The sequence below is a fragment of the Pseudenemella bisphenolivorans genome, from assembly GCF_051133435.1.
GTDB lineage: Bacteria > Actinomycetota > Actinomycetes > Propionibacteriales > Propionibacteriaceae > JAAYAO01.
Genome location: NZ_JBPGNY010000008.1, coordinates 1 through 55,085 on the forward strand (window position 1 = coordinate 1; position 55,085 = coordinate 55,085).

A 55,085-nucleotide genomic window follows, 5' to 3' on the forward strand; every position below is an offset into this window, starting at 1 on the left:
CCACAAACCCTCGAACCAGACCTTTGCGCAACACGGTCACACCCCCTGGATCTGGTCACACTGCGCACCGCGCAGTAGCGAGACAACGGTGTACAAAACGATCTGGTCCCAGCCGGACTCTTCTGAACAACCGGACTCTTCGTGGTAGTCCGATACGTTCTGATGGAACGTTTTAAACATGGTGGGTCCACTTCCACTCTTCAACTAGTGAATAGTTAGTCAATGTGTCGGTTAACTGTGTGTTAGAAGCAAATAAATCTCTCCGAACGCTGTGACCCGCGCGGGCAGCGTAAATACCCGCGCTTGGTTCGAGGCGCGAAGAAGCACAAACTTAGTATGTGCAATAAACGTGCAGGGGTAAGTTTCCACCCATCCCAACGCGGGCGTCGCTCACCCAAGGATGCGTGGAGAGTATGTATTGACGTGAAGTTTGAAAATGCTAGGAGAGTTGCAACGTCGTTAGGCACGTCAGTACTTCGTCACCCGCAGTCGAAACAGGAGCGACCCCAGATTTTCCATCCACTTCGAGGGTGAGGTTTGTCGTTAATCCTCGCGGCAGCCACAACCCGATGAACCCGTTGTCATACGTCCGTCGGGTTTCATCTATCAGCACCTCCCCGGTGTCGGCGTCAGTGACTGTCACATGAACTTCTGCGTTGCTTAGTTCACCTATGCAGGTGGTCAGGCTATGGAAGTGGCAATCGTGCGTTCGAGATACGTACGGGGCCACGGACAAGTAGAATTCGTCACGCGGCAAGGGCAGCGAAACTTCACGGTCCTGGTTATCGCTTAGCGCGAGTTCGGTGGGGCGTACAGACGCGATGAGGTTTGCCGGACGGTCAGCAACAGGCATGGTATCGAGGAGCTCGATCACCTGACGCGCGTCCAGCCCTTCGAGGCCATGATCAGCCATCATGGCGTTGTCGGTGGGGGAAAGATCATTTTCCGGGGATGGCGAACACCCCGAGACAGTGGCGCCGACGGCCAGAAAACCCGCCAAAAGGATGGTCAGGAGTGCGGGACGACGGAGCCGACCGCCGAATGACCCGAAGCGTGGGTAGATATTCATGTTTCCTCTGCATATGTCGCTAAATGTCATCGGTGAATGGGAAATCAGCGCAGTATGTGTGCTGAATTCGACCGGGGATCATCTCCGACAGATGCATAAAAATTGCAGAGAAGGCGTACGAGCTAGATTCGTAAAAGGATTTCGAAGCAATGGGCCGGACGGGATAGTACGCCGAATCCTGACGGAAATCGGTTTCGACAGTAAGGCAAGTGGCACACTGCCAAGGAGTGCCATTACACATAGCAATGCCAGCCCCATGTGGTCATGTGGACAGTCGGACCCGGAGCCGGGGGACGAGTCCTGGCTGACAGGCGCAGTTGCCGCGACAGCTATATCCGGCGTATTAGCGGCGGTCGCGGTGAACTCAGAATTCAAGGCGGGGGGAGACGCTGTCGCGCTTAGGCTGTTGCCCAGAAGCCCGCATAGTCCCGCGATGGCAAGAAGGCCACACATGAGAAGAACGCGAAAAGCGGATGCGTGAGCCCATCGCCCAACTGAACCCGCTGCGCTCATGTAAGGGATTCTATAGCTTCTTGGCCTGAAGCCAACTTTGCCGTTGAGGACCCTGTTTATTGTGAAGATTTGATGAAGATCCACGAGCCGGAAGCCAGCCTTTCACCGCCCAGATGCTGCAGAGGTGAGACTGAACAGGATTGTCGAGCTGCCCTGGGCAGCGTCCAAGCAGGTCGCCGACGCAGGGGATGCGCAGGGGCCACGTTTCATCGCCAATTCATCGCTTGAAAGATACCCCTAGGGGGTATATACCGGGGGTGGGGTGCGTTCCCGCATCCTCCGCAAGTTTCAAGGAGATCGTCATGATCGAATCCGGCCCTACCCAGCTGCCATTGGCCACTAGCGGCTGCTCGTGCTGCGCCCCGGCCAGCAACGCGATGGCCGACACCGGAGGCCACAGCGCCGGTGCCGCCCAGACGGGAACCGACGTTGTGACATACCAAGTAGAGGGAATGACCTGCGGACACTGCGTGGACCGTGTCGTCAACCGTGTAAGTGCCCTTGACGCGGTGGACGGTGTCCGAGTCGAACCAGCTGTGCACGGAATTTCGTCCGTCATCGTAACTGGGCGCGCCTCCACCGACGCCGTCCGGGCGGCAATCGAAGCGGACTACCGTGTCCTCTAATCAAATCCGCAGACGTCGGCATCACGCCGCCGAGTCGCGGTAGGAAGGTGCACTCTCATGAGTTCTCCGCACAACCACGATCCCGCTGCTGAGCACACAGATACGACCTCCCACACTGACCACGGCAACCACACCGGTGACGCCGACACCCACGGTCAGGCGATGTCCCACGATCACGCCCACTCGGCGCTGGATGAAGATCACCATGTCCACGACCACGGTGAGCACGCCGGGCACAGCACGGCCATGTTCAAAAACCGGTTCTGGCTCTCGCTAGTGCTATCCGTGCCAGTGCTGATCTTCAGCCACATGGTCGGACAGCTACTGGGGTACCAGGTTCCCGAGTTCGCCGGCTCAGCGTGGATCGCCCCGGTACTGGGCACCGTGATCTACCTCTACGGCGGCATGCCCTTCCTCAAGGGCGGGATCACCGAACTACGCTCCCGCCAACCCGGAATGATGCTGCTGATCGCGATGGCCATCACCGTGGCCTTCATCGCCTCCTGGATCACGACCCTGGGCATCGGGAACCTCATGCTGGACTTCTGGTGGGAACTGGCACTGCTAGTGACCATCATGCTGCTCGGCCACTGGATGGAAATGCGCGCACTGGGTGCGGCCTCGTCTGCCCTAGACGCCCTAGCCGCGCTACTGCCGGACGAGGCAGAGAAGATCGTGGACGAGGGCACTATCACCGTGCCGATCACCGAGCTCGCAGTCGACGATGTGGTGCTGGTCCGGGCCGGAGCCCGAGTGCCAGCCGACGGCACCATCATGGAGGGTGCTGCCGAGTTTGACGAGGCGATGATCACCGGAGAGTCCCAGCCCGTGCTGCGCCAAAGCGGGGACGTGGTGGTCGCCGGGACCGTGGCCACCGACAACACCGTGCGGGTGAAGGTAACAGCCGTCGGGACCGACACGACCCTGGCCGGGATCCAGCGAATGGTCGCCGACGCCCAAGAGTCCTCCTCTCGGGCCCAGGCCTTGGCAGACCGGGCCGCCGCGCTGCTGTTCTGGTTTGCCCTGGTCGCGGCGATCATCACCGCGATCGTGTGGACTGCGATCGGGCAGCCAAGTGATGCGATCACCCGAACGGTAACCGTGCTGGTAATCGCTTGCCCGCACGCACTAGGACTGGCTATTCCGCTGGTGATCGCAATCTCCACCGAGCGGGCAGCTAAATCCGGGGTGCTAATCAAGGACCGGATGGCCCTAGAGCAGATGCGCACCATTGACGTGGTGCTGTTCGATAAGACCGGCACCCTCACTGAGGGCGCCCACGCCGTGACCGATGTCATGACCATGCCGGACGTGACCGAGGCGCAACTCCTGGCCTACGCGGCCGCCGCCGAGACCGACAGCGAACACCCGGTGGCCAGAGCCATCGTCACTGCCGCCGCCGACCACCCCGAAGCCAGCACGATGCGCAAGCGTGGCACAGATTTCAGCGCAGCCATGGGACGCGGGGTGCGCGCCACCGTGGACGGCTCCGAGATCCTCGTCGGCGGACCAAACATGCTCCGTGAACTCGCCCTAGACACCCCAGAACCCATCAGCGCCAAGACCCAGACCTGGGCAGACCGAGGCGCAGGAGTGTTGCACGTGGTCCGTGACGGCTCCGTTATCGGTGCGGTCGCGGTAGAGGACAAGATCCGCCCCGAGTCCAGAGCCGCCGTGGCCGCATTGCACGCACGTGGAGTAAAGGTGGGATTGATCACCGGCGATGCCCGTCAGGTCGCTGAGACCGTGGCAGCCGACCTCGATATCGACGAAGTCTTCGCCGAGGTGCTGCCCCAGGACAAGGACTCTAAGGTCAGTGAGCTGCAATCCCGAGGACTGACCGTGGCCATGGTCGGTGATGGCGTCAACGACGCCCCAGCTCTGGCTCGCGCCGAGGTCGGCATCGCCATCGGGGCTGGCACCGACGTGGCCATGGAATCGGCCGGCGTGGTACTGGCCAGCAACGACCCGCGCGCGGTGCTGTCCATGATTCACCTCTCCAAGGCCAGCTACGCCAAGATGGTCCAGAACCTCGTTTGGGCCACCGGATACAACGTAATTGCCGTCCCGCTGGCCGCCGGCGTGCTCGCCCCCATCGGATTCGTGCTCTCTCCCGCAGTGGGCGCGATCCTGATGTCTGCCTCGACCATCGTGGTGGCACTCAACGCCCAACTCCTACGCCGAATCAACCTGGACCCAGAGCGCCTAGCGCCTATCGCTCTTCCACGGTCCCAGGCTCCTCTTCAACCGACGACCGCGCATTGACGCCCCCTGAAGGCCCCGGCTTGGCGTCCTATATAGAAATCTATACAGTTATGGCATGACAGCATTTGCTTCAGCTCCGCACGCCATCTCGGTCACCGAGGCATCGACCCGAGGCGTGTCCAGCTTGGTCAAGTCAGCCGAGCACGGGGAAGACATTGTGGTCGAGCGTCATGGCAAGGCTGTGGCTGCGATTGTCAGCATGGCCCACCTGGAGGAGATCAGCCGCCTCGAACACGACCTGCGGGAGAGCGTCCTGCTCCTTGCGCGAATGGTGACCGACAGTGGTGTGCGTACGGACTTGGATGCCGCGATCGACGCCTTTGGCTTGGATCGGGCAGAACTCGAAGCTGAACTGGCCGACGATCTGGCTTCCGGTCGCGAGTGAGCCGCGGATCAGGTCGGCATCGCGACGCTGAAGCAGTCGTCGTTCGACTCACCGACAGCGCGTTGTCCGACCTTGAGACGATCCAGCGGAAGGGCGATCCTCAGGTAGTGCGGTGGGCGTTGAAGAAGTGCCTGCTACTGGAACAGGACCCTGAGGCCGGCGCCCCGCTACGTGGGAGCTTGGCTGGGTTTCGAAAGCTTGTGGTTGGCGATCGAGACTGGCGCATTGTGTGGCGGGTGACTCATGACGATTCTGGGGCGATCGTGGTCGACGTCGCGGAGGTGTGGGCGTTTGGAGCGCGCAGTGATGCCGAGGTGTATTCCGAAGTGCAGGATCGGGTAAGGACACTAGAAGGTTCGCCACACACGATCCCGCTCGCACAGGCGCTATCAGCGCTAGGCAAAGCTGCCTATGGGCTGGAAGCCTCGACTGAACCTACTGCTGCCGATGCCGTACCGGACTGGCTCGTGCACACGCTGACCAGTGTTGTGAAGATGCCTCGCCAAGAAGTCAACCGACTAACACCGGATCAGGCGCAACAAATCTGGGATGCCTACATCGGTTCACCACGCGGTTAAGGCACAGTCGCTTTCTGCCTACGACATTCTCGAGGCCGCCAACTGAGCTGCCCGCACCATGCGCATGCCGCTGATCATCCTCTCGGAATTGATTCATCTGATGCCATACGCAGACTACGAAATGTCATAATCACTATTATCGGCCATAATTCAGGCCTACTGGAAGCTAGAATCACGACCTATACTAGCAGTATGCAGACACTCCCGATCTCGAAGGTCAAGGACAAACTCAGCGAGTATGTCGACGCCGTGTCACTCACCCACGACCAGGTGACGATCACCAAGAACGGCTCACCCGCAGCGGTGCTCATCGGCGCAGACGAGTGGGAATCACTCCAGGAGACACTCTTCTGGCTCTCCCGCCCCGGCGTCCTCGACGACGTCGCCCGAGCCCGCCAGGAGCTCGATGCCGGAACCACCTCGAGCGAGGACGAGATCCGAGCCGAGTTCGGCGTCCCGCGCCGGCAGTCGCGGTGAGCAACACACCCGAGAACGACGCCTATCGGGTCGAATTCGCCAGTACCGCCCAGCGTGACCTCCGCGGCGTACCACCCCGCATCGTGCCAGCCATCATCGAGTTCGCCTACGGCGACCTCGCACGCTCACCGCGACGAGTCGGCAAGCCCTTGCAGCGCGACCTCGAAGGGCTCTGGGGCGCCCGGCGAGGCCCCTACCGACTCATTTACGAGATCTTCGATGAACGTTTGGTCGTGCTGGTGATCCACGTCGCCCACCGTGCAGACGTCTACCGCCCACGCTGATCGCGACTGCTTAGCAGCGCCTCACTCCGGCAATGCGGATGCACGAAAAGGCGTCGCACCCCACCCGCACGAGGTCAGACCCCTCGAGACGCCGGCCCGGGTCGTGCAAGAGGTTTTTCACGAGTCCGACGCGAGACAGCGACGAACGAACACGCCGGATCGTGCGCCGCCAGCGACGAAAACTCACCGAGGCCCGACTGCGACACCCACCTCCTCGAAAGCGTCCGCGGCCAGGGATACCGCCTTCGGACCTAGGCAATGTGCTGCACCCATCAGTCCAGCGACAGGAACTGGCGCAACTCTGCGAAGGCTTCCCGCACCACGGTGTAGTGAGCCCACCTGCCGCGCTGCTCCCGTACCAGAAGTCCAGCCTCCACAAGCTTCTTGAGGTGGTGACTGATCGTGGGCTGGCTGATGTCGAGGACGTCAATCAGATCGCAGGCACACACCGCGTCACAGCCTTGGGCCGCCACATGCGACATCACCCGCAGGCGCATCGGATCGGCCAGCACTTTGAATTGCCGCGCAATCCGCTCTGCCTCTGCGGCCCCGAGCGGTGCGGCGTCCAGCGCGCAGCACTCGGTCGCCAGGCTCAGCTCCGTGTTGTCCACCGAAGGGCTCATCCCGTGATCATACATTGACGGCCATCGATGTGTAAGCGTAGCCTGCGCATATAGATACCCATCAATACAAGGAGTTACGTGCCGATGAGCACCCCCGCAACAACGGCGGCGCAGCAAGCAGCGCCGGTGGCGAAGGAGATGTCCTTCCTAGACCGGTGGTTGGCGATCTGGATCCTGGCTGCGATGGCTGTCGGACTGCTGCTGGGGCGCTTCATACCCGGGCTCGACCGAGCGTTGGACGCAGTGAAGATCGGCGGGATCTCCGTGCCGATCGCCATCGGATTACTAGTCATGATGTATCCGGTACTGGCGAAGGTTCGCTATGACGAGATGCACCGAGTGACCGGCGATCGGAAGTTGCTCACCCTGTCCCTGTTCCTCAATTGGGTCGTCGGACCAGCGTTCATGTTCACTCTCGCTTGGGTCTTCCTGCCCGATCTGCCGGAGTTCCGCACCGGACTGATCATCGTGGGCCTAGCTCGTTGCATCGCGATGGTCTTCATCTGGAACGACCTGGCCCGCGGTGACCGCGAAGCAGCTGCGGTGTTGGTGGCCATCAACTCAATCTTCCAGGTCGTAGCCTTCGGCGCCCTGGGCTGGTTCTACCTCCAAGTACTGCCGTCCTGGCTGAGACTAGAGACCACCTCAGCGCAGTTCTCCGTCTCAGCCATTGTGGCCTCGGTCCTAGTCTTCCTCGGCATCCCACTCCTTGCCGGCTTCCTCACCCGCGTGCTGGGGGAAAAGGCCAAGGGACGCCACTGGTATGAGGAGAAGTTCTTACCCAAGATTGGGCCGTGGGCCCTCTACGGGCTGCTCTTCACCATCGTGCTGCTGTTCGCCATGCAAGGTGAGGCGATCACCTCACAGCCCTGGAATGTGGCCCGGATGGCCGTGCCGCTGCTGCTGTACTTCGTCCTCATGTTCGTCATCAGCCTGTTCGCTTCCAAAGCGGTGGGTCTGAACTACGCGAAATCGACCAGCGTGGCCTTCACCGCTTCGGGCAACAACTTCGAACTGGCCATTGCCGTAGCAATCGGCACCTTCGGAATCACCTCGGGTCAAGCATTGGCCGGAGTCGTGGGCCCACTCATCGAGGTTCCCGTCCTCGTCGGCCTTGTCTACGTGGCCCTGTGGGCCGGCCCCAAGCTCTTCCGTAACGACCCGACCGTCCCGAAGCGTTCAACCTCTGGAGTTCGATCATGACCCTCAAGCCCAGTGTCCTTTTTATCTGCGTCAAGAACGGCGGCAAGTCCCAAATCGCTGCCGCGCTGCTGCGCCACCACGCCGGAGACGCGATCGAGGTCCACTCCGCCGGCACCACACCAGGTACCTCCGTCAACGGTCTCGCCGCCGAAGTGGTTGCCGAATCAGGCGCCGACATGGCCGGTGAACAGCCCAAATCGATCGACCCGGACCTCCTACGTCGCGTTGACCGGGTCATCGTGCTCGGCCAAGAGGCCCGCGTCGAACCTGCCGCAGGCATGACAGCCACGATCGAAACCTGGACAACCGACGAACCCTCCAATCGCGGCATCGAAGGAATCGAACGAATGCGTTTAGTCCGCGACGACATCGACAGCCGGGTCCGCGCCCTGCAAGCCGAGCTCCTCAACAACTGATCACACCCCTGACGGGACGCCCCCACATGCGCAGCCGCCACGCCGACGCCGGTGCGCGGACCATTGGACGCTCGCGCCTTCCTCACACCACACCACCTTCCTCACCCCTATCCGTCAGGAGACAAGAAATGACTGATACGTCCCCACGCACCTCAGAGTTGCCGGTGGTCATCATCGGCGCCGGCCCTGTCGGTTTAGCAACCGCAGCACATGCGAAAGAGCGCGCGCTCACTGCCGTAGTACTCGAAGCCGGCGACTCAGTAGGTGCCGCGATCCGCACATGGGGACACACGAGACTGTTCTCGCCGTGGCGCTACAACATCGACCACGCTGCCCGACGACTCCTAGAAACCACCGACTGGCAGGAACCCGACTTAGCCGACCTGCCGACCGGACACGAACTCATCGACCAATACCTCACCCCGCTCGCAAGCACGTTGGGTGACATCATCCGAACCGGCGCCCGCGTCATCGCGATCTCCCGTGAGGGCATCGACAAAACACGCAGCGCGAACCGTGACAACACCCCGTTCCTCGTCCGCATAGCCCATTCCGATGGCACGTTTGAGGATGTGCGCGCCCGTAGCGTCATCGATGCCTCCGGCACGTGGGACCAGCCCAACCCCCTAGGCCGCGCCGGCCTGCCTGCACCTGGCGAGGCCGAGGCCGCAGCCAGTGGCCACATCACCGGTCCCCTGCCGGCAGTGACCGGCAGCGACCGCGACCGGTTCGCCGGTCGACACGTTCTCGTCGTCGGAGCCGGGCACTCTGCGGCCAATACATTGCTCGATCTCGTGGAACTGGCCCAGGAGGAATCGGCGACACGCATCAGCTGGGCTGTACGGTCTGCGGATGTGTCCAGCGTCTATGGCGGTGAGGGCCGCGATGAGCTCGCTGCCCGCGGAGCCTTGGGCTCTCGATTGCGCGCTGCGGTGGAATCCGGCCTCATCGAGGTCCACACATCCTTCGTCATCAACGGGTTCGAAGCGGCAGGCGACCAGGTGTGTGTGTCCGCATCGGGACCGGACGGCCCCCAGTCCCTCACCGTTGACCTGGTTGTGCCTGCGACCGGCTTCCGGCCAGACCTTACGATCCTCAGTGAGCTTCGCCTCGAACTCGACCCTGCCGTAGAGGCACCACGCCAGCTGGGACCGTTGATCGACCCAGAGTTCCATTCCTGCGGCAGCGTCGAGCCCCATGGCGAGAGCCTCCTGGCACACCCAGAGCCCGGCTTCTACATCGTAGGGATGAAAAGCTACGGACGAGCCCCCACCTTCCTCATGGCCACCGGCTATGAACAGGTCCGCTCCATCACAGCAGCGTTGGCCGGGGACCGCGCCGCCGCAGACGCTGTGCACCTCAACCTCCCCGAAACAGGCGTGTGCAGCACCGACCTCGGCGGGTCATGCGACACCGCGGGACCACAGCTGGTGACGATCGGCGCACCAGCATCCTCCTCGTGCTGCTGACGCCTACTCAATAGACCGGTTCCCACTGACATGCCGACAAGTGGTGGCCATTACCAGCCACCGGTCTCCGGACCACCCATGACTATCGCCCAGGTGGTGGCCTCCTCCACATCGCCGAGACCACCACCTAAAGCGCTTTCTGCACCACTCACTGCCGGATGGCTGTCAGCGATCTCGCCGACACTGGATGAGTCACACTGCGATCGCCGCGACCCTATTCGTTGGCCGCTACGAACCGTCTTCATCGACACTGGCTCCTACCGCTGAGTACGGATCTCAGCCAGCAACTCCGCCGCCTCGGCCTCATCTACATCGTCGTCATGCTCAGCCGACGACTGAGCAATGAAGTCGCTGCGTCGCTCATGGAGCTCATCGCGATACTTCAGCACATCACGAAGCCGGAGCTTCCGACGCACAGTCCCTGGGACAGTAGCCCTCAATTGCCCATCATCAATCAGCTTCACCACCGTAGGCCGGCTTACCCCCAAGATTTCAGCCGCCTGCTGAGTGGTGATCTCCTGATCCACAGCCAAGATGTTCACCGACTGCCCGCGCCGCAGCGCCTCGGCTGCCCGCTTAAGGATGTTGTACAACCCCTCGGTCAGCTCGACCCGGTCGCCCTCGTACGCTCCCGACAGGTAGTACGACGCTTCTGGAGCTCGGCCGCCCTGCGATTCATGCTGCCGGATGAAGCTCAAGAACTCATCGAGTGTGGCCTCGTCCTCAGCCGTCGTCGACGTGAACACCTCCGGCGCACTAGCACTCATAGCGGCCCTCCCGTCTTGTCCTGTCTCGTAGGGTTCCGTCTTGCCAAGATACGCCACTTACGAAACTTACGAAAGTCGCAGTTCGTCCTCCTAGGCCCGTGCGGAGCTCGCTCGCGCATCGATCGGGCGAGATTCTTGACCCCACACCCCGCAAGGCAGCAAGGACTGCAAACCGGGCTAGAGGTAGTGGATCCTCTCGCCCGAGAGCACCCTCGCCTCGCCCGGACGCTCGGCCCAGACGACAACCTCGACCCCGACCATCGCGCTGATCTCACGATCGAGTCGCGCCAAGTCGCCGCTGGTCAGGTCCGTCACCTCGGGCAGGTCGACCTGGATCTCTGCGGGAACGCCGGGCACACCCTCGTGGCCGGCTCCTGCCCAGCCGACGACGCGAGCGTTGTGCAGGCCGTGACCGTCGAGCACCTGCTTGATCTCGTGAGCGCGCAACAGGATTCGGTCGATGGGAGTCAGGTCCATGCAGATAATTGTCGTCAATGACTCGGCCAAATTAGTCATAATAACTCGAACATACCCCCAGGGGTATAAAGGGTTTGCGGTGGCCACCTTCAAGGCCTGTTCGCGCGTGCACAGCCTCAGTCAGTGCTGGGCGGTACCGTGCATCCCGTGATCGACATTGGACTGAATTCGCCGGAAGATGAGGCGTTCCTTGACCGGCAGATGGCCACCATTGAGTTGCTCCATACCTACCGCGATCAGATGCGCGGAAAACTGCCTGCCGACAGTGAGTTACTTCGCTTGGAGCGAAGTACCCTTGGTGGAGCAGTCAACTTGATCGACACGGTGAGTGCGGCGATGGAAACCTCGCAGGATTCAGTCACGATGCTCAAAGAGATCCTGCAGGAGTCTCATCCTACGAAACCGATCGTACTGCAGAGCCTCCTCCGATCGGCTCTCATGGGCGCTGGCAGAGTTGTCTTTGCTCTTGGGCCTGAAGACCCCTTAGAACGGCTCGCCAACTGCAGAGCAATCGTGCATCAAGATGGCCACAGCTACGTCAGCGCGCTCAAAGACTTTGCAACCTTCCAAGCCATAGAGGTTCTGCGCCCCACTGACGATGAAGTTGAGGCAACCACACAGCGCCACCGATCAACCTATGGGGGAAATCGTCCACGTGGGGAGTTCAACACGATCCAAGCCATGGCAGAGACCATCGGTAAGCTAGTCGAACAGCAGGCTGATGACTCTCAACCCGTCGCAGCGCTTTCCGACAGCATCAAATGGTGCTGGCATGTATACAGCGGTGCTGCACACGGCTACGGCTGGCCGCGCTACGTCCCCTCGTTTAGCCGTAATGGCACAACTCGAATGCCCGGAAGCTTCCTCACAGACCTCGGAATTGTTGTCCCGGTGGTTCACACCGCATTTCACTTTCTCCTACTTCGATCTAAATCTGCAGCAGGGTGAGCCCGTCAGAAGAACCCCTGCAGTCTCGACTGGACGGACCCTTGACCCTGCGGCCGCCTCGGTTACGCATGCTTTAGTCGTTCTAGAAGCTGCACCAGAATGCCTGCTGACCTCGCGAAAGGGTTTGCGTTGTTCACTCCACTACACCGAGCACTCGGGCTCGAGCCCGGTGACCTGACTCCCGAGCTCATCGACCGCGTAGTCCAAGGTCGAGTGACTGAGCAGGCTGACCTCGATTGGAAGCGTGAGGACTACAACAAGCGAGATCCTAACTACCTTGATGAAGCAGCCAAAGACATTGCTGCAATGGCAAACAGCGGCGGTGGGTGGATCGTTCTCGGGATCGATGAAGATGGCGGCGACGGGGCCACCGAGATCCTTCCATTGGTTTGGAGCCCGAGTTCCCAGCAGCGACTGTTGGACGTCGCCTATACCCGTATCGGCCCACCGGTAGTCGGCTTGGAGTTCTTCCCAGTCGCACACGGCGACGGGCATGTGGTGCTGATTCACATTCCCGACTCACCGGATGCCCCACACTTCGCCCGCCAGGGTAAGAACGCGCTCATCGCACCTCTGCGCAATGGACCGCACACCGTGTTCATGAGTGATCGAGAGATCGAGCGTGGTTTCCGTGAGCGCTTCCAACGCGCGTCTGAACGCGAACGGCAACTCCACACAGCATTTGAGCAGGCAGCCCAGGGACTCAACCCTGACCAAGGCGTCTGCCTCGTAATCGCAGCGCTTCCCGTCCGCTCCTTCCGTGCCGCCCCACCTATGACAGAGAACACGGCCTACCAATTCGTGCATCCCACGGTGCCACCAGGTCTGCTCCAACCCACAGCTACGACTCCGTACGCATCCGGTGCAGCAGTAGTTCGCAAGGGCCTGCGTCAGTGGCGGATCCGTAGCTCTGAGGGATCGGCCTTCCCTTACAGAAAATCGCTCCACGATGACGGCGCAGTCCTCGCGGGGTACCGCTTAGGAGCGCTCACGGATGATGAGCGGGGCGCTCAGTACTACCCGGTCGGCCAGCCAAACCATTGCCGGTCGGTCGACGTGGAGTCAGCACTAGTCGACTTCATGGCCACGCTTCGGGACTATTCGACCGAACGACAGATAAACAGCGGCTATCGCGTACGCGCTGGTTTGCTGGGCAACCCAGACAAGCCTGTCTACATCCGTACCACCGATCCTCGCATAAGGGACTTGTTGAACCCCGAAGATGCCGTCGAGCCGATCCACCACTTCCAGCCCGTGACCATTGACCTCGACCCACTTGCCACGGTCGATTCGTTCCTTCCAGATCTGAATCAGTTCGCGCGCGACATCGTTAACCAAGGCGGCGTCTTGAGATTGCAGCGCATCGCCGAGCCACCAGAGCTGTCCTGATTTCGGTCACCAGTTATCGGTCAATTCCTCGATCCCGGTGTGGTGGCAGCGGCGCTGATGTGTCTTGTGTCGGCGATATCTGGGGTGCTTGCCCCTGCTCAGAGTGTTCCTGCGCGCGGGTGCGTAGCGCCTTGGCACGCGCCAACAGCGCATCGCTGGCACTGATGTCGCCTTGATCGACCACAACGGTTTCACCAGGATCGGTGACTGGGGTGTCGTTCGGATCAGTACGGGTACGAGCCGCCAGCTGATTCACCCGCTCAAGGAGCGTCGCTGGCGTCTGGTCCTCGTGAGTTGGGACTTCGGTGACTTCCGTGGCACCGAATGCCAGCATGCGGCCCTTGTGGCGGCTGGCTGCGACATACAGGCCGGCGTTGTCCATCCCGTCGACGTCGATGATCGTAGTCCCGTGCTGGTGTTGACCATCGGGTAGTTGCCAGTCGGCCGACACGGTGAGCCCTTCAGCCTTGTGGGCGGTCATCGCGTACCCGAGCTGCAGGCCCCCCACACTGATGTACTCCTGATCCAGCACTGCGGTCCGCCAGGTAGGACCGTCGGGGCCTTCGGCTTTCCACTGCACAGTCACGCCGTGATCGGGATGCGTGTCTGTGACGAGAGCACGTTGACCATTCACGACGGCTTGGCCGCCGGTGAGTCGTCCTTGGCGGTCGTTGCGGCGCAGCATCACCTGATCCCCAACACCGAATCGCTCCACACGGCCGGCGGCGAGATGCCATTCAGTGACGTTGCTAACTTCTCCTTGCTGTTCGCGCATCCCTTGGACGGTGGCGTTGAGTCGGTCAACGGATTCGTTGGTGCCGGCGATCATCACCACACCCTCCAGTGCCGTCCAAGCATCCGGGGCTCCGGTGGTCTCGGCCCGCCACGTGGCGGCCATGTCTGCCACCTTCTCGTCGATCGTGTCGACTTCGATGAGACGGCCTCGGGTGTGCCAGGACTGCAACGCACCGAGGAAGTCACCATCGCGCCACCGGGCGAGGGCGTTGCGCTCATCCACGTACTTCTGGCGGCGGTTCTCGGTGAGTTCTGGGCCCCCCAACTTGGTGTGCAGGACACCGAAACTGGACCCACACCCCACACCGCGCAGCTGCAGGTGGTCGCCGACCTCGACGACCTTCGTCCCGGTCTCCGCGGCCAACAAGTACAGGTGGGCGCGGGCGCGGTCGTCGGTCAGGTTCGCCTCGTCAACCACACAAACCTGCACCCCATCCAGCAAGTTGGTGCCGTTGTTGGCCTCAAAGAGGACCTTGGCGATGGTGACCGACTCAATACCGGACTCCAACTGCAGATTCTGCGCCGCAACCCCCGCCGTCGCCACACCCAACACCCGGTGCCCACCGGCCTCCCACGCGGTGTTCGCCGCCCGCAACAACGTCGTCTTCCCCGTCCCCGGCGGACCCAACAACGTCTCAATCGCCCGACCAGAGCCGGTCAGCTGGAATACCGCGCGGGCTTGTTCCTCAGACAGTTCGTAGCCCTGGGTGACCTCAGTCAACTCCACCGCAGCCTGCGCCACCTCGACCTCGACGGTGACGAAACCATGAGTCTCTTCGGCGCGGGTGAAGATGACCTTCTCCGCATCGATCACATCCTGGGTGGTCAGCATCGGGCGATCATTCGGCCGGCCCTCGATCGCGACAAAACGATCATCAGCCAACACCGCGTTCGTGAGCGTTTCGATCTCTTCGATGCTTTCCGCACCAGTGGGGAGGCTGTCGGCAACGACCGCCACTGCCTCTAACCATCCAGCGCGGCGCTTGTGCGCGGTCAACCCCGTCTCGGGATCCAACAAGCGCTGTCGGATCTCCTCAACCCGGTCATGATTCGGCCGCCCCTCCCCCTGTTGACCGGGGCCGTGGAGGGCGGCGTGGACCATGCCAGCCACATCCAGACCGAGGTCGTGGGCGCGATGCGCCCAGTGCTCCCGCAGCGTCGCATCACTCGCAGCCGAGGAGTCTTCTTTCCCGCCGCGGGCGTGGGCCTCAGCGATCCGTTTCGCCGTCGACGAGGCGGTGGTGTTGTCGTAACCCAGCTCCGTGAGCATCCCCCGGATGTTCGCACCCCGGCGACTGAACGCCACCAACGTTTCGTCCGGGATCGTGGCGACCTCCCACGCCCCCGTGCGGTCATTGCGCGCCCACTCCACCCCGTACTGACGGGACAACTCACCCCGCACCAACGCCTTCAACACGTGATCAACAGTCGGGGCATGGTTCATCAACTCCCGCCCACCCGCAGCAACCGTCGACCACTTCCCATCCTCGGCCTGGGTGAGGTTCGCGATCGTCACATGCACATGCCAATGCGGATCCCCAATCGCCTCCCCCGCCACCGGGCGGGCCGAGCGGTGCACCATCGCCCACCCCGCAAACCCCGAACCCACCACCCGACGGGCGGTCTTACCCTGGCCATGTTTGCCGCGCATCTGAAACGACGTTCGACCCTCCAACCACCCAAACGTCTGAGTCACACACTGGGCGTACGTGTCCTCAATCCGATCCGCCGTACCGTCCTCAGCGAACGCCAACAACAAGCTGTTCGACTTCGGCAACGTGAACGCAATGTCATACCCCGCATTACCCACCACCTGCCGACGCGGCACCACCTCAAAGCCCTCTAAGCCTTGGTCGTCCAGCACCCCGCGGACCTCCCACAAGCCTGCGACTGCCTTCTCAAACACCCCCGCCGGCCACACCACCTCCACATCCAACCCGACCGCGTCCGCGATCCGCCCCGCATCATCCGCCCGGCGTTTCGCGCCATCGCCCAGTCGCTCCACCGCCCGCTCCGCAGACGCGAACTCCCGCGCCAACCGCTCATTACCCAACAACGCGGTGGGGGTTACACCTTGTTCTTGGGCCCTCTGACGGACCGCAGCCACCAACGGCGCCAACGGCACCTTCGAATCCTCAAACACACCCAACTTCGGCTTCACCAGCTGCTCCCCCGTCACCGGATGAACACCAGCCATCAACGACCGCGCCTTCACAAAATCTTTCGGGGCAAGCTCGCTGCCGGGGGCAATGCCCAACGCCGGCAACGCTGAACCCATCCATCTCAGCGGACGCTCACGCGCATCAGTGCGGTAATCAAAACCATGATCCGAGCACCCATGATGCCCACCCAAACGGTAGTCAATCTGCGCCGCCGAACCGTTCAACCGAACCACATACGCCAACGCAACCACCCCCCGTATCCGTCGAGGATACCTTAGTGCAAACCGCTTTTGTCTCTTTTGTTGGTGACTGGTGCTTCTGAAGGGTTGCGGGGTGTGGATGGTGTTAGGTTCGGGTGGTCCATCGGTGTACTACGGTGAAAGCGGTTACTGACTTCCAACTGCTTGAGGAGTAGACGATGGCCACCGCAGCAGAAATCCGAAAACGCGTCCGCGACGCCGAGAAACGCCGCGTGCAAGCCCGCGCCGAGGCGGCGATCCAAGTCGCTGACGCCGCCGCCCGGCTCACGGCTGCGGAAGAAGCCCTTGTGGCCGCCATGGATGACCTCGAACAGGCAGTGAGTGCTGCGGTGTCCGATCAGGGGTACGGAGTCGAAGAACTCGCCCAGGTCACCGATGTGGACCTGCGACGCCTGCGGTGGCCGCGCAGCGTCCAGATACTCCGCGACACACTCAAGGGCACCGGCCGCAAGACCGACCGTGATGATGAAAACCAGGGTGAGCCTGACTCCGAGGAGGTGGCACGTCATGCGCCCGCTGAGCCCCACCACTGAACACATCCTCCGCCGGGCCGTCACCAACGAAACCGTGATCGCCCGCTACACCAAACACATTAAGACCGTGGCTGGCATGGCCTGCCCCAAGATCTGGACCGGGGCGATCTCCGGCAACGGACACGGCCGGTTCTGGCTCGCAGACACCGCCGACGGCCGGGCCGTCACGATCATCGCCCACCGCTTCGGTTGGGCACTCCACCACGGCGTCGACTCCCTCCTCACAGTGGAGGTCGTCTCGCACAGTTGCGACAACCCCCTATGCCAAACACCCGAGCACTGGCAGCCCCGCACCAACGCTGACAACCGCCGCGAATGGGCCCAACGCCGCCGCACCCCCGGCAACCCGCTGCGCGACCGCCGCGGCGCACGCGGCCGCGCCACCGAAATCCGCGACGCCGCACGCCTCAGCAACAACGTCCTCGTCATCGCCCAAACCGGCCTCGGCGACGACATCCACCAAGACCACCTCTTCTCCGACAACCACCTTGAGGAGTCCTGATGAACACCACCAACGGACTGTCCGCATCCATCATCGAAACAGCACTACACCGCACTATCACCGAACACACCCCCACCGAACAGGCGAAGGGTGTCGAAGTGATCACTCCCCCGATCGACATCGTGATCGACCTCAACCAGAAGGAGAGCAGCGGCGATGAGTGAGCCCCAGCGCGTCAGTGGCCCCGCCGACATCGTGGGCACCATCCCCCACCTGTTGAGCTACCACCCCACTGATGATCAACTCGTTGTCTTGGCACTCGGCGAATCCGGTTCCTTAAAAGTCACCATCGGCCTGAACTGGGAAGAAGCGCTCGGCCCCGATCTCGATCAGGGCCCGAAGATGGCCGACTACCTCCATACCCGCGTCAACGCCGCCACCTACCTCGTGGCTGCCTACGGTCCTGCCGGACAAATCCGGGCCGAACGCCTCGCCAGCGCGCTCTCCCACCATGGCAACACCCCCGCTGTCTTCGCGGTAGACACCGCAGCTGGCACTTTCCTGATGAGCGACGGCCACACCTGGGGCGACCCAGAACCCATCGTTGACCAAGGCGACCAGTTCGCACTGCGCGGGGAAAGTGTCGCGGCCCGTGACCGGCAAACAATGCTAGACCGCTACCGCCCCCTCGAGACCCCGACCTACCCCGTCGCGTCCGCGGATCTCGCCCGCCGGATCGATACCTCCTTGCCATCAGTTCGTGTGGCCAGGTGCCGAGAACTCCTCGACCAACTGTCCCAGCCCGGCCATCAGCCGACACCCGATGACCTGTCCGAACTGGCGCACACCACTCTCAGCGCTAGCGTGGTCCGTGACAGTGTCCTCATCGACGTTGCAAGCGACCCTGCCAAGAGAGAAGTAGTCGCCTCGCTATTCACCGGAGCACCCGGTGAGTATCGCGGGCACCTCGCACCTGTAGCAGCCACCGCTATCTACTACGGCGGTCATGGTCCCGCCGCCCAAACAACCCTCCAACACACCGCGGAAGGGTCTCCCCACGCTTCGCTCGGCAAGCTGATCGATGCCTCGATCGAAGCAGCCGTCCCGCCGGAAAGTTTCCGCGCAGCAGCGATGGCCGCCAACCCCATCGATCTCGGTGCGGCAGATCGCATGTTTCTTGCAGAGCGCGGGCAAAGCATTCGTGAGCGGTCGAGGGGGCGGCATCAGCAGCCTCAGCGGGACGTTACGACACCCTCTCCACCGGCTTCTCTAGGCCCTCCAGATCGTGGATTGGATCGGTGACTGTCACCGACGGTCAAACTCACTAGGTGGCGTAGCTCGACCAATCGGCGGCTGGCCGTGGACCGGGCCGACAACGAGGGTTGCGCGGCTGGAGCCCAACGCGCAGCTTTTCCGCCACGGCTGCCCGTCCCGCTCGGTGCTGGCCACCCATGGGCTGGGCTCAACCCGGCCAGGCTCGAGACTTCCACCACAGTCTTCCATCCGGAGCCAATTCGACTGTCAGAGGCAGGAGGCATGGTCGAGTCAGTGAGCAAGAGAACATCATGCCGCCGAAACATCCGCCGCGCACAAGAGGCGCAGCCCGCCTTAGATAGATACGCTCAGCCAAGATCCAGGAGGAAGCATTGCTGACATCAGTCGAAATTTGCACCGGTGCCGGTGGCCAGGCGCTTGGCTTGGAACAAGCGGGGTTCGATCATCTGGCCGCAGTCGAGATCGACCAGCACGCATGTGCCACCTTGCGCGCAAACCGTCCTGACTGGAATGTCATCGAACAAGACCTGCTGACATGGGACCCCACCGGATACGAGGACGTGGACTTGCTGGCCGGCGGCGTTCCATGCCCTCCCTTTTCCAAAGCCGGTCGACAGTTAGGCGCTGACGATGAGCGCGACCTGTTCCCCCGTGCAATCGAATTGGTAGGAGCACTACGACCCAAAGCAGTGATGCTCGAGAACGTTCGTGGCCTCCTCGACATCGTGTTTCAGACCTACCGCACCGAGGTAGAGAACCAGCTCAAAGACCTGGGCTACGCGCCTGGATGGAAGCTACTGAACGCCTCCGATTTCGGGGTTCCGCAGCTACGTCCGCGCGTCATCTTCGTTGCTATCCGAAAGGATCTGGGCCGCACATTTGAATGGCCGACACCCGACCCACAAGTAGTAGCACCAACGGTTGGGGAAGCGCTGCGAGACCTTATGGGAGCCAATGGCTGGGAAGGTGTAGACGAGTGGGCCGAGCGCGCAAACACCATTGCCCCAACCCTCGTCGGCGGCTCGAAGAAGCACGGCGGCCCTGATCTTGGGCCTACCCGAGCTCGCCGGGCCTGGGAAACACTTGGCGTCAACGGTAAAACTCTCGCCGAGGAGGCGCCGGAGCCGGGATTCACCGGAATGCCTCGCCTCACCGTCGAGATGGCCGCACGCATACAGGGCTTTCCTCCTGAGTGGAAAATCACCGGGCGCAAGACAAACGCATACCGTCAGGTCGGCAACGCCTTTCCCCCTCCCGTGGCCAAGGCCGTAGGAGAACAGATCAAAGCAACCATCCTGGGCGCGAAGAACGGTCTCCAGGTTGTCGCATGACGTCGCTGATCAGCAGTGCACGTAAGGCGTTCCACCAGCGCCTCATCGATGACAACACACTGTCCCTATCGGCCGACAACGTGGCCTCCAACGCCGACGGCAGCCAGAAGACAAGCAGGAACATCGCACTCAGCATCGCCACCGACATCGGTGCACATGTCGTGCCGAAGAAACTGGATGGGCAGCGGGCAGGCCATCTGTTTGAGCGCGCGGTCCAGCAATTCCTCGAGATTACCTTCCCTCAACTGGGAGCCATCCGGCCCGGCAACTGGCGCATCGAGGATGTCGGTGGTTCACGTGCGGAATACCAAGTCGCCCGGTATGAGCCCTACACACACCTTGATGATCTCGCAACGGCCATCCGGCAGAATCCGATGCTTGCTTCTGTACTTGGCAACTCCTACGAGATCAGTCCCGATGTACTCGTGCTGCGCGAGCCGGAGCCGGATGCGGTCATCAACCGCGATGCCGCGATCGTCGATGACGACACTGCCCAGCACACAGTTATCCGCAGTGCCAACCAGGAACGTGCCATCGTTCACGCCATCGTGTCGTGCAAGTGGACGCTGCGGTCTGACCGTGCTCAGAACGCTAGGTCTGAGGCGCTGAATATGATCCGGAACCGCAAGGGACGCACACCGCATATCGTCGTAGTCACCGCGGAGCCCACACCGTCGCGACTCGCGTCGCTAGCGCTGGGTACCGGTGACGTGGATACGGTGTACCACTTTGCGCTGCCTGAGCTGACGAAGGCCGTCCAGGCAAGCGGAAACGACGAAGCCGAGTCCATGCTCGGGATCCTGGTAAGCGGGAAACGGCTCCGCGATATCAGCGACCTTCCCCTTGACCTAGCGGTCTAGGCCATAACTCCGCCGTTCAGTTGACGGTCCCGTCCGGCTCGGCAGCGGGCCACCGTGAGGTCAACACCGATGACGATCCTGCCATGATCAGGATTCAAGTCACCGACGACAACCGTAGGAGGAAGATGAATGGCTGGTGTGCCCTACGTCTCCCATGTCAAACTCTTCGCGAACGCTCATTCGGCCATGCTCTCGGCCATTGAGCTCTTCAACAAGCCTCGCATCGAGTATCGCAACGAGACTACTGCCATCCTCGTCACGAACGCTTGGGAGTTGGCGTTGAAAGGCCTCCTGCGCCGTCACAGGGTCCGTATCTTCAAGAAGAAGGAGCGCGGCCGCCCTTACGAGTCCATCGGCCTTGATCAGTGCCTCGAGGTCGTGCGCAATCGTAAGCTGTGGCCCGCATCTCTAGACGGTGCCGCGACCGCCGTGAACATTCAGGCACTACAGGGATTCCGAAACCGGGCAATCCATCTTTACAACGCTGACGGGCTCGGCACGGTCATCTACTCCTACCTTCAGCAGGCTGTGCTCAACTTCCGGGACTTCTTAGTAGCAGTTAACGGTAGAGACCTAGCAGAGTCGATCACGTGGGACCTTCTGCCGCTAGCTGCGACCACACCCAGTGAGGCAGTTCAGTTCATGAGGGTCGATCCCGACGCCAGGACGCTTCCCGCAATCAACGAGTTCTTAGTGGAGCTGCGGCGAGGAATCGAGTCGGTAGAAGACATCGGCGGGGATACCGGCCGAATCTACACCTACTACGACGTTGCCCTGCACTCAAAGAAACGCGCAAGCGCTGCGGATTTGTCTGTTGCGGTTGACCAAGATGCCGATGGCAAGATCCTAAAGCGCACCTACGACCCCAACGACGGGCATCCACTCACCGCCACCGAGCTCCTCAAGAAGGTGAATGCGAAGCGCAAAGCGAAGCGCGACCTGACTACTCACGATAGAACCGCAGCCGTTTGGCACAGCAACATGCGGGAGAACCCGGAATATGCTTGGAAGCACTCCACTTCGCTGAGCCACGTGTACTCCCACGCCGCCGTCGCATTTCTGGTTTCCCAGCCTGACACCTACTACGACGAAGCCCGCAAGGCATACAAAGAACACCTTGCCCAAAGACGATCCACTGGCTAGCGATCGCCCTACCGGCAGATAGAACCTGCGGAACCCCGCCCACTCAACACGCCCACTTGCGGGAGCTATCCGCTAACGCTCAGTCTCAACTAGGGGCAGAGCACAGCAGGCACTCGCTCTGACCATGACAGCTACAGCAACCAGCCACGCAATGATAATAAAAGGCTGCAGCCGTAGTGGCGCGCTGGCGAGTGCTCGAAAGGACCACGTTGACCGTCACACCACGGGCGTGCTCTCTCCCTTCCGCGCCAGCCGTGCCGCCTTCCGCTGCTGCAACCGTGCTGGCGATTGGTAAACCTCGTCGAGCACTTCCGCCATTAACTCGATGATCTCCTCGGCTTCTTCCTTGGTCACCGGGTCTGCAAAGTCGCCGTGAGCCATGTCATTACCGAAGTGACGAACCTCGTGAGCCTGCTCCTTCGTGTGATTCCGAATGCGATCGCTCGCGTACAAACCATCGATACGTTCCTCTAAATTCCTGCCCTTGGCGTCGCTGTGCTTGCACGTCGCTTCAATCACGGCACGGGCTAGCGAGCCAACCGCCCGAAAGGCTCCGGCACTGAGGCACAGAGTCGCCTCGGACGCAGCTTCGGCGATGTGAGGAGGCACATCTTTGAACTCGACGATCTCCTTGTACCTCGGCATCCACCGAGGCGCTCTCCAGTTGCGCGCATTCGCAGCCTCTGGGCCGGATACTTGCGTAGAGGTTCTCTCGTTACTCGACAACGTTTCGGCCGCCAGACTCAATCGAAGGCAGTTCTGACACTTGTACGCGGCTTCAATATGCAACCTGCTTCGCGCCACGATGAAATGCAGTCCGCTTGCGGCGTCCATGTGGCTCAAGGTCCCACAATGCCCGCACGTAGTACTTGCCATGCCTTTAACCTTATGACCACTGCCCTGTTTAAGGAGCGACTCCGCTGCTCGGGAGTTTTCAGTCAGCTTCATTCCTTGAGTATTCCTGGGATTGGATTACCGAGGTTAGACCCAGAAACCAAGGCCACGCGGCAAATATTAGGAGCCAGTATGCGCAGTTGATGAGGAGGACGTGTCGCGGGACACGTGCCAGCAGCCCGGATCGCGCGGCACTCTTGGAGCCTGGCTCGGCCGCTCCGCTTCAGTCATGTTTGCCTCGGTGGTGTCATCGCTCACAGGCTTAATCGTGTCGGTCATCATGGTCCTTTCTCAGGGCCGACCCCTACACAAAAAATCTGACACCCTCATGCTGAACCCCGCGGGCTGCCCGCTTCCGAATTTGCTCCGGCCTTGGAGCAGTTCCGGGAGTGGCACAGGCTGTCGCCGACGACCTTCAACCGACGCTCACGCAGTGGCAACACCAGGTCAGGTTCGGCCGTCTCATTTCCTTGGTTACGAGGCAACCACCACTGAGACACTCCTCCCTCGGTACTCGAGGGCCGAAAGTGCGTCACAAGTCGGTACGAAACTGAGCGCGTCGGACCAAGGGTGGAGCGCCAACTTCTGAAACACTCAGTGCGTGTCAGTCGTTGGATACGCCAGAGTCAGCACCACTCACCAATCACTCACCGCACAAACTGATGCCTTGACTGCGGCCGGGTGCGACCGGATCTTCACCGACAAACTCTCCGGCGCCCGTGACGATCGCCCTGGGCTGGCGGGTCTTCTCGATTACGTCCGGCCGGGTGACACGGTCGTGGTCGTCGCATTGGACCGGTTGGGCCGCTCGCTGTCCGGAGTCATCCGCACGATCGAGACCCTCACCCGGGCAGAAGTTCTGCTGCGCTCCCTACGTGAGGGAATCGACTACACCACTCCCGCCGGTCGGATGCTGGCCGGGATCTTCGCCTCCCTGGCCGAGTACGAACGCGACCTCATGCATGAGCGCGCCGCTGCAGCACGGGAAGCTGCGCGTCGACGCGGCCGCCACACCGGCCGGCCAGCCAAACTCACCCCCGCCCAAGCGCGCCAAGTGCGTTCACTCCGGGAGGGTGGGGAGACGATCGCCGAGCTGGTTCGCAGTTTCGGGGTCTCGCGCGCCACCATCTACCGGGTACTGAACGCCCCAGACCTTTCGACAGCCAGCACCGCAGCGGAGGCCACGCGATGAGCAAAGACGATCTACCCGTACCTGCCGGGTACGCCGACTTGCTCGAAGAGCTGAAGCGCACCGTTGCGGAGTCGCGGTGGCGTGCGCAGCGCGTGGTCAACACCGAACTCATGGAGATGTATTGGCAGATCGGCCGAACCATTCTCACCCGCCAACAAGCGGAAGGATGGGGTACCGCAGTGGTGGAACGGCTCTCTACGGATCTGCGGTCAGCGTTCCCGCAGATGCGCGGGCTGTCGCGCAGCAACCTGTTCTACATGCGCTCCTTCGCCGAAGCGTGGCCAGATGGAGTTGTCCAGCAACCTGCTGGACAACTTCCCTGGGGCCACATCATGGTCCTGCTGGACAAGACCACCGATCAGCCTGAGCGGGATTGGTACGCCGCCGCAGCAGCCGAGCACGGCTGGTCGCGCAACGTTCTGCTCAACCAGATCATGAACCGCCTCCACGCCCGTACCGGCGCCGCCCCGTCCAACTTCCCGACACGACTGCCATCAGCCGATTCCGAGCTGGCGCAGCAGCTCACCCGAGATCCCTACGTCTTGGACTTCCTCGACCTGACCGAACAAGCCGCCGAGCGCGACCTCGAGGCCGCGCTGATGAAGCACCTCCAAGACTTTCTTCTCGAACTCGGCCACGGCTTCGCCTTCGTCGGCCGTCAATACCACTTCGAGGTCGACGGCGACGACTTCTACATCGACCTGCTCTTCTTCAACTGGGTCCAATCTCGCTTCGTCGTCGTCGAACTCAAGATCGGCCGCTTCGCCCCTGACCACCTGGGCCAGCTCGGCTTCTACGTCTCCTGGGTCGATGAGAACCTGCGAGACCACGACCGCCACTCCCCCACCATCGGAATCTTGATGTGCGCGGGTCGCAACGACAACGTGGTCCGCTACTCCCTTGCCGGCACCAACCAGCCCCTCGCCGTCGCTGATTTCAACTACGACGCCCTGCCCAAATCGCTGCGCGAAGTCCTGCCCACCGAAGCAGAACTCTCCGCCGCTGCCGGCGAAGCACTCTCCCAGGTTGAGGAACGGTATTAGCCCGACACTTCAGAACTGCGGCTCAACACTCCTACCCTGATCGACAGCCTGATCACCCGTGCCTATTACCAGCTGCACCGACCCCGCTGAATGCCGCGACCAAGGCACTCACGGGAACCTGAAGAACACGTGGCCCGCCGCGGCCACTCCCTGGGGCACATATCAAAGAACGGTCGTCCAGTAATCCCAGAATCGCCAGGCAATGAGCGCGATGACGAGAATGTACCAAGCGGTGAGTATTGCCCCGCGATACTGCTGCAGCAGAGTGATCGTTCGCGAGCCGGGCGATGCGTCGTCGCGCTGGAGGCTGCTCATGTTGTGGACGGTGGTGTGCCAGAAGATCGGGATGGTCACGGCCCACACGATCATGCAGTAGGGGCACAGTGCGCCGATGACGAAGAGACTTTGGAAGATGAGCCAGTGCACGAACACGATCGCGAAGGTGACTGCGGCCTGGACACCCACCCAGAACCAGACGGCGAATCGTGCTCCGGCCAGCACCGCGGCCCCGACAACCGCAACGGCAGCGAACCCGGCGATCCCGATGATGGGGTTGGGTATGCCGAACGCGGCCGCTTGCGGTGTGAGCATGACCGACCCGCACGACAGCACGGGGTTGATACTGCACGTCGGAACGTAGTCCGGGTTCTCGGTGAGCGCGATCTTTTCCACCAGCAGTACGACCGCCGCGATCAGGCCGATGAGACCAGCCACCGTGAACAGCAGGCCAAGACCACGGCTGCTGCGGTCGATCGTCGTGGCGTGCTGACCGGTAGGAGTGGCCTGGTCAGTCATTGAGTGCGGCATCAAAGCTGTTCTCCAGATCGGCGAGGCTCTGAGGGTCGAGCCGTTCGCCGTCGAGGAAGAACGTCGGAGTGCCGTTGACGCCGAGAGTCTGACCGTCCTGGATGCTCTGCTCGACCCTCGCCGACGTGGCCGGGTCGTCGTAGGCGGTCGCAAAGCTCTCCATGTCCAGACCTAGATCCTCGGCGTAGCCGAAGAAGGTCTCGCGCTGCGAGGCCTCTTGGTGACCCCACTGTTCCGCGGTTTCGAACAGTCGCTGGTACATCGCCTCGAACTCACCTTGCTCAGCGGCCGCCTCCGCGGCCAAAGCCGCGTTGAGCGAGTTGCCATGCAACGGCATGTGGCGCACGACGAAAGTGACGCGGTCGCCGTAACGGTCCCGCAGATCCTCGATCACCGGGTACAGCGCCACACACCCCTCACACTCGAAGTCCAAAAACTCCACGAACACCGCCTCACCACCGTCGGACAGTCGAGGGCTGTCCTCACGCACCAACGGTTCCGTCCCCATGCCTGCGGTCTCGGAGGTGGCGGTGGGTCGGTCGTCGCGGTTGGTGAAGACCAACAAGCCGACCACAACCACGACCGCGGCAACGATCATCGCCACCGACAGTTTCCGACTCCGACTCATCAGGTACCTCCTACAGCAGTGAGACGATTCGACGACACCGCACTGCCCTTCCCGGACGCAACCCCCTTTCGGGGAGTGCGAGCGGCACGCAGCCCGTTGGCGATCACGACGACCTCGGCGAACTCGTGGACGAGGACGACCGCTGCCAAGCCGAGCACACCGGTGATTGCCAGCGGCAATAGTACGACGATGATGGCCAGGGACAGCACGATGTTTTGGTTGATGATCGTCCGGCCGCGGCGCGCGTGCCGCAGGCCGGCGGGGAGCAGGTTCAGGTTGTGGCCGGTGAAGGCGACGTCGGCGGATTCGATGGCCGCGTCCGACCCGGTTGCTCCCATCGCTATTCCCACGGTGGCTCCCGCCAGTGCGGGGGCGTCATTGATGCCGTCGCCGATCATCGCGGTCGGCTTCTTCCTGGCGAACTCGGTGACGAGGCGGGCTTTGTCCTCGGGTCGCAGTTCGGCGTGCACGTCGGTGATTCCGGCGATGTCGGCCAAAGCGGTGGCAGTGCGGGTGTTGTCGCCGGTGAGCATGCTCACCTCGATGCCCTGACCGCGCAGGTCAGCTACGACCTCGGGGACTTCGGGGCGCAGTTCATCGCGGATCCCGATCGCACCGGTGATGGCGCCGTCGAGGGCGACGAGGACGCAGGTCTGTCCCTCGGCTTCCAACTCTGCGACGCGCGTCGCGAGGGGGCCGGGGTCGAGCCAGCGGGGGCTGCCGACCCTGACCCGGTGGTTGTCGACGAGGCCGGTGATGCCGTGCCCGGCTTCCTCCGAGATCTCGTGTGCCACCGGGACGGATTTCGCGGCGGCTGTGATGGCGGCGGCCAGCGGGTGGGTCGAGTGCTGTTCGATCGCCGCTGCGTATGCCAGCACCTGATCGGCGTCGATTTCGCCGGTGGGGATCACCGCGGTGACGGTGGGCTCGTTGCGCGTGAGGGTGCCGGTCTTGTCCACAGCCACGTGGCGAATGCCGCCGAGGCGTTCGAACGCGGCACCGCTTTTGATGACGACACCGAACTTGCTCGCCGCCCCGATCGCGGAGACAACTGTCACCGGCACCGCTATCGCCAGCGCACACGGACTCGCCGCGACCAGCACCACCAGGGCACGGGTGATCCACAGCTCGGGGTCTCCGAACAGCGATCCGAGCACCCCGACGAGGACGGCGAGAATCATCACCCCGGGCACCAGCGGGCGAGCGATCCGGTCCGCGATGCGCGCTCGGTCGCCCTTCTCAGCCTGAGCCTGCTCGACCAGTTCCACGATCGTGGTCAGCGAATTGTCGGTGCCCGCCGCGGTCGCCTCGACCTCCAACACTCCCGCGGCGTTGATCGCACCGGCAGAAACCTCGTCACCGGGCTCGACCTCGACCGGGATCGACTCACCGGTGATCGCCGAAGTGTCCAAGTTCGACTGCCCCGACGAGACGATCCCGTCGGTGGGGACCCTCTCCCCGGGCCGGATCAGCATCACCTGCCCAACCGTGATCTCTTTCGCAGGCACCTCCACCGACACGCCATCACGCCGGATGGTGGCGGTCTCGGGCACGAGCTTCAACAGCGCCCGCAACCCCGAGCGAGCTCGGTCCATCGCTTTGTCTTCCAGCGCTTCGGCAATGGAGTACAAGAAAGCCAGCGCCGCTGCCTCTTCGACATACCCGAGGATGACCGCGCCGGTCGCGCTGATCGTCATCAACAAGCCGATGCCGAGCTTGCGCTGGGTGACCAATCTGCGAATCGCGCCGGGCACGAACGTGGATGCGCCCAGCAACAGACCGACCCAGAACACCACTGCCGCTGTGGTTTCCAGCCCGGACCACTCCAGGATCAGACCGGTGACGAACGCGACCCCGGAGAATGCCGGCACCAGCACAGCAGGGTCACGCCACCACGGACGTTCCACCTCGTCAGCCTCACGGACCGGTGTGACGGTCGGGTCGTCGCAGCCACACGCCTCACTCATGAAACATCCTGCGCAGACGCGTTCGGCGCATCGCAACAGCCTGGGACGCTGCACGTGGGGTCAATGCATGGAACGTCCTCATCCACCGCCAGCGTCACGTCCACCAACGCCGTCAACGCGGCCGTCAGGTGAGGGTCGGCAATTTCGTAGCGCGTCTGTCGACCTTCCGCCTCCGACACCACGATCCCGCACCCCCGCAAACACGTCAGATGGTTCGACACATTCGTCCGCGTCAGCCCCAACTCCCGCGCCAGTTTCGCCGGATACCCCGACCCCTCCAGCAACGACAAGAGAATCCTCGACCGTGTCGGATCCGCCATCGCACGACCCAACCGGTTCATCGCATCCAGACGTGAAGCAATAGTCAGCATGCAGTGACCATACAGCAGATAGTGACCTATCCGTGGCGCCTCACCCCGTGATGGACGGCCCTCAGGCCAAGCAGCCACAGCACGCATCGACCTTGATAGATCGCTGCATTGCGATATCATCGCTATATGACGGTACAAAGAGTGTGGGTCTCGCCGTTGGATGAGGTGGCGACGACCGCGTACGCGCACTTGTTCCAAGCACTCGCCGAGCCCACGAGGCTGGCAATCGTGCAACACCTCGCATTTGGGGAGCACCGGGTTCGTGACTTGGTCGAGCACATGGGGCTCGCGCAATCGACGGTGAGTAAGCACGTCGCTTTCCTGCTTGAATGCGGGTTGCTCGCAACCCGTCCCGAAGGGCGCGCCACGTGGTACTCACTGGCCGAGCGCGATTTGCTGCGGGATCTCATCGCTGCCGCGGAGGCCATCCTCGATGCCACCGGAACTCAGGCGGTGCTGTGTGCGCATTTGCGACCCGGGAACCGGGTCACGACCAGGCGGGGAGACAAATAGTCATGGGGGCTGGACACAGTCACGGGCCGGTCGTCGATGAGGCCAGTCTCCCGGGTGATTTCCGTAAGAAGTTGTGGATCGCGTTCGGCATCACCGCCACCATCGTCGTGGCCCAAGCTGTCGGATCGGTGATCACCGGCAGTCTCGCGCTCTTGACCGACACGGCCCACGCCATCACCGACGCGTCCGGACTGCTGGTCGCGCTGATCGCGGCCACGCTGATGCTGAGGCCGGCAAACCCCAAGCGCACCTGGGGGTTTCGTCGAATCGAAGTGATCGCCGCGCTGGGGCAGTCGGTCCTGCTGCTGGTCGTCGGTACCTATGCCGCGATCGAGGGCATCAGACGCATGTTCGAGCCGCCGGACGTTCCCGCCGGCGAGCTGCTCGTTTTCGGCATCATCGGGCTTGTCGCCAACATCATCGCGATCACCGTCCTCGCATCGAGCCGGAGCGCGAACCTGAACATGCGCGCCGCATTCCTCGAAGTCCTCAACGATGCGCTCGGTTCACTGGGGGTGATCGTCGCCGCCATCATCATTGCCACGACCGGTTTCCAGCAGGCTGATGCCATCGCGGGCCTACTCATCGCTGCGCTGATCGTTCCTCGCGCAATCAAACTCATGCGCGAAACGGTGCGAGTGTTGATGGAGTTCACTCCGCGGGGGCTCGATCTCGATGAGGTGCGTCGACACATCCTCGCCTTGGAGCACGTGAAGGACGTGCATGACCTGCACGCATCAACGGTCGCGACCGGGCTTCCCACGCTCACCGCGCACGTCGTGGTGGACGACAAATGCTTCACCGACGGCCACGCCGCCGCGATCTTGCACGACATCAAGGAATGTGTCGCCGGCCACTTCGAGGTGTCGATCCACCACTCGACCTTCCAAATCGAAACCCAGCACATCGCCGAGCACGAACCGTCCACCACGAAACACGCGTAACTTTCCGCCGCCAACCGGACCATCGGTCGACCTCGTCGGGACTGGTCAGGTCAGCTACGTCCAACTCTCCGACCTTGCACTGGTTGATACGTCCCGGCAGCAACAATCTGGATGCCGAGCACACGCATGCACGATCGCGCCCCGTTCGACCATGCATCCACAATCTGCACATGCCATTTTCATGAGTCCAAGCTACCGAACGACCCAGAACATGCAGCACCGCCGCTTTGGGCTTCAACTCCTTCGATCCGATGGAGGAAGCGAGCCAGCGACGAGGATCGCGAAGTAGTTGGGATATCGATAGCGGCTACCCGAACCGCTTCACCCTGCTGGAGGGTGAAGCGACAACCGTCGAACGCGGGTGCTTCTGCTGAACATGTAGTAACGTGGGAAACGGGAAACATAGTTACTCCCGTATCTAGGAGAGTTTATGTCGGAGAAGACGCCGGAGCAGCGGGCAGACGAGGCAGCAGAGGAATTGGCGGCATCCGGGGAGGCGGTGACAGCGCGGGCGGTGCGGCAGCGCTCCGGAGTGCGGATGACGGTGGCTGCCGAGGCCGCGCGGGTATGGAATGAGCGCCGCCAAGCGGAAGGTGCGGTACCGGTGGTGCCGGAGACGCTGGTGGTGCGCGTGGAGGCGATTTGGCGGGAGGCGTACACCGCGGCGCGGGCTGAGTTCGACACCGAGCGGGCGGGTTGGCAGACCAAGCTGGAAGCCGTGGAGGCGGAACGCTCTTCCCTGACAGCCGATATCGATCAGCTGGAGGGGGAACGCGACCAGGCCCGGACCGACGCGGCGACCGCGATCGAAGAGTTGGGGCAGTACCGGTCACGGGCCGATCGTGCCGAGGCGAGTGTGGAGGCGTTGCAGGCCGAGTTGGAGCGGGTGCGCGCCGATGCTGCTGCTGCCCGGGAACGAGCCGACGCCCAGGCCGCGGCGGTGACTGAGCAGCGATCGCGCGCCGATCGAGCAGAAGCCCGCGCACAGGCTTTGGAAGAGGTCAAGCCGAAGGACGATTGACCCGGCTTCTCCTGGGGGACGTGACCCAAGCAATGGCCGGCCCGCGCCTGTGGTGTGGGCCGGGCGAGGGAGCGGGTTGCGTGCGACCCGCTCCCCCCTCGAGGCTCAGGCGGTGGCAGCGATCCCCTCCCCCTGGGGTTGAGTGAAGGCGTCGGCGAGTAGGTGAGCGGCCTTGAGCGCATTCTTGGCGGTGGCCTTGACGAGGTCGGTGTCGCAGTTGCTCCAGCCGGCGACGTAGCCGACGCTGTAGGCGCTGGTGTCGAGGCCGAGGAGTCCGGCGACGATGTAGGCGACCGATTCGGCTTCGGTCTCTGCGGTGCCGCGGTGGGCGATGTAGTCGGCCAGGTCGTGGTCGGCGTGCAGGATGACGTGGGCGGCTTCATGGAGTGCAGTCTTCGCGGTTTGCGCTGGGGACATTCCGTGGTTGACCACGACGCGGCGGGTGCCGTCGATGGTGGTGTACCCGTTGAGTTCGGGATTGCCAGTGTCTTCGATGCTGAACTGCCACCCCTCCCCCGCCAACCAGTCCGCGACCTGGGTAGTGATGTTGTGCGGATCTTCGCCGGTGAGGCGCTGCGCGATCGTGTGAGGGTCGGCAACGTCGGGGTCGATGGGTTCGGTTTGGGTGATGTCGAACACCGAGACGGGAAAGAAGCGGACGCGCTTGTGGGTCTTTTCGTTGCCGTTGTCGTCTTCTTCGGTGATGGTCACCTCTCGGCCGCCGAAGATGCGGATCGACTTTTCGCCTTTGCGGACTTGTCGGCCGCGCTTTTGCCAGGACCGGTACCCGGCAACCTTAGTGGCGGCGGGGTTCTGGGCGAGGATCAGCAACAGGTTGTTGAGGCTGTAGGAGTGGAACGACTGCGCGAAGGCCAGGAAGCGTAGCCACTGGTCAGAGTCGCGGAGTTGTTCGATCTGGTGGGTGAGGGTCTCGTGCAGCTGCGCGGCTTCGGCTTGGCGCTTTTCGATCTTTGCGGTGGTGGTGTTGCGTGCCATGTCTGGGTCTCCTCCCGATTGGTCGTCCCCCTTCTTGGGACAACCGCCGCGTCTTTTAGGGAGGGGTGCGGGGTCAACCGTGGTGCCGGGGAACGGAGAGAAGTTTTCGCAGCAGCGTCAGCGGCCCCGTAAGGGGGCAAGAAAAGTTGTCGAGTACCGCAAGGCCGCAGGCACCGCAGGTGCCGAAGAACGGTTGATGCCGGGCCCCGCCCTCAAAGACGATGAAGGGTCCCAAGAAGGGTTACCGGTATCCCTCTACAGGGGTCTTTCGGCCCAAAGGGCCGACGTTGGCAGGCGCAGCCTCAGTGACGCCACCTGGCTATGCGACGTTTCACGTGGGAGTTTCGCGGGCCTTCCCTTCATTGCACGGTCGAGGAGTTCGGAAGTGCGCGCCAGACACCCCTTCGATGCGCCTGAATGCGCGACCAGAACCGCCTACCAAGGAAGGGCGTGCCTACGGTCAGTAAGTGCGTCGGCGTCCCACCGAAACAGGCGGGAGCCTGTATTCCGCATGAGCTGATCATGGCGCGGCCACCCTGCGAGTTGGCTCGAAGCGAAATGTGCCACAAGCTGTGGCACTTCCCCGCCCATCCCCTACTTCGACCGTCCATGCTGCACGGGGGTGCATCAATCCATCGTGTTGTCAGTGTTCGTACACGTCGCGACGGTGGCCAGCTCGCACGACCGTCACGGTCAGCTCAGTGTCGAACACGTCGTAGATCACCCGGTAGTCCCCGACTCGAATCCGCCACGCTGTCTTCTCACCGACAAGCTTCTTTGACCCTCGGGGCCTGGGGTCTTCCGTCAGTTCCTCGATGCTGTCGAGGACGCGATCACGCGCCACGCGGGGTAACTTTTTGATCTGCCGCGCTGCCGCGGCAGTGAACTCGACACGGTAGGTCACGAAGCCAGATCAGCGCGCAGCTCATCTAGGGTCACACGGGTGCCGTCGTCGGACGACTTGGCATCACGGTAGGCGCGAACGTCGTGGGCCATCTCGAACTCTTCAAGTGCTTCGAGGTCGGCAACGCTCACCACGACCGCGGCCAGTTTCCCGTTGCGGGTGACACCGATGCGCTCTCCTGCGTACATCGCACGGCTCAACACGTCGGAGAGCTGGCTGCGCAGTTCACGGGTGGTGACTTCACTGCTCACGGTATCCATATGAACATTGTAGCCCCTGAGGCGCTTGTGTACACGTGCAGTATCGCGCCGAGAGGGGCCGTGTTCGAGCCCTCCCCTAGCAGACCCCCATGCTGAAGAAGCGCCGACTTAGGGCATGCCTTAACGCGCGTCTTACTTTGTGCTTTAGGTCGCGCCCTGTGTGAGTGACTGAGAGTCAACCTATGACTAACCCTAGGCGCGCACTACGGCGTGTCTTAAGGCATGTCATGGGTTCATGCTGTAGGACTCTTCTTATGACGATGGCTGGGGCATTAAATCGGGTGGTCACAGTCGCCAACGGCAAAGGCGGCGTGGGTAAAACCACTACGGCGTGCAACTTGGCGGGGTTAGCCGCGGCTGCGGGGTGGCGAGTTCTCTTGGTGGACTTTGATCCTCAGGGCAACGTGGGCCACATCCTGGGATACAGGTGGCGTGATGAGTCCGACGGGGGCGAGCACATGGTTGATGTGCTCATGCACGGCAAACCCTTGACCCCACTCCTAACGGATGTGCGCCCCAATCTGGACGTTGTTCCAGGTGGCGAGGCCTTGGACTCACTGGAAGATTTGCTCGCCGGGAAGCTGAAACGAGGCCAGGGTGTTCACTCGCTCCTCGCCGATGCCTTGGCACAGGTGGCAGGCGATTACGACCTAGTTGTCTTTGACACCCCGCCGACGCGGCCGTTGCTGCTCCGGCTTGCGCTGGGGGCGACGCGATGGATCGTAGTACCCACCCGCCCTGGCAGGACCAGCATCGAAGGCTTACGGGCACTATCCGTCGACATGGCAGCGGTCAGGGACACCAACCCGCAGCTCGAATTGCTCGGCGTGGTGTTGTACGACGTCGAAACCAACGCGAAGGTTATCCGCCGCAACGCGATAGAAGACATCAAGAGTGCACTCGGGGGAGTGGCACCGATTTTCGACTCCGTGATCCGGCATGCCTTGGCGCCGGTAGTTGAGTCGGAAGAGCAGGGCATCCTCCTGCACGAGGTGGCCGAGCGGGTTGACAACGCCGAGCCCTACTGGAAGGCACTTCAGGAGGGTCGCAAACCGCAGCGTGTTCCGGGCTCGGCTCCTGCTCTGGCTGATGATCTGGTGCTGCTCACCGATGAGATCCTGCGGGCCATCGCCGCACGCGAAGATGCTGTGGAGGTGACAGCATGACTGACCGCCCCCAGCTCCAGCCTGTTCCCGGACTCGCGCGTTCTACCAAAATTGTCGGGCCACCACGGCGAAAGCCTGCTGAACCAGACGTACCGGTTGCAGCGCCGGAACCGACCAAACGACGGGCCTCTAGCCCGGCTAAGTCGGTGCCTCCTTCGGCCTCCGGGTTCAAACGAGTGACTCTTTCGCTTCCTGTGGCTGTGGCTGAAGCGCTCCGAGATCGCGCGGCCAGTGACAAGGCCGCCCAAGCCGACGTTCTGATGGACGCACTCGAGGCAACTCGGGACAGTCTGCCCGCCTTACTCGAAGAGGGGGAGACCCACCGTCGCAGTGGCTTGTTCGTCCGCAGCGCCCCCCGTGTCAATGAACCGCTGACGACCCTGTCCCTAAGGGTGCTGGCAAGCAACGTGCAGGTTATCGACCAACTTGTGACAGCACTGCGGGCACCCTCTCGATCTCGCATGTGCACAGTTGCGCTCAGGGAATATTTGGAACACAAATAGTACTTAGGGCACGCCTTAAGTCGCTGACTGGGCGTGCTCTGGGTTGACACTTGACGCAAGGGCGAAGCTCACCGCATGCGGAACAGCATGGTGCTTCGAAGCGCTCACCGTTTGTCGTGGCGGTTCTAACCGCGTACCTAGCCGTATAACGCATCAGAACGGGCACTCGCCTTCTCCATCCCAGGGCTCCCACCCGGCGACCTGGTGTTTGTCGGGTGGGTCGATGTGCCAGGTGTTGCCGTAGGCGTCGCGGCGGAGGAGTACACCGGGGTCGCAGGTGGGGCAGGGCTCGACGGTGGTGAAGCCGCCGCCGTGGTCGATGTGCCAGCCGCCGTAGCAGCGCCCGCAGGGTTGGGCGAGCTCGAACATTGGTCCGGCGGGTACCCATTCGTCGGGGTCGATGGGGATTTCTTGCAGGCATGCCTGTAGGAGGGACCAGGGGTGGTGTGCGGGGCCGGTGCGGCGGATGCCGCGGCGGGTGATTTGTTCATCGATGGCGTCGCCGAGGGCGTGGGGGAGCCACCCGGCTTTCAGGTAGTCGCGGAGTTGGGCCGCTGCTTGGTAAGTCGTCCAGTTTGCGAACAGTCTTTGGAGGCCTTCGTGGCGCATCACTCGTTCGCTGAACGCCAGATCGGGTCTCCGCCGCCTCTTTTGTTGGTGCGCGGCCGGAGGCCGCTCATTCTGTGCCGCGCCAGCGGCCTTACGGAGGATAGATAAAACGTAAGTGTGAAGGGATTCTTTACCCCGTAGGGGAAGGGTGACGAAGCGTTGTTGGTGTGGGTGAGTTATCCCCGGGTTTTCCACAAGGGTAAGGATCTGGCCGGGTTCGGGTTCGGTGATGCGGCGGCGGAGTTTCGGGGATAACGGTGTGATCCAGTACTCGCTGGGGAGGCCGCGTTGGCCGTGTCCGGGGCGGTGCTGGGTGAGCATGCGACGTTCTTCGTAGGTGAGTTCGCGGCCGCGGAAAACCTCAAGGTAGATGCCGATGGCGACGGCGACGCGGCGGGCGCGGGTGACTTGGCGTTCTCCGCGGCCGATACGGGCAGCGGCGACGGGGAGTGAGGTGCGCATGCCGCGGCCGGTGATGACGTCGGCGTCGAGGATGTCGTTAGTAACGACAGCCAAGAACGTAGTGACGCTGACTTGGTGGGCCCGGCAGATACTGCGCACGGTCGCGTGGGTGGCGAGCTGCTTGACCAGGTCGAGCATTTGTTCTTGGCCTGGCCAGTAGGGGATCCGCCGGGCGATGTAGCGGGGGACTCTGGGTGCGGCGAGGCCTTGGCGTCGTTCGGGCGCGCTGGTGGCTTTGCGCATAGTGCGCAACGACAGTGGCGAATGGGGCCGAACACGATCAAGCCGGGTGTAGCGGTCGGCGTGGTGCGACACGCCAGGGGAGGGTTCTTCGGCGGGATGTTGGTATCGGCGTGAGGGGTGGCTTAAGATGGGCAGCATAAAGCCGCCTGTAGGTGAAACATGCAGTTCCAATCAGGCTTGGTGTGAGGATTCTTGGTAGGGACCTCACACGTTTTGATTCGATGAGCCCTCCGTTGGCGCGGGGGGCTTCATCATTTCCCTGTCCAGGGCATTGCCCTGCGTGGGTTATCCAGTCATCGGCAGTTGCTCCGAGGGATCTACTGGCTCAGGCATCGCCACATCGGCGCCGTGATACTGGGCCAGGATGATCTCGATGTAGTCACTCATCGGGATTCCGCGAGCTGCGGACTCCTCAAAGATCCGCTGCGCGACGTCACGTCGGACACGTGTCTTGAACGGTCGTCGATCACCCTTGCTCGGTCGACCACCCTTGTTGTGGCTGCTAGCGCTGAGCGTCGTCATGGTCAGATCACACCATGAGAGGGTTCCTGGAACCTGGATTCGGCGTGGCGTGTCGCAGCATTCTTGCGCGGCACCAAGCCAGTTAGCGCTTAAAGCATGCGTACGCGAAGCCAATCGAGCTGTGCCCGGACTTTGACACGGTCCAATGACCAGCTGACAGGAACCCCGCCAACACGTTGATCGCGGGGCACTGACGCTACTACGGCACCCGTCTCTTCCATGTCTCGGAGGTGACGGCTGATGGTGTTTTGTCGAGTTTGGAGTTCTTCGATCAATTCGTTTGTAGTGGCGCTGCCACCTCGTGCTGCCAGCGCAAGCATGATCGCCACGCGAACTCGGTTCATTCCGAACATCTGCACGACTGGCTCCACTTCCGGTGGAAGGGGCGGATCGGCATAAGTCGGCACCCTGCCATTGTCCCAGTTGACTAGAAGCTGCGCTCATCTCCCGTATGCTATCGCTTAATGGATAGTTCGGAGACAAATTCACAGAGAACCGCATGATTAGAGGCCTCAGGTACCGGGCCGGGTGTCGCTGAGCCAGGGGAGTGGGTCGACGCTGGTGTAGACCTGTCCGGGTGTTCGTCCTGGTGGGTAGAGCTCGAAGTGGAGGTGTGGGCCGAAGGTGCGTCCGGTCATGCCGATGACGCCGATGGGTTGGCCGGCGGTGACGCGTTGACCGACGGGGACGGTGGATCCGCCGAGGTGGGCGTAGAGGGTGTGGGTGCCGTCGTCGTGGCGGATGGAGACCCAGTGTCCGGCCCATCCGCTGGCGGCACCGCCGAATCCGGTGTGGGTGATGGTCCCACTGGCGGCGGCGAGGACGGGGGTGCCGATGGCTGCGGCGAAGTCGACCCCGGTGTGGTAGCGAGACCACGCGCCGACTTGTCCCCAGCGGGCGGTGATGGTGGCGTTCCGCACGGGCTGGACGCGTGTTCCTGGGTTGCTGGTGCCGGGGAGGGTTCCGCCGTTGTCGGTGCCGCCGGCGTAGCCGTGGACGGAGACGTGGACGTGGTCGCGGTGGGCGAGGGTGGGATTCGGCCCGGCGTAGCAGGATCCTTGTGGGCTGCCGCAGAGCCGCCAGCCTTCACTGGCCCGGGCGACGGACCAGATGTGGCCGTCCCAGATGATGTAAACAACACCGAGAGTCTCAGCATTGGTCTGCAGCCAGGCGGCCATCTGGTCGCCGAGCTGGTTGCCCGCGGCGGTGTCCCAGTCGGGGATCATCGCGTCGATCGCTTTACCGGTTTGGTGATGGTCATCAACCCCGGCGGGGCGTTCCCCGATGCCAGCCCAGTGCTGGACCTGCGGGAATTGTGCATGCAGGCAGCGCAACACGCGCAGCGCATCGGGGGTGAGACCGGCCTCGATACTCAGCCCGGTGGGTGTGCATTCCTCACTGCCCAGGGGCGCGCAGGGTGCTTGATCGAGTCCGACCGCTGCAGTGGGGTTGTCGATGTGGCCTTGGCGAAACGCGGTCACCAACTGTCGTGCTAGGGGGAGGTCGTCGGCGACGGCGGTGGGGAATTCGGATCGCTGCACGGTGTGGGCGGCGTCGATCGCCGACACGGCCTGCCACCCATCCACCTGGGCGAGTCCAGGGATCTGATAGCCCACCGGCCCGGCCGGATCGGTACCAGCTTGTTGCGCGGCGGCGTGGCCTTCTTCGGTGACAGTGGCCCCGAGGAGGAACACCCGAGTCGAGGCGACGGGGTCGTTGGCCTGATCAAGGGCGATGTGCCAGCCGGGCAGGGTGCGTTGCTGGAAGATGCCCGCGTTGCCGTACCGGTTCGGGGTGCGGGAGGCAGGGTTCGCGCCGAGGGAGGATTCTTGATTGGCCACAGCAATCGCGATCACCGCAGCCTCATCCCCCACGGTGTCGCCGGTGCCGTCGAGGTGGTGGGCTTCGGCGTTCGCGGTACGCCAGATCGCCGCAGCGACAGCGACTTGGTCATCGGTGAGGCCATCCACCCGCGGCAGATCGGCGGTACTGGCACCGGGCCAGCACATCGCCAACGCCTGGGGTGGAGGTGGGGAGCCCAGCATGATCAACCCGATCGACCCGAACAACGTCACCAAGGCGACCACACCGACCACGAGGAATCCGGAACGTTTACCCTTCATCACATTCACCGGGTGGCGGGCTGGATCGCCGCGGCTAACCAGCCCCGTTCGGGGTCGGGGATGATGTCGACCCACACCGTGGTCTCGTCGCTGAGGTCTTGGGCCCAGCGCTGTGCATCCGCAGAGTGCTCCGGTCCAGCACCAGCCGGCAGCGGGATTTCCCGCGGGACACCGTCCGGTGTCGCGTCCGGGATCCGTACCGGGTCAGTGTCTACCAGGAGCGCAGCGAGGTGGGGGATCGCGGTCGCCTCCAACGCATCGGCACGCGCGGTGGGGTCGGACTCCAACCAGGCAGCGATGAACTCACTCACTGCCACACCCGGCCCCCGCATAGCGGTAGGCGTAGCCGTAGGAGTGGACTCGGGTGGTGACGTCGGTTCTGGTGCTGTGGTCGGAGCCGGGGTGGCTGAGGGCATCGTGCCGTGCGCGGTCAGGACCTCTGGCCGCGTGAGTAGGGCATAGACCAGGCCAGCTGCCAGGGCGATGACCAGGCCTACGCCGCAGATCGCGAGAGTTTTATCCCGCATCGTCTCCTTCACCTCCGGGATCGGCCCGTGCCGGCGGGGGTTCTTCCTCGCCGGGCGCGGGGACGTGCATGAAAGCCATCAGTGATGACTTGGGCACGCGATAAGCGGTGCCGACCTTCTGGCCAGCAATCTCTCCGTTACGGATCAGAGCCCGAGCGGCTATCCCGCTGATCCGTAGCACCTCTGCCACTTCTTCGGCCGTCATGAACTCCGGCCAAGTGGCTGCGTCAGTGATGTCTAGCGCGGGGCGCGCTGATTTAGGTGGACGAGCCATACCCGCATCATACGGATAGGTTTGGTGTTAGGTAAAGATACTTTCTTATTAGATAAGGGCTGTTTTACTCTTGTTTTGGAGAGGGGTTTCTGTTTAGCCTGAGCTTATGGATAGCCAGGTTCACCCCGACCACACCGGCGCCGACTACCGTCTGCGGGAGGCGCGCCCTCCCGTTGCCGATGAGCCCACCCCGTCGGTGAAAGACCTCCGGCAGTGGATGCCACCCGAGCCCGCAGCACCCCGTACGCAAGTAACGGCTCCGGTCGCGCAGCAAGCTCCGCCGCCTGCGGCTGCGGTGTATGACACCGGTCATGTGTTGAGCCAGATCGTGCCGGAGACCCAAACCCGTAAAGCCACCCGTGGCTGGCGGGCTGCGCTGGGGTTGAAGGCCTCAGCTGCTGAGGTCGCTGATGCGCAAGCGGCTGCGGCGATGTGTGCGCCGTTTGGTCGACCGGTGAACATCGTGGTGGCCAACCCGAAAGGCTCTGCTGGTAAAACACCGATCACGCTGGGGTTGAGTGGTGCGTTTGGGTTGGCTCGCGGTGGGGGAGTGCTGGCCCTGGAGATTCATGAGCTGCGTGGCACGATGCACCTGCGCACCGAGGGCGGCGGGAACGTTGGCACGGTGCGGAACTTCCTCGACAACCTCGAACAACTCCCACCCGAAGACGTCCGGGTCGGAGATGTGCGCCGCTACGTGCGCCACCAAATCACCGGCCAATACGACGCGATGACCTCCTCACGGGCGAAAGGCTCTCAACTCACCGCCGAGGAGTTCCGGCGGGTCCAGCACGTGCTGGCCCGGTTCTACGACGTGATCGTGATCGACACCGCCAACAACGAACGCGCCCCCGCCTGGGAAGCAGCAATGAGCCTGGCCGACGCCCTGGTGGTGCCGGTGAAATGGCGCTCCGATGTCTGCGTCCCCGGGATCCAGATGCTGGAAGACCTGCAACACGACTACCCCGAACTAGTGCGCCGCGCAGTCGTGGTGGCCTCCCACGGTGCAGGGGAGTCGGACTCGGCGTGCCGCCAGCGGATGAAGCCCTATTTCGAACAACTCGCCTCCGCGGTCGTGGAACTGCCGACCGACCCCCACGTCTCTGCCGGCGGGCCGATCATCACCGATCAACTGACCGACGCCTACCGGCGCGCCGCCCGCACCGCCGGTGCCGCAGTCGCCCGCTCCATCACCCCCAGCTTCACCCGCTAAAAGAAAGACACCGCGATGTTGTTGATTCCGTTAGAAGTGCCCAACCCCCTCGACGGCCTCACCCCCGGGCTCGGCCCGCTAGCTGATGCCCTCGGGCCGAAGATCTCGATGCTGCTGGCCATCGTGTGGTTCATCGCCATCGCCGCCGCCGTCGCCTTCCTCATCATCGGCATCGTCTCCGCCGCCACCGCCGGCCGACGCCACGACCCCGAAGGCATGTCCGGCGCAGCCATGAAAATCGGCGTACCGGCAGTCGCCCTCGTCTTGTTAGCGATCGCACCCCTGATCGTCGGCGCCCTGGTGTCGTCCTAAGGAGGCCCCCATGGCCGACGAATCTGAACCCACCCCACCACGACGGGGCCCTTGGCGGCTCGTCGCGATCGTGACCATCCCGATCGCGGTCATCCTCGCTGCCATCCTCCTCGTGGTGCTGCTGACCGGACGCAACGGCCAGACCACAGAACCGCCGGATCCCACCCCCACCGACACCACCAGCACAGAGCCCGCGCCCACTGAACCCAGGCCGCAGCTGGAGCGTGACGGGATCGTGTGGGCAGGCAGCGGCGGCCCCCAAGAAAGCACCTACGGCCCCACCAAAAGCGACGGCGCACTCCTCTACGGATACAGCCAAACCCTCGAAGGCTGCGTCATGGCAGCCATCAACTACAACCAAGTGTTGTCGTCCACAGCGATCTACGTTGATGACCAGCGGCATCGCATCTATGAGCACCTCTACTACGGCCGCGAGGATTACCAAGGCTTCACCGATGAGGAAGTTGCCGCCGCCCGAGAGCGTCTAGGCCTCAGCGATCAGGGCATTCCCCGCGACTCGTCGCAAACTTTTTATAGCGACGTTTACATGAACCTCGGCGCGTATCAGGTCGTCGACTACACCGGAAATACCCAATGCCGGGTGCAGATGTGGGCTCCGATGGTCTCCGGAGTCGGTACGACCCTGGCTGACCTGACGGTCATCTGGGGCATCACAGATCGTTCTTTGGCCTGGAAGGACGGCGATTGGCGCATCGTCGGTGGTGAACCTTTCCGAGAGGGCCCATACCCTCCAGGCGATCCAACCCAAGTCAATACGTCCTACGAAGATCGGGCCGAAGCAGTCGGAACTACCGGATGGCGGCTGGTCGCCAACGCCACTACAGAGTGGCCAAGCCAGCTGCCCGAGGAGTGAGGCGGCCATGAGACAAATCGGTTGGATTGTCGGCATCGTGATTACGGCGCTCTTCCCTCTAATCGCGTTTGTGTCAGCCAGTGAAGCTGCCGGAGCAGAGGCCTGTGCCGAGTACCCAACCGCAGCTTCCATTGGTGCGGACTGTGAGTCAGGACCAGATGCAGGCGGGGTCCCGACAACCCCTGGCGGTGAGAACGCTGAGAACAGTGATGAGTCTGCGTCTTCGGGGCCTTCACAGCCGCGTGGTGAGGTTGCTGAGCCGTTCGAGGGGCAGAACCCGACGGATGCGCCGGGGCAGTGGGAGAAGGCCACCGCGAAGGGTGCCCAAGACCTAGCGGTAGAGATCGCGGAGCTGATCGCGGATGAGGACGGCGCTGGCCGTGATGGTTTCGGGTTGGGCGCTGATCAACTATCCCTGTACGCGATCATGTGGGCGCTGGGCTGGTTGTTGGCGTTTGCGGCGTTGGTCGTGTCGTTAGGCAAGATCGCCAAAGCCGGGGCGATGGGCTCGCGAGAGATGATCGGTTACGTCGCGATCCGGATGCTGATTTTCGGGCCCGTGACCGCAGTGTTGCCGTTGGTGTTAAACATGATCGGCGATGTGGCCACCGGCCTCGCATCCGGATTTTTCGAGGTGGCCGGTGAGCGGGTCACCGATTCGATGTGGTGGTTCGCCGGCACCCTCGGCGGCCTCGGCGGGGCCGCGGTAATCATCCCCGGCGGCTCGGTCATCTCACTGATCGTGCTGTTGATGCTGATCGGCTGCCTGCTGGCCGTGCTGCTGGAGCTGCTGATCGCGAAGTACATCGTGTTCATCCTCGCCCTCGTGCTGCCCGTGTTGTTGGCGGTGTCGATCAACCCGGCCTGGCGGGGCGGGGTAAAGAAAGTCTCCGGCGTTCTGCTGGGTGCCTACCTGGCGCCGGCGGCGTTGTTTTTCGTGTGGGCGGCGACCTGGTCGCTGGTGTCAGGCCCGGATGCGGGCGACCGGGGGGTGTTTGAGCGGATCTTGCTGTTCTTGCTGGGTCTGGTGGTGTCGATTTCGGCGCCGATGGCGATCGGGATGATCTTGTCCCATGTGGTCCCGGCCCTCACCGGCGGCGAGTCGGGGGATTACCGTGGCGCCGTCACCGGGGCTCTCGCCTCGGCCGGGGCCAAAGCCAGTGGTGCCGGTCATCGCCTGCGCGGCGTCGGCGCCTCACGTGGCGCACGGGCGAACAACGCCTCAGCGATTCATCACGGCGGCAAAGACGGCCCCGGTGCGGGACAGTTCGGCGCGGCCCGTGCCGCAAACCTTCCCGGAGCTGGTGGCGGTGCCGGGGTCGCGAAGGCTGGGGGAGCAGTCACCGGCGCGGCTGGCGCTGGTGCCGCCAAGGGAGCAGCGGGTGGTCCGATCGGGGTGGCGGCCGCCGCGGCGGTGGCGCTGGGCAAGCGCGGTTTCCAAAAAGTCGACGGCGCCCGGGAGAAAGTCGCCGCAACCACGGCCGCCCGCACCGAACAACCAACGGCCAGCGATCAAGCAGCGGCGCCGAAGCGTGCTTCGTCGGGGGAAGAGTCCTCTTCGGCACGAGGACAGACCGAGGGTTCCAGCACACGTTCGGGGGGTGTTGCCGCACCTGAATCTGCTGGCACACCACGGGGCAGCACCGGCACTGCGAATGGTTCGTCACCTAGGGCGACCGGAACAGCGACCTCTTCGTCTTCTTCGGGGAGTCGCCCGAAGCCTGCCCCGGCTAGTACTGGGTCGGCGAAGAGTTCCCCAGCCAGTGGCGGGGGTGGTTCGCGGGCGTCGTTTACGCCTCCGCCGCCGCGCAGCACCCGGGGAGGTGACGTATGAGTGCCACCGAGTCACCGGGGTGGTTCATCGGGACCGTCCAAGCCCGCCGGGCGGTCCTGTTCCGACTGTCGAAGGCCGGCCTGGCGATCATGACCGTCCTGACCGGTGCGTCGGTGGTGGTGTTGACGATCATGCAAAGCACCGGCCTACTGGCGTTCTTGGCGGTGCTCTGCACGGTCGCGTACGTGTTGTTGCGGGTCAGCCCCGATACCCGGTCGAAGGGGGCGCTGTGGCATGTGATGAACCGGCTGCGGGTGCGCCGAGCGCGCACACAAGGCTGGTTGGGGTTCACCCGGTCCGAAGTGTTGCCGGTGCCGCGTCCGGTGGGGCATGTGCGCATCGTCGGCGTCAGCCAACAAGCCGGCGACCCCGAACAAGCCGTCGTCGTGCATCGCCCATTGGGCCGGATCGGTGCGTACTTCTCCTCCACGCTGGAGATCGATGGCCGCGGGGATGGCCAGTTCACCACCGCCCAGCGCCTGGCCGAGGTGGCCGCAGTCGAGGGGTTGTTGACCACCCTGGCCCAGAACTTGTCGCCGATTGATGACCTGCAGATCACCACCCGGGCCCTCCCCGGTTTGGCGCGCGGGTATCGGGAGTCGTTGGCGGCTAACACCAACCCCCGCCTGGTCGGGACGCCGTTGGGGGAGAACTTGGCGGATTTGGCGGATGTTTCGGCCAGTGTCAGCGACGAATACCGCACCTACCTCACGGTCTCGATGCCGTATGAGCAGGTCGCCCAAGCTGCGGCCCGGCAGGGGAGGGTGAGTCGGGATTCGATGTTGGCGACGGTGTACCGGGAGATCGGCCGACTCGTCCCACTCCTGGAATCCGCCGGGTTCCGGGTCCGTGCCGGTTTGGGGCCACGACGCCTCGCTGCACTGATTCGGCATTTGTATGCCCCGTCGTGGGGGATCGATGACCTCACCGGCCTCGAGGACGGCACCGATGGGTTCGTGGAATACCCGACCTCCCCACACGGAGATTGTTTCGTGGTGCCGGATCCGGCCTCGGATGTGTCGTGGTATCACGCCTCGATGATGCTGCCGGCTTACGGGTGGCCGCCGGTGATCACCGCACCACGGTGGATGAAACCGTTGGTGTGTGACGTGGTGAGTAGCGATGAACCCTCGGTGATTCGCACTATCACCACCCAGTACCGGCTAATTGATCGCCGCGACGCCCGCCACCGCACCATTACCGGGATCGCCGGAGATGAGGCCGAAGCCCAATCCAGCGCCGGTCGTGTCACCGGTGGTGAGTGGCACCGCCAAGCCACCGTCGGCCAAATGCACCTCGCCGATTTTCTCGACGGAGCGGCCGGGGTGCGGGTCTCCGCCCGGGCGACCGTCTCCGCCCCGAGTCATGTCGGGTTGATGGTCGGCCGTGAACTGGTCGAATCCTCCGCCTCCGGCATGGGGATCGATGGCATCGACTGGGCCGATGGCCGCCACGCCGACGCCCACCTCTGGGGTCTGCCGCTGGGGCGGGGGATCCGCCGCGACACCCTCACCGGCCTGTCCGGCCAACTCGGCAACTGAAAACCAGGAGCGCTGATGTTCAAAAAACGCGTCACACCCGTCACCGTCGCCCCCACACCAGCACCGTCGTCGGTGGTACCGCGGGCTCCGGGCACCTGGTCAGCGTTCATGGGCCCCACACCCCGGCAGCTGCGCCGCCGTGGCCTGTTGGATCGCCTGGGTTGGTACGAGACCCGCGACGACGACGCGGTGCTGACCTCGAGCCGCCAAGTCGGCCCCACCATGCCGGCCTTGGTTGGGGGTGGGGATCGGGACTACTGCGGCCCGATCATCGGCATGGATGACGAGACCGGCCAAGCGATCGGGTCCGACCCGTTCAGCCTGTACCGGCTCGGGATGCTCGAATCAGTGAACGTGTTGATCGTCGGCGACGTCGGCGTCGGCAAATCCACCCTCGTGAAGCACCACTACGGGATGAACCAACTCGCCACCGGCGCACGGTTGTGCTGCTTTGACCGCAAATTCCAGAAACGCTCCACTACCGGCCGCGATGTCGCCGGGGACGGTGAGTACGGGCGCCTGGCCGAGGTCGCCCGCCGCAGCGGCCTGACCGTGACCCAAGTGGTGTTCTCCCGCACCGGCGGGGCCCGGATCAACCTCCTCGACCCGCAGATCAGTGCACAGTCCAGCGACGGGGATGACCAAACCGTCGGCCAAGACCAACTCCTCGCCATGGTGGCCGAGATGGCCCACGGACCCCTCGAAACCTTAGAGCGGCACTGCCTCAACGCCGCCCACCGCAAAGCCCTCATCACCGCCGCTGCCGAAGGGCGGGTGCCGGTGCTGGGGGACGTGGTCGAAGCCCTCTACACCCTCGATGAGTCAGCGATCCCGCACGAGAACCTGGCCCAGGCGGGGATCGTCGATACCACTGATTTGTTGTCGTGGGCGTTGAAGTTGGCGATCGATCTGGAGCGGTTCATCACCACCGACCTGTCCGGGTTCATTGATGGTGAAACCCAAGGCGCCGACGGCCAACCATTGGACTTGTCGGCTAGTGATTTCCTGCTGGTGGATACCTCCGGTTTGGTGGAGGGCTCCCACGAACTCGCGATCGTGATGGCGATCATGACCACCTTCGTCTCGTCGGTGTGGGCTGCTGATCCGAGGCCGTCGATCGTGGTCCTCGAGGAGGGCTACTCGGCCGACCTCCCGACCGTCGGGGCAGTGTTTTACGGGTTGGCGAAACGTGGGCGCGGGATCGGGATGTCGCTGATCTTGGTGATCCACCACCTCGCCGACATCCCCGATTCCTCCAAACTCCGCGCTCTAGTGAATGAGGCGGGCATCGTCCATGTGTTCCGCCAACACGTGGCCTCCCACGCCACCGAATCCGTGGTGGCGTTCAACCTGCCCATCGACACCGGCGATCTATCCCGCCTCCCCAAGGGCACGCATGTGTTGAAGGAGGGCACGGTGCGGCCGGTGCGACGCATCACCCACACCCGCACCGAACTCTCCCGCTGGGTCACCTGGACCGACGACGCGCTGGCCGGAGGCTCCGCCGGCCCACCCAACCCCTTCACCCAACCAGACACCACCGCTACCGGGTTCGTGGCTGCTGAGGAAGAGGGCCTGCGATGAATGACGCCATCAGCGAGGTGTTCAGCCGCTACTGGCCCACCCTCCTCCTCGTCTTGGTCGTGGTGGTGGTTGCCGCGGTGGTGATTGGCATCATCCAAGGCCGATCCCAGCACCGGGGCGACAAGCTGGATCGCCAACGCGCCCACTCGAAACGCTGGGGACACCTCACCGAGGTCAAACCCCTGCGCGCTAGCGAAGCGGTACCGGCGGATCGGTTGAGTATCGGGGTCCTCGGCCGTGAACGCCTGTGGGCACCCCGGTTTCGATCCAAACTCGTCCTCGCCCCCACCGGTGCCGGTAAGACACCGCGGATGGTGGTGCCCGACATCCTGCGCCACCACGGCCCCGCGGTCGTGACGTCGATTAAGTCCGATGTGCTGCACCTGACCCGCCATCACCGGGCGACGTTGGGGCCGGTGTGGGTGTTCGACCCCGCCGCCGATTCCGGGATGGAGTCATGCCGGTGGTCACCGCTGGATCATGTCCACGACTGGCCCTCCGCCGTCGATGTCGCTGGGTGGCTCACCCGCTCCTCGCGCCGTGACGTCGGTGCCACCGCCAATGATGAGTTCTGGTCCACGATGGCTCGCCAACTCATTGCACCGGCTATTTATGCGGCGCATTTGCGGGGGAAGCCGTTGCGGCGGGTGGGGGAGTGGATCCAGGCCCAAGACCACCACTCGGTCTCTAAGATCCTGGACGAACACGGGGAGCGCGAGCCAATCAGTGAATGGCAAGTCACTGCCCGTGCTGACTCCAAGACCCGCGCGAACGTGTTCACGTCTGCGGCGTCGATTTTTCATCCGTGGATGCACCCGTTGATCAGTGCGACCACCGACACCACTACCGAAACCGGCGGGCCGGTCTTCCGCGTCGCTGACCTCGTGCACGGCACCACCGATGGGATCGGCACGCTGTATGCGATCGGCACCAGTGAGCGGCAACAAACCCTGTCACCGATCTTTGAGGCGTTGATGTGTGCGATCGCCTCCGAGATCTCGCGCACCTACCAAGCCGCCGCGTTGCCGCTGCAACCGTCGCTGTTGATGATGCTGGACGAGGCAGCCAACATCTGCCGAGTGCGCGACCTCGGCCAATGGGCATCTGCGATGGCCGGCCAAGGGATGATCTTATGTTCGGTGTGGCAAGACCAAGGCCAGATCATCGACGCCTACGGCGACCACGCCGCCCGCTCCATCCTGTCGAACCACACCGCCCACATCCTCCTACCGGGCATCAGCGATATCGGCACCTTGCGCGACGTCTCCGCCCGCATCGGCCAGGACCAATTCACCACCACCTCCCGCACCTACCAACGCGACAATCAGGGCTCATCCATGTCGCACCAAAGCACCGTGCTAGAAGTCGCACCCCCCGAGTGGATTCGCGAAGCTATCCCGTCTGGGCAGGCTCTCGCTCTGGTCTCTGGCCACAAGCCCTTGCGGGTGAAGATCCCCGGCTGGTGGGAAGACCCCGAACTGCGTGACCTGGTCGATCCCGACATCGCCGCCGGCTTCGACGCCCTACACGCACCAACAAAGACACCCCGATGACAGCCACCAACCCGAACAACGACCTCGAGGTGCTGATCACCCAACTCCTCAACGCCCAAGAAGACATGATCAAACGCATCGAAGCACTCGAACACGAACTTGCCCAACGACCACACAACAGTTCGTCATCCGACAACACCGGTGATGGCGAGGACGACGAGGAAACTTTGGGGGAGTGGGTGGAGTGGCTCATCGAGACCTACCACCTCGAACTGGTCATCCCCTCGAGCTGGGCTGACCACGAAGCCATCCGATCCGAACTGGACGCGCTGCATCAAGCCCATAATGCGGCGTACAGCGACCAAGCCTCAGGCTGGGACAAACTCACCTGGCACGACCACCTCACCCGAGCTCTCGACCGCATCGACCCGTCACACACGCCTGGCTACACTCAACGACTCCGCGACTACACCCTGAATGACTAACGGGCTGCCTCAGGTTGGTAGACATCTTCTTGTAGATCAGGCCACGGGTCGCAACTTGAGTGGAATGAGCAGCGAGGGCCTCGCCGTCGGGCGAAGCGGCGTCTGTTCCGAGGAAGTAAACACCGCGGTGATGCGGGCACGGTGGCCGCTCATCGATGGATTGACAATCTCTGTCGCCGTACGACTCCGTAAGGTTGCATCCCGCGACGCGACGAGGAAGCCGAGCTGACCGGAGCGATGGCCCGTGGATGCGGTCAGCGCGTGGTGGCGACGGGTTACGCGATCGCGGTGAGAAGTTCGTTGCAGGCTTGTTCGCAAGTCCGGCAGGCTTCGGCGCAGATGCGGCAGTGCTCGTGGTGGTCGGCGTGCGCCTCGCACTCGTCGCCGCAGGTCTTGCAGGCTTGTGCACAGGCTTGGAGTTGCGCGCGGGTGAGGTTGGCGTCGTATCCGGTGTGCCGGGACAAGACGCGGGCGGTGGTGGCGCAGATATCGGCGCAGTCCTAGTCAGTGCGGATGCATTTACGCAACTCGGCGACCGTCTCCTCGCTGAGGCAGGCATCGGCGCAGGCAGTACACGCCTGAGCGCACGCCACGAGCGTGTCGATCGTGCGGGCGAGCAGGTCGCGGTCGAGGTTGATGTCGGCCGGGTAGCTATTCATCATCTCAGCGGTTTTCATGGCTTGCTCCCTGGTGTGGTCGGGTGCGACGCCGACGAGGACCGCGGCGCCCAGGTGCCCTTCCGACGCTACGTCGACACGGTGGGCAATCGCATCCACCTGTGTCGGCAAAGCCATGAAGGTTCGATGAAGAATCGTTCCAGACGGGCGTTATACCGTCCTTGCCCACTTTGTCTGCACTGTCCCTCAGGTGTTCTCGATGTCGCGGGCGGGTCATGCCGGCTGTCTCAGCCGAGTTGAGGGGTGGTCAGGCAGGTCGCCGCCTCGTTGTTGCTGGAGAAGACCCTCTGACCGATGAGTCCGTTGCGGGGGACCTCGATGGCCCCTTGGCCGTCCCGCGAGCCAGAAACCGAGAAAACCCGTTGTTAAATGTGGTCACCCTGCTCATCAACGAGGACCTCCCGGCGGTGGCGTCGTCGATGATGCGGAGTCGACGTCCATGGTGGTCCAGCTCACAGCAGCAGGTGGGTCAGGGAGGCCTTGGTTCTGCATCGGCGGCGCCATCGGTCGGTCTGCCGTTGTCCTGCTGCCTGACATCGGCTGAGGCGCTGCTCTTGGAGAATGGGGGACCATGACTGTTATGACTCGTGATCGCCAGCTGCCTCGCGTGCTGGTGGTCGATGACGAGGTTCCGTTGGCCCGGCTGGTCAGTGCCTACCTCGAACGGGACGGATTCGCGGTCGAGGTGGCCGCGGATGGGCGGGTGGCGGTGGAGTCGGTGCGGCGGTGGGACCCGGCCGTGGTGGTGCTGGATTTGGGCCTGCCCGGGATGGACGGGATCGAGGTGTGCCGGGCGGTGCGGAAGTTCTCGGACTGCTACATCGTCATGCTCACCGCCCGAGTGCAGGAGACCGACCGGTTGATCGGACTGGAGGTCGGGGCGGATGACTACGTGACCAAACCGTTTAGTCCCAAGGAACTCGTAGCGCGAGTCCGGGCGATGCTGCGCCGCCCCCGGCACAGCGCCGAGACGCTGGTCGAGGCCGGCACTCTGCGGATGGACCTGGGCGGTCGGGAGATCCTCGTGGACGGCGAGCCGGTGGAGTTGACGCGCATCGAGTTCGACGTGCTCGCCGCACTGGCCAAAAGCCCGCAGGTAGCCTTCACCCGCCGGGAACTGATCGAGGAAGTGTGGGGTCCGGGCTGGGTGGGCGATGAACGGCTCGTGGATGTCCACATCGCCCATGTGCGACGCAAGCTCGGGGACGATCCGACCGATCCGATGTTCATCAAGACGGTGCGCGGGGTCGGCTACCGGATGGGCACTGGCCGGTGAGGGCGCAACGGTGGGGATTGGGCCCGCGCCTGCTGCTGGCCACGATGGCGGTCGTACTGGTCGGTGCCGGCACGGCCTGGCTGGTCGCCGGCAGCCTCGGACCACGGATCTTCCACCAGCACATGGTCACCGGCCAAGCAGCCGATGAGTCGCTGGTGTATCACGCCGAATGGGCCTTCCGCGACGCCTCAACCCTGTCCCTGTCCCTGGCCTTGCTGGTGGCGCTGACGGCGTCGGTCGCGGTGAGCTTGTTCCTCACCCGCCGGGTGACCACGTCCTTGACTGCGGCCACCACTGCCGCGCGGGCGGTCGCCACCGGAGACCACTCGGTTCGGGTCCCGCACGTCGGCATGGGTCGGGAGTTCGATGAGCTGGCCGAGGCGTTGAACACCACGGCCGCCGATCTAGCGGAGGTCGAAGCCACCCGCACCCGGATGCTCGGCAACCTGGCCCACGAGATGCGCACCCCCCTGGCCATCCTCGACGGGTACCTGCAGGCCATCAACGACGGTGTGCGTGATGCCGATGAGGAGACCGTGGCCCTGTTGCGCGACCAGGTCACCCGCCTGACTCGCTTGGGCGAGGACATCGCGGTGGTGACCACCGCGGAAGAGGGCCGACTCACCATGCACCGGCGACCAGTGACGGTCACCGAGCTGTTGGACGCCGCCCGGGCGCAGGCCCAGAGTCGGTACCGAGAACGCGACGTGACACTGACCGTCGAGGTCTCGTCGACAGCAGAACAGGCTGTAGTGGAGGCCGATCCAGACCGGCTCGGACAGGTACTGACCAACCTGCTGGACAACGCCCTGCGCCACACCGCCGCCGGTGGGCACGTTGAACTGGCAGCAGATCGCCACGGCGCCTGGGTGAGTGTGCACGTGTCCGACGACGGTGAGGGCATCGGGCCCGAGCACCTGCCCCACCTATTCGACAGGTTCTACCGAGCCGACACCGCCCGGGACCGCACCCACGGCGGCTCCGGAGTAGGCCTCGCCATCGTCCGTGCCATCACCCGCGCCCACGGCGGCACCGTGACCGCCACCAGCGCGGGCGCCGGAGCCGGGTCGACGTTCACCATCACCATCCCTGCCGCACCGTCCCCGGCACGCGGTTGATGAAGAGTCCATGAAGATCACCGCCCCGGTTAGGGACCGAGCGCGCTGACCTCGTTAACTGAACGGGGTCCACATCCCTGCCGTGCCCTCGCGTCACCTCAGTGTGGATCCCACCACCTGATCTTGATGGAGTCTTGGAAAGGACATGCTTGTGAACAAGAAGAGGATTCCCGCCGCTGTCGGTGCGGCCGTCGCGCTGGTCGTAACGCTGGCCGCCTGCGGGGGGAACTCAGGGGATGCCGATCCGTCTCAGACGGTGCCAGCTGCTTCAGAATCGACAGCATCGGCAGGGCAGGTTGACCAGGCGCACAACGATGCCGACACCATGTTCGCCCAGATGATGATCGTCCATCACGAGGGTGCCATCGAAATGGCCGACCTAGCCGTAGAAAAAGCCAACTCGCAGGAGGTCCGCACCCTAGCTGAGGGTATCTCTGCTGCCCAGGGGCCGGAGATCGAGAAGATGACCGCGTGGTTGGAAGCGTGGGGTGAGGACATCACCCCAGGCGGCATGGATCACACCGACCACGGGGGAATGGACATGGAAGGTATGAGCCAGGAAGAGGCAATGGCCGAACTCGAAGGGCTGTCCGGCACCGAGTTCGATCGACGCTTCCTGGAACTGATGATCGCCCACCATCGGGGCGCGGTAGAAATGTCTGAGAACCAACTGGCCGACGGGGAGAACCCGCAAGCCCTAGAACTGGCACAGCAGATCATCGATGATCAGCAAGCCGAGATCAGCGAGATGGAAGACATGCTCACCAAGCTCTGAGAAGCATCGTTCGAAGAAGGGGCGATTCCCGGCTTTGGTCGGCAATCGTCCCTTGGCTGTTCACAAGGTGGCTCCCATCAAATCTTTACGCCCGCCCGCTGATGCTGAGTATCCGGGGAGTGCCACCAACACTTACTCGTCGAAAGGACACCTGCCATGGTTCGCCAACTTCATCTTGGACAGGGAACGTCGCCGGGTGAGGCGCGAGTGGTGACACGGTGTCGGGCTTAAATCACCGTCCCGAATCCAGAAACCCACTGCCGCATCCACGCCATGAGCCAGTCCCAGCCGCCGCTGACTAGTAGTACGCCAACCCCGACCATGAGGAATCCCCCGAGTCGCATGAGCGTTAGCTGATGCTTTTGCACCCATGTGAGGAGCCTTGTCATGCGACTAAAGGCCAGTGCCGCAACGACGAATGGCAGCCCCAACCCGAGGGAGTAGACAATCGCTAACGCCCCGCCGCGCAAAGCAGACCCTTCATTCATCGCCAATGTGAGCACCACCGACAGTGTTGGTCCGATACAGGGAGTCCAGCCCAAACCGAAGACGATTCCCAGCAATGGAGCGGTTGCCACTCCGGCTCGCGGCACCCACTGCATCCGTAGCTGTCGATTCCCGATCGGCAGGACCTGAGCGAAAGCCAGACCGAGCACGATGGTGACGACACCCATGACCCGCATGATCTCGCTGGACCACAAGAGCAACCATCGTCCCAACGAGCCTGCCAGCACACCGGTGATGACGAAGATGACGGTGAAGCCCAGCACGAACAAGACGCTGCCCAGCAGCAGGCGAGAGCGTCGTGCACCATTGCGCACCTCAGCGGCACCGAGTCCGGTGGCGTAGGAGAGATAGCCCGGCAGCAGGGGCACTACGCACGGTGAGAAGAATGAGACCAACCCGGCTAGCAGGGCGACGGGGACCGCCAGGAGCATGGACCCGCTGACGGCGCTTTGGAACCACAGGCCGATATCCAACGGCACCAGGAGTAATTCGTTCATCGGCCCGCCTCGACATCCTCGACCAGGCCGATCAACGTTGATTCCGTAACCGTTCCGATGATGCGGGCAGCAACTTTGCCTTCGGCGTCGATGACGACTGTTGACGGGATACCGTTCGGGGGAAGGTCACTGAACTCCAAGAGCAGTTCCCCTCTGGGGTCATAGATGCTTGGATACGAAACCTCGAAAGCGCGTCCGAAGGCTTGTGCGGGGGCAGGATCAAGGTCACGTGTGTTGAGCCCGAGGAACTGCGCGCGCTCACCCAGTGCCTCCGCAGCCGCGACCAAGTCGGGAGCCTCTTCCCGACAAGGGCCGCACCATGAGCCCCACACGTTCAAGACGACGATCGTGCCGCGGTAATCGGTCAAAGAGATGACTTGCTCAGCAGGGTCTGCAAGATCTGGTCCAGATATCTCTGGGGCCATCGGCCGCTCCCCGGCAGGTAACCACGTCAGTGCCCCATCCCCTGAGACGAACCCCTCTTGGGTCGTAATCGGACCATCACCACCGCAGGCGGCTGTCAACACGAGTATCAAGGCAGCCACAAACCCTCGAACCAGACCTTTGCGCAACACGGTCACACCCCCTGGATCTGGTCACACTGCGCACCGCGCAGTAGCGAGACAACGGTGTACAAAAC

The 55,085-nt window shown here is 63.2% G+C and carries 55 protein-coding genes and 1 pseudogene; 35 read left to right on the top strand and 21 right to left on the bottom strand.

Annotation, left to right across the window (positions count from 1 at the left end; genetic code table 11):
* Positions 1–439: 439 nt before the first annotated feature.
* Positions 440–1,069, bottom strand: coding sequence for a CueP family metal-binding protein (locus ACR4XW_RS15565; RefSeq protein ID WP_434761493.1), 630 nt, complete (start codon positions 1,067–1,069; stop codon positions 440–442).
* A gap of 890 nt (positions 1,070–1,959) precedes the next feature.
* Here ACR4XW_RS15565 and ACR4XW_RS15570 point away from each other — a divergent pair.
* The 6 genes from ACR4XW_RS15570 to ACR4XW_RS15595 all read left to right on the top strand — a co-directional run bounded on the left by ACR4XW_RS15570 (position 1,960) and on the right by ACR4XW_RS15595 (position 6,197).
* Positions 1,960–2,208 (top strand): heavy-metal-associated domain-containing protein, encoded by a 249-nt coding sequence (locus ACR4XW_RS15570; RefSeq protein ID WP_434761546.1) that lies wholly within the window; start codon positions 1,960–1,962, stop codon positions 2,206–2,208.
* A gap of 57 nt (positions 2,209–2,265) precedes the next feature.
* Positions 2,266–4,473, top strand: coding sequence for a copper-translocating P-type ATPase (locus ACR4XW_RS15575; protein ID WP_434761494.1), 2,208 nt, complete (start codon positions 2,266–2,268; stop codon positions 4,471–4,473).
* A gap of 55 nt (positions 4,474–4,528) precedes the next feature.
* Entirely contained in the window at positions 4,529–4,858 is a 330-nt protein-coding gene (locus ACR4XW_RS15580; protein WP_434761495.1) for a type II toxin-antitoxin system Phd/YefM family antitoxin, read from the top strand.
* Complete coding sequence (locus tag ACR4XW_RS15585) at positions 4,855–5,436, top strand: type II toxin-antitoxin system RelE family toxin (RefSeq protein ID WP_434761496.1); 582 nt, start codon at positions 4,855–4,857, stop codon at positions 5,434–5,436. Before ACR4XW_RS15580 ends, ACR4XW_RS15585 begins: the two co-directional genes overlap by 4 nt.
* Before the next feature lie 192 nt (positions 5,437–5,628).
* The gene (locus ACR4XW_RS15590; protein ID WP_434761497.1) at positions 5,629–5,913 is read left to right on the top strand and encodes a type II toxin-antitoxin system Phd/YefM family antitoxin; all 285 of its coding nucleotides are present in this window, start codon (positions 5,629–5,631) and stop codon (positions 5,911–5,913) included.
* Positions 5,910–6,197 carry a type II toxin-antitoxin system RelE family toxin gene (locus ACR4XW_RS15595; RefSeq protein WP_434761498.1) on the top strand — a complete coding sequence of 96 codons (288 nt, stop codon included), beginning with the start codon at positions 5,910–5,912 and terminating at the stop codon, positions 6,195–6,197. The genes ACR4XW_RS15590 and ACR4XW_RS15595 overlap by 4 nt, the downstream gene beginning before the upstream one ends.
* Positions 6,198–6,469: 272 nt before the next feature.
* On the opposite strand, the gene ACR4XW_RS15600 is transcribed toward ACR4XW_RS15595, so the two are convergent.
* A complete protein-coding gene (locus ACR4XW_RS15600; protein WP_434761499.1) occupies positions 6,470–6,820 on the bottom strand; it encodes an ArsR/SmtB family transcription factor in 351 nt (116 codons plus the stop codon).
* An 84-nt stretch (positions 6,821–6,904) separates the two neighbouring features.
* Between ACR4XW_RS15600 and arsB the strand changes: the two genes are divergently transcribed.
* The 3 genes from arsB (at position 6,905) to ACR4XW_RS15615 (ending at position 9,908) form a co-directional block, all read left to right on the top strand.
* Positions 6,905–8,023 carry an ACR3 family arsenite efflux transporter gene (gene arsB, locus ACR4XW_RS15605; protein ID WP_434761500.1) on the top strand — a complete coding sequence of 373 codons (1,119 nt, stop codon included), beginning with the start codon at positions 6,905–6,907 and terminating at the stop codon, positions 8,021–8,023.
* Entirely contained in the window at positions 8,020–8,439 is a 420-nt protein-coding gene (locus tag ACR4XW_RS15610; protein ID WP_434761501.1) for an arsenate-mycothiol transferase ArsC, read from the top strand. The genes arsB and ACR4XW_RS15610 overlap by 4 nt, the downstream gene beginning before the upstream one ends.
* Positions 8,440–8,567: 128 nt before the next feature.
* Positions 8,568–9,908 (top strand): FAD-dependent oxidoreductase, encoded by a 1,341-nt coding sequence (locus ACR4XW_RS15615; RefSeq protein ID WP_434761502.1) that lies wholly within the window; start codon positions 8,568–8,570, stop codon positions 9,906–9,908.
* A gap of 257 nt (positions 9,909–10,165) precedes the next feature.
* Here ACR4XW_RS15615 and ACR4XW_RS15620 read toward each other — a convergent pair whose 3' ends face one another.
* Both ACR4XW_RS15620 and ACR4XW_RS15625 read right to left on the bottom strand, forming a co-directional pair.
* Positions 10,166–10,675 carry an excisionase family DNA-binding protein gene (locus ACR4XW_RS15620; protein ID WP_434761503.1) on the bottom strand — a complete coding sequence of 170 codons (510 nt, stop codon included), beginning with the start codon at positions 10,673–10,675 and terminating at the stop codon, positions 10,166–10,168.
* A 177-nt stretch (positions 10,676–10,852) separates the two neighbouring features.
* Entirely contained in the window at positions 10,853–11,152 is a 300-nt protein-coding gene (locus ACR4XW_RS15625) for a hypothetical protein (protein WP_434761504.1), read from the bottom strand.
* A gap of 147 nt (positions 11,153–11,299) precedes the next feature.
* On the opposite strand from ACR4XW_RS15625, the gene ACR4XW_RS15630 reads away from it, so the two are divergent.
* Positions 11,300–12,100 carry a hypothetical protein gene (locus ACR4XW_RS15630; RefSeq protein WP_434761505.1) on the top strand — a complete coding sequence of 267 codons (801 nt, stop codon included), beginning with the start codon at positions 11,300–11,302 and terminating at the stop codon, positions 12,098–12,100.
* 99 nt (positions 12,101–12,199) lie between these two features.
* The gene (locus ACR4XW_RS15635) at positions 12,200–13,489 is read left to right on the top strand and encodes an AlbA family DNA-binding domain-containing protein (RefSeq protein ID WP_434761506.1); all 1,290 of its coding nucleotides are present in this window, start codon (positions 12,200–12,202) and stop codon (positions 13,487–13,489) included.
* Between the two features lie 13 nt (positions 13,490–13,502).
* Here the strand turns inward: ACR4XW_RS15635 and mobF are convergent, their stop codons facing one another.
* The gene (gene mobF, locus ACR4XW_RS15640; RefSeq protein WP_434761547.1) at positions 13,503–16,679 is read right to left on the bottom strand and encodes a MobF family relaxase; all 3,177 of its coding nucleotides are present in this window, start codon (positions 16,677–16,679) and stop codon (positions 13,503–13,505) included.
* A 185-nt stretch (positions 16,680–16,864) separates the two neighbouring features.
* Here mobF and ACR4XW_RS15645 point away from each other — a divergent pair, with 185 nt between their 5' ends.
* The 7 genes from ACR4XW_RS15645 to ACR4XW_RS15675 all read left to right on the top strand — a co-directional run bounded on the left by ACR4XW_RS15645 (position 16,865) and on the right by ACR4XW_RS15675 (position 22,290).
* A complete protein-coding gene (locus ACR4XW_RS15645) occupies positions 16,865–17,239 on the top strand; it encodes a hypothetical protein (RefSeq protein ID WP_434761507.1) in 375 nt (124 codons plus the stop codon).
* Positions 17,214–17,741 carry a hypothetical protein gene (locus ACR4XW_RS15650; protein ID WP_434761508.1) on the top strand — a complete coding sequence of 176 codons (528 nt, stop codon included), beginning with the start codon at positions 17,214–17,216 and terminating at the stop codon, positions 17,739–17,741. Before ACR4XW_RS15645 ends, ACR4XW_RS15650 begins: the two co-directional genes overlap by 26 nt.
* Positions 17,741–17,905 (top strand): hypothetical protein, encoded by a 165-nt coding sequence (locus tag ACR4XW_RS15655; RefSeq protein WP_434761509.1) that lies wholly within the window; start codon positions 17,741–17,743, stop codon positions 17,903–17,905. Before ACR4XW_RS15650 ends, ACR4XW_RS15655 begins: the two co-directional genes overlap by 1 nt.
* Positions 17,898–18,983: a DUF4192 family protein gene (locus ACR4XW_RS15660; RefSeq protein WP_434761510.1), complete on the top strand. Its 1,086-nt coding sequence runs from the start codon at positions 17,898–17,900 to the stop codon at positions 18,981–18,983. The genes ACR4XW_RS15655 and ACR4XW_RS15660 overlap by 8 nt, the downstream gene beginning before the upstream one ends.
* A 344-nt stretch (positions 18,984–19,327) precedes the next feature.
* Positions 19,328–20,287, top strand: coding sequence for a DNA cytosine methyltransferase (locus tag ACR4XW_RS15665; RefSeq protein WP_434761511.1), 960 nt, complete (start codon positions 19,328–19,330; stop codon positions 20,285–20,287).
* A complete protein-coding gene (locus tag ACR4XW_RS15670; RefSeq protein ID WP_434761512.1) occupies positions 20,284–21,147 on the top strand; it encodes an NgoMIV family type II restriction endonuclease in 864 nt (287 codons plus the stop codon). The genes ACR4XW_RS15665 and ACR4XW_RS15670 overlap by 4 nt, the downstream gene beginning before the upstream one ends.
* 129 nt (positions 21,148–21,276) lie before the next feature.
* Complete coding sequence (locus ACR4XW_RS15675) at positions 21,277–22,290, top strand: DUF3644 domain-containing protein (protein ID WP_434761513.1); 1,014 nt, start codon at positions 21,277–21,279, stop codon at positions 22,288–22,290.
* Positions 22,291–22,506: 216 nt separating this feature from the next.
* Here the strand turns inward: ACR4XW_RS15675 and ACR4XW_RS15680 are convergent, their stop codons facing one another.
* Positions 22,507–23,124 (bottom strand): DUF4145 domain-containing protein, encoded by a 618-nt coding sequence (locus tag ACR4XW_RS15680; RefSeq protein WP_434761514.1) that lies wholly within the window; start codon positions 23,122–23,124, stop codon positions 22,507–22,509.
* 661 nt (positions 23,125–23,785) lie between these two features.
* Between ACR4XW_RS15680 and ACR4XW_RS15685 the strand changes: the two genes are divergently transcribed.
* The gene (locus tag ACR4XW_RS15685) at positions 23,786–24,376 is read left to right on the top strand and encodes a recombinase family protein (RefSeq protein WP_434761515.1); all 591 of its coding nucleotides are present in this window, start codon (positions 23,786–23,788) and stop codon (positions 24,374–24,376) included.
* A complete protein-coding gene (locus tag ACR4XW_RS15690; protein WP_434761516.1) occupies positions 24,373–25,419 on the top strand; it encodes a PDDEXK nuclease domain-containing protein in 1,047 nt (348 codons plus the stop codon). Before ACR4XW_RS15685 ends, ACR4XW_RS15690 begins: the two co-directional genes overlap by 4 nt.
* Positions 25,420–25,581: 162 nt before the next feature.
* Here ACR4XW_RS15690 and ACR4XW_RS15695 read toward each other — a convergent pair whose 3' ends face one another.
* Genes ACR4XW_RS15695 through cmtR form a run of 4 tightly spaced genes read right to left on the bottom strand, consistent with a single transcriptional unit; the run spans position 25,582 to position 29,192 of the window.
* Entirely contained in the window at positions 25,582–26,214 is a 633-nt protein-coding gene (locus ACR4XW_RS15695) for a vitamin K epoxide reductase family protein (protein WP_434761517.1), read from the bottom strand.
* Entirely contained in the window at positions 26,207–26,854 is a 648-nt protein-coding gene (locus tag ACR4XW_RS15700; RefSeq protein ID WP_434761518.1) for a DsbA family protein, read from the bottom strand. The genes ACR4XW_RS15695 and ACR4XW_RS15700 overlap by 8 nt, the downstream gene beginning before the upstream one ends.
* Positions 26,854–28,821: a heavy metal translocating P-type ATPase gene (locus ACR4XW_RS15705; protein ID WP_434761519.1), complete on the bottom strand. Its 1,968-nt coding sequence runs from the start codon at positions 28,819–28,821 to the stop codon at positions 26,854–26,856. Before ACR4XW_RS15705 ends, ACR4XW_RS15700 begins: the two co-directional genes overlap by 1 nt.
* Positions 28,818–29,192, bottom strand: a complete 375-nt coding sequence (gene cmtR, locus ACR4XW_RS15710; protein ID WP_434761520.1) for a Cd(II)/Pb(II)-sensing metalloregulatory transcriptional regulator CmtR — start codon at positions 29,190–29,192, stop codon at positions 28,818–28,820. The genes ACR4XW_RS15705 and cmtR overlap by 4 nt, the downstream gene beginning before the upstream one ends.
* Before the next feature lie 126 nt (positions 29,193–29,318).
* Between cmtR and ACR4XW_RS15715 the strand changes: the two genes are divergently transcribed.
* The 3 genes from ACR4XW_RS15715 (at position 29,319) to ACR4XW_RS15725 (ending at position 31,670) form a co-directional block, all read left to right on the top strand.
* Positions 29,319–29,705 carry an ArsR/SmtB family transcription factor gene (locus ACR4XW_RS15715; RefSeq protein ID WP_434761521.1) on the top strand — a complete coding sequence of 129 codons (387 nt, stop codon included), beginning with the start codon at positions 29,319–29,321 and terminating at the stop codon, positions 29,703–29,705.
* A 2-nt stretch (positions 29,706–29,707) separates the two neighbouring features.
* Entirely contained in the window at positions 29,708–30,649 is a 942-nt protein-coding gene (locus ACR4XW_RS15720; RefSeq protein ID WP_434761522.1) for a cation diffusion facilitator family transporter, read from the top strand.
* Between the two features lie 430 nt (positions 30,650–31,079).
* Positions 31,080–31,670 (top strand): DNA-binding protein, encoded by a 591-nt coding sequence (locus tag ACR4XW_RS15725; protein ID WP_434761523.1) that lies wholly within the window; start codon positions 31,080–31,082, stop codon positions 31,668–31,670.
* Between the two features lie 105 nt (positions 31,671–31,775).
* Here the strand turns inward: ACR4XW_RS15725 and ACR4XW_RS15730 are convergent, their stop codons facing one another.
* The 3 genes from ACR4XW_RS15730 to ACR4XW_RS15740 form a co-directional block, all read right to left on the bottom strand.
* Positions 31,776–32,666, bottom strand: a complete 891-nt coding sequence (locus ACR4XW_RS15730) for an ArdC-like ssDNA-binding domain-containing protein (RefSeq protein WP_434761524.1) — start codon at positions 32,664–32,666, stop codon at positions 31,776–31,778.
* A gap of 643 nt (positions 32,667–33,309) precedes the next feature.
* Entirely contained in the window at positions 33,310–33,570 is a 261-nt protein-coding gene (locus ACR4XW_RS15735) for a type II toxin-antitoxin system RelE family toxin (protein ID WP_434761525.1), read from the bottom strand.
* Positions 33,567–33,830: a type II toxin-antitoxin system Phd/YefM family antitoxin gene (locus tag ACR4XW_RS15740; protein ID WP_434761526.1), complete on the bottom strand. Its 264-nt coding sequence runs from the start codon at positions 33,828–33,830 to the stop codon at positions 33,567–33,569. Before ACR4XW_RS15740 ends, ACR4XW_RS15735 begins: the two co-directional genes overlap by 4 nt.
* Positions 33,831–34,090: 260 nt before the next feature.
* On the opposite strand from ACR4XW_RS15740, the gene ACR4XW_RS15745 reads away from it, so the two are divergent.
* Positions 34,091–34,996, top strand: a complete 906-nt coding sequence (locus ACR4XW_RS15745; RefSeq protein WP_434761527.1) for a ParA family protein — start codon at positions 34,091–34,093, stop codon at positions 34,994–34,996.
* A gap of 656 nt (positions 34,997–35,652) precedes the next feature.
* Here the strand turns inward: ACR4XW_RS15745 and ACR4XW_RS15750 are convergent.
* The 5 genes from ACR4XW_RS15750 to ACR4XW_RS15770 all read right to left on the bottom strand — a co-directional run bounded on the left by ACR4XW_RS15750 (position 35,653) and on the right by ACR4XW_RS15770 (position 40,259).
* A complete protein-coding gene (locus ACR4XW_RS15750) occupies positions 35,653–36,885 on the bottom strand; it encodes a hypothetical protein (protein ID WP_434761528.1) in 1,233 nt (410 codons plus the stop codon).
* 539 nt (positions 36,886–37,424) lie between these two features.
* Positions 37,425–37,688 (bottom strand): helix-turn-helix domain-containing protein, encoded by a 264-nt coding sequence (locus ACR4XW_RS15755; protein WP_434761548.1) that lies wholly within the window; start codon positions 37,686–37,688, stop codon positions 37,425–37,427.
* Positions 37,689–37,847: 159 nt separating this feature from the next.
* Positions 37,848–39,458, bottom strand: coding sequence for a M23 family metallopeptidase (locus ACR4XW_RS15760; RefSeq protein ID WP_434761529.1), 1,611 nt, complete (start codon positions 39,456–39,458; stop codon positions 37,848–37,850).
* A 5-nt stretch (positions 39,459–39,463) separates the two neighbouring features.
* Entirely contained in the window at positions 39,464–39,769 is a 306-nt protein-coding gene (locus ACR4XW_RS15765; RefSeq protein WP_434761530.1) for a hypothetical protein, read from the bottom strand.
* Between the two features lie 205 nt (positions 39,770–39,974).
* Positions 39,975–40,259 (bottom strand): helix-turn-helix domain-containing protein, encoded by a 285-nt coding sequence (locus tag ACR4XW_RS15770; RefSeq protein ID WP_434761531.1) that lies wholly within the window; start codon positions 40,257–40,259, stop codon positions 39,975–39,977.
* A 454-nt stretch (positions 40,260–40,713) separates the two neighbouring features.
* Between ACR4XW_RS15770 and ACR4XW_RS15775 the strand changes: the two genes are divergently transcribed.
* The 8 genes from ACR4XW_RS15775 (at position 40,714) to ACR4XW_RS15810 (ending at position 49,595) form a co-directional block, all read left to right on the top strand.
* Positions 40,714–41,472, top strand: coding sequence for a hypothetical protein (locus ACR4XW_RS15775; RefSeq protein ID WP_434761532.1), 759 nt, complete (start codon positions 40,714–40,716; stop codon positions 41,470–41,472).
* Positions 41,473–41,487: 15 nt separating this feature from the next.
* Positions 41,488–41,784, top strand: a complete 297-nt coding sequence (locus ACR4XW_RS15780; protein ID WP_434761533.1) for a hypothetical protein — start codon at positions 41,488–41,490, stop codon at positions 41,782–41,784.
* A gap of 10 nt (positions 41,785–41,794) precedes the next feature.
* On the top strand, positions 41,795–42,658 hold the full coding sequence (locus ACR4XW_RS15785) for a DUF8175 domain-containg protein (protein ID WP_434761534.1): 864 nt from the start codon (positions 41,795–41,797) through the stop codon (positions 42,656–42,658).
* Between the two features lie 7 nt (positions 42,659–42,665).
* Positions 42,666–44,492 carry a hypothetical protein gene (locus ACR4XW_RS15790; RefSeq protein WP_434761535.1) on the top strand — a complete coding sequence of 609 codons (1,827 nt, stop codon included), beginning with the start codon at positions 42,666–42,668 and terminating at the stop codon, positions 44,490–44,492.
* Entirely contained in the window at positions 44,489–46,033 is a 1,545-nt protein-coding gene (locus tag ACR4XW_RS15795; RefSeq protein WP_434761536.1) for an SCO6880 family protein, read from the top strand. The genes ACR4XW_RS15790 and ACR4XW_RS15795 overlap by 4 nt, the downstream gene beginning before the upstream one ends.
* Positions 46,034–46,141: 108 nt before the next feature.
* Positions 46,142–47,617 carry a putative type IV secretion/conjugal transfer ATPase gene (locus tag ACR4XW_RS15800; protein WP_434761537.1) on the top strand — a complete coding sequence of 492 codons (1,476 nt, stop codon included), beginning with the start codon at positions 46,142–46,144 and terminating at the stop codon, positions 47,615–47,617.
* On the top strand, positions 47,614–49,170 hold the full coding sequence (locus ACR4XW_RS15805) for a type IV secretory system conjugative DNA transfer family protein (protein WP_434761538.1): 1,557 nt from the start codon (positions 47,614–47,616) through the stop codon (positions 49,168–49,170). Before ACR4XW_RS15800 ends, ACR4XW_RS15805 begins: the two co-directional genes overlap by 4 nt.
* Positions 49,167–49,595, top strand: a complete 429-nt coding sequence (locus ACR4XW_RS15810; RefSeq protein ID WP_434761539.1) for a hypothetical protein — start codon at positions 49,167–49,169, stop codon at positions 49,593–49,595. The genes ACR4XW_RS15805 and ACR4XW_RS15810 overlap by 4 nt, the downstream gene beginning before the upstream one ends.
* A gap of 275 nt (positions 49,596–49,870) precedes the next feature.
* On the opposite strand, the pseudogene ACR4XW_RS15875 reads toward ACR4XW_RS15810, so the two are convergent.
* Positions 49,871–50,389 (bottom strand): annotated as a pseudogene (locus tag ACR4XW_RS15875) (four-helix bundle copper-binding protein).
* Between the two features lie 463 nt (positions 50,390–50,852).
* On the opposite strand from ACR4XW_RS15875, the gene ACR4XW_RS15825 reads away from it, so the two are divergent.
* From ACR4XW_RS15825 to ACR4XW_RS15835, 3 genes are all read left to right on the top strand, one after another.
* Positions 50,853–51,548, top strand: coding sequence for a response regulator (locus ACR4XW_RS15825; RefSeq protein WP_434761542.1), 696 nt, complete (start codon positions 50,853–50,855; stop codon positions 51,546–51,548).
* Positions 51,549–51,565: 17 nt separating this feature from the next.
* Positions 51,566–52,666 carry a sensor histidine kinase gene (locus ACR4XW_RS15830; RefSeq protein WP_434761543.1) on the top strand — a complete coding sequence of 367 codons (1,101 nt, stop codon included), beginning with the start codon at positions 51,566–51,568 and terminating at the stop codon, positions 52,664–52,666.
* A 151-nt stretch (positions 52,667–52,817) separates the two neighbouring features.
* On the top strand, positions 52,818–53,441 hold the full coding sequence (locus ACR4XW_RS15835) for a DUF305 domain-containing protein (RefSeq protein WP_434761544.1): 624 nt from the start codon (positions 52,818–52,820) through the stop codon (positions 53,439–53,441).
* Positions 53,442–53,668: 227 nt separating this feature from the next.
* Here ACR4XW_RS15835 and ACR4XW_RS15840 read toward each other — a convergent pair whose 3' ends face one another.
* Both ACR4XW_RS15840 and ACR4XW_RS15845 read right to left on the bottom strand, forming a co-directional pair.
* Positions 53,669–54,379 carry a cytochrome c biogenesis CcdA family protein gene (locus tag ACR4XW_RS15840; protein ID WP_434761549.1) on the bottom strand — a complete coding sequence of 237 codons (711 nt, stop codon included), beginning with the start codon at positions 54,377–54,379 and terminating at the stop codon, positions 53,669–53,671.
* A gap of 62 nt (positions 54,380–54,441) precedes the next feature.
* Entirely contained in the window at positions 54,442–54,870 is a 429-nt protein-coding gene (locus tag ACR4XW_RS15845) for a TlpA family protein disulfide reductase (RefSeq protein ID WP_434761545.1), read from the bottom strand.
* Between the last annotated feature and the right edge of the window lie 215 nt (positions 54,871–55,085).

What these genes read in the sequence shown, in the direction of transcription:
- ACR4XW_RS15805 (WP_434761538.1), top strand. Translation starts at nt 47,614, where the DNA reads ATGAATGACGCCATCAGCGAGGTGTTCAGCCGCTACTGGCCCACCCTC.
- ACR4XW_RS15615 (WP_434761502.1), top strand. Translation starts at nt 8,568, where the DNA reads ATGACTGATACGTCCCCACGCACCTCAGAGTTGCCGGTGGTCATCATC.
- ACR4XW_RS15650 (WP_434761508.1), top strand. Translation starts at nt 17,214, where the DNA reads ATGCGCCCGCTGAGCCCCACCACTGAACACATCCTCCGCCGGGCCGTC.
- ACR4XW_RS15740 (WP_434761526.1), bottom strand. Translation starts at nt 33,830, where the DNA reads ATGGATACCGTGAGCAGTGAAGTCACCACCCGTGAACTGCGCAGCCAG.
- ACR4XW_RS15715 (WP_434761521.1), top strand. Translation starts at nt 29,319, where the DNA reads ATGACGGTACAAAGAGTGTGGGTCTCGCCGTTGGATGAGGTGGCGACG.
- ACR4XW_RS15840 (WP_434761549.1), bottom strand. Translation starts at nt 54,379, where the DNA reads ATGCTCCTGGCGGTCCCCGTCGCCCTGCTAGCCGGGTTGGTCTCATTC.
- ACR4XW_RS15845 (WP_434761545.1), bottom strand. Translation starts at nt 54,870, where the DNA reads ATGGCCCCAGAGATATCTGGACCAGATCTTGCAGACCCTGCTGAGCAA.
- ACR4XW_RS15795 (WP_434761536.1), top strand. Translation starts at nt 44,489, where the DNA reads ATGAGTGCCACCGAGTCACCGGGGTGGTTCATCGGGACCGTCCAAGCC.
- ACR4XW_RS15730 (WP_434761524.1), bottom strand. Translation starts at nt 32,666, where the DNA reads ATGGCACGCAACACCACCACCGCAAAGATCGAAAAGCGCCAAGCCGAA.
- ACR4XW_RS15800 (WP_434761537.1), top strand. Translation starts at nt 46,142, where the DNA reads ATGGGCCCCACACCCCGGCAGCTGCGCCGCCGTGGCCTGTTGGATCGC.
- ACR4XW_RS15785 (WP_434761534.1), top strand. Translation starts at nt 41,795, where the DNA reads ATGGCCGACGAATCTGAACCCACCCCACCACGACGGGGCCCTTGGCGG.
- ACR4XW_RS15725 (WP_434761523.1), top strand. Translation starts at nt 31,080, where the DNA reads ATGTCGGAGAAGACGCCGGAGCAGCGGGCAGACGAGGCAGCAGAGGAA.
- ACR4XW_RS15755 (WP_434761548.1), bottom strand. Translation starts at nt 37,688, where the DNA reads ATGTTCGGAATGAACCGAGTTCGCGTGGCGATCATGCTTGCGCTGGCA.
- ACR4XW_RS15575 (WP_434761494.1), top strand. Translation starts at nt 2,266, where the DNA reads ATGAGTTCTCCGCACAACCACGATCCCGCTGCTGAGCACACAGATACG.
- ACR4XW_RS15695 (WP_434761517.1), bottom strand. Translation starts at nt 26,214, where the DNA reads ATGACTGACCAGGCCACTCCTACCGGTCAGCACGCCACGACGATCGAC.
- ACR4XW_RS15655 (WP_434761509.1), top strand. Translation starts at nt 17,741, where the DNA reads ATGAACACCACCAACGGACTGTCCGCATCCATCATCGAAACAGCACTA.
- ACR4XW_RS15620 (WP_434761503.1), bottom strand. Translation starts at nt 10,675, where the DNA reads ATGAGTGCTAGTGCGCCGGAGGTGTTCACGTCGACGACGGCTGAGGAC.
- ACR4XW_RS15670 (WP_434761512.1), top strand. Translation starts at nt 20,284, where the DNA reads ATGACGTCGCTGATCAGCAGTGCACGTAAGGCGTTCCACCAGCGCCTC.
- ACR4XW_RS15580 (WP_434761495.1), top strand. Translation starts at nt 4,529, where the DNA reads ATGACAGCATTTGCTTCAGCTCCGCACGCCATCTCGGTCACCGAGGCA.
- ACR4XW_RS15810 (WP_434761539.1), top strand. Translation starts at nt 49,167, where the DNA reads ATGACAGCCACCAACCCGAACAACGACCTCGAGGTGCTGATCACCCAA.
- ACR4XW_RS15570 (WP_434761546.1), top strand. Translation starts at nt 1,960, where the DNA reads ATGGCCGACACCGGAGGCCACAGCGCCGGTGCCGCCCAGACGGGAACC.
- ACR4XW_RS15720 (WP_434761522.1), top strand. Translation starts at nt 29,708, where the DNA reads ATGGGGGCTGGACACAGTCACGGGCCGGTCGTCGATGAGGCCAGTCTC.
- ACR4XW_RS15760 (WP_434761529.1), bottom strand. Translation starts at nt 39,458, where the DNA reads ATGAAGGGTAAACGTTCCGGATTCCTCGTGGTCGGTGTGGTCGCCTTG.
- ACR4XW_RS15780 (WP_434761533.1), top strand. Translation starts at nt 41,488, where the DNA reads ATGTTGTTGATTCCGTTAGAAGTGCCCAACCCCCTCGACGGCCTCACC.
- ACR4XW_RS15660 (WP_434761510.1), top strand. Translation starts at nt 17,898, where the DNA reads ATGAGTGAGCCCCAGCGCGTCAGTGGCCCCGCCGACATCGTGGGCACC.
- ACR4XW_RS15635 (WP_434761506.1), top strand. Translation starts at nt 12,200, where the DNA reads ATGCCTGCTGACCTCGCGAAAGGGTTTGCGTTGTTCACTCCACTACAC.
- ACR4XW_RS15705 (WP_434761519.1), bottom strand. Translation starts at nt 28,821, where the DNA reads ATGAGTGAGGCGTGTGGCTGCGACGACCCGACCGTCACACCGGTCCGT.
- ACR4XW_RS15675 (WP_434761513.1), top strand. Translation starts at nt 21,277, where the DNA reads ATGGCTGGTGTGCCCTACGTCTCCCATGTCAAACTCTTCGCGAACGCT.
- ACR4XW_RS15700 (WP_434761518.1), bottom strand. Translation starts at nt 26,854, where the DNA reads ATGAGTCGGAGTCGGAAACTGTCGGTGGCGATGATCGTTGCCGCGGTC.
- ACR4XW_RS15645 (WP_434761507.1), top strand. Translation starts at nt 16,865, where the DNA reads ATGGCCACCGCAGCAGAAATCCGAAAACGCGTCCGCGACGCCGAGAAA.
- ACR4XW_RS15590 (WP_434761497.1), top strand. Translation starts at nt 5,629, where the DNA reads ATGCAGACACTCCCGATCTCGAAGGTCAAGGACAAACTCAGCGAGTAT.
- ACR4XW_RS15565 (WP_434761493.1), bottom strand. Translation starts at nt 1,069, where the DNA reads ATGAATATCTACCCACGCTTCGGGTCATTCGGCGGTCGGCTCCGTCGT.
- ACR4XW_RS15745 (WP_434761527.1), top strand. Translation starts at nt 34,091, where the DNA reads ATGGCTGGGGCATTAAATCGGGTGGTCACAGTCGCCAACGGCAAAGGC.
- ACR4XW_RS15825 (WP_434761542.1), top strand. Translation starts at nt 50,853, where the DNA reads ATGACTCGTGATCGCCAGCTGCCTCGCGTGCTGGTGGTCGATGACGAG.
- ACR4XW_RS15610 (WP_434761501.1), top strand. Translation starts at nt 8,020, where the DNA reads ATGACCCTCAAGCCCAGTGTCCTTTTTATCTGCGTCAAGAACGGCGGC.
- ACR4XW_RS15690 (WP_434761516.1), top strand. Translation starts at nt 24,373, where the DNA reads ATGAGCAAAGACGATCTACCCGTACCTGCCGGGTACGCCGACTTGCTC.
- ACR4XW_RS15790 (WP_434761535.1), top strand. Translation starts at nt 42,666, where the DNA reads ATGAGACAAATCGGTTGGATTGTCGGCATCGTGATTACGGCGCTCTTC.
- ACR4XW_RS15770 (WP_434761531.1), bottom strand. Translation starts at nt 40,259, where the DNA reads ATGGCTCGTCCACCTAAATCAGCGCGCCCCGCGCTAGACATCACTGAC.
- ACR4XW_RS15625 (WP_434761504.1), bottom strand. Translation starts at nt 11,152, where the DNA reads ATGGACCTGACTCCCATCGACCGAATCCTGTTGCGCGCTCACGAGATC.
- arsB (WP_434761500.1), top strand. Translation starts at nt 6,905, where the DNA reads ATGAGCACCCCCGCAACAACGGCGGCGCAGCAAGCAGCGCCGGTGGCG.
- cmtR (WP_434761520.1), bottom strand. Translation starts at nt 29,192, where the DNA reads ATGCTGACTATTGCTTCACGTCTGGATGCGATGAACCGGTTGGGTCGT.
- ACR4XW_RS15600 (WP_434761499.1), bottom strand. Translation starts at nt 6,820, where the DNA reads ATGAGCCCTTCGGTGGACAACACGGAGCTGAGCCTGGCGACCGAGTGC.
- ACR4XW_RS15680 (WP_434761514.1), bottom strand. Translation starts at nt 23,124, where the DNA reads ATGGACGCCGCAAGCGGACTGCATTTCATCGTGGCGCGAAGCAGGTTG.